At 67.2% G+C, this 56,181-nt stretch carries 50 protein-coding genes; 25 read left to right on the top strand and 25 right to left on the bottom strand.

Annotated features, from left to right (window positions below; genetic code table 11):
* Window positions 1–397: 397 nt before the first annotated feature.
* The 4 genes from A9976_RS30450 to A9976_RS30465 all read right to left on the bottom strand — a co-directional run bounded on the left by A9976_RS30450 (window position 398) and on the right by A9976_RS30465 (window position 3,766).
* On the bottom strand, window positions 398–1,102 hold the full coding sequence (locus A9976_RS30450; protein WP_183022069.1) for an SDR family oxidoreductase: 705 nt from the start codon (window positions 1,100–1,102) through the stop codon (window positions 398–400).
* Window positions 1,103–1,132: 30 nt separating this feature from the next.
* Entirely contained in the window at window positions 1,133–2,134 is a 1,002-nt protein-coding gene (locus A9976_RS30455; RefSeq protein ID WP_183022070.1) for an NADP-dependent oxidoreductase, read from the bottom strand.
* Window positions 2,135–2,207: 73 nt separating this feature from the next.
* Window positions 2,208–2,813 carry a TetR/AcrR family transcriptional regulator gene (locus A9976_RS30460; RefSeq protein WP_183022071.1) on the bottom strand — a complete coding sequence of 202 codons (606 nt, stop codon included), beginning with the start codon at window positions 2,811–2,813 and terminating at the stop codon, window positions 2,208–2,210.
* Between the two features lie 59 nt (window positions 2,814–2,872).
* Window positions 2,873–3,766, bottom strand: a complete 894-nt coding sequence (locus A9976_RS30465) for a LysR substrate-binding domain-containing protein (protein WP_183022072.1) — start codon at window positions 3,764–3,766, stop codon at window positions 2,873–2,875.
* Between the two features lie 123 nt (window positions 3,767–3,889).
* Between A9976_RS30465 and A9976_RS30470 the strand changes: the two genes are divergently transcribed.
* The 7 genes from A9976_RS30470 (at window position 3,890) to A9976_RS30500 (ending at window position 10,717) form a co-directional block, all read left to right on the top strand.
* Window positions 3,890–4,204, top strand: coding sequence for a YciI family protein (locus tag A9976_RS30470; RefSeq protein WP_183022073.1), 315 nt, complete (start codon window positions 3,890–3,892; stop codon window positions 4,202–4,204).
* A gap of 272 nt (window positions 4,205–4,476) precedes the next feature.
* Entirely contained in the window at window positions 4,477–5,784 is a 1,308-nt protein-coding gene (locus tag A9976_RS30475; RefSeq protein ID WP_183022074.1) for a flavin-dependent oxidoreductase, read from the top strand.
* A 142-nt stretch (window positions 5,785–5,926) separates the two neighbouring features.
* Window positions 5,927–6,829, top strand: coding sequence for a glutamate ABC transporter substrate-binding protein (locus A9976_RS30480; RefSeq protein ID WP_183022075.1), 903 nt, complete (start codon window positions 5,927–5,929; stop codon window positions 6,827–6,829).
* A 3-nt stretch (window positions 6,830–6,832) separates the two neighbouring features.
* Window positions 6,833–7,495, top strand: coding sequence for an amino acid ABC transporter permease (locus A9976_RS30485; protein WP_183022076.1), 663 nt, complete (start codon window positions 6,833–6,835; stop codon window positions 7,493–7,495).
* A complete protein-coding gene (locus A9976_RS30490) occupies window positions 7,492–8,292 on the top strand; it encodes an amino acid ABC transporter permease (protein WP_183022077.1) in 801 nt (266 codons plus the stop codon). The genes A9976_RS30485 and A9976_RS30490 overlap by 4 nt, the downstream gene beginning before the upstream one ends.
* Window positions 8,293–8,538: 246 nt before the next feature.
* A complete protein-coding gene (locus A9976_RS30495) occupies window positions 8,539–9,222 on the top strand; it encodes an energy-coupling factor ABC transporter permease (RefSeq protein ID WP_183022078.1) in 684 nt (227 codons plus the stop codon).
* Between the two features lie 331 nt (window positions 9,223–9,553).
* The gene (locus A9976_RS30500) at window positions 9,554–10,717 is read left to right on the top strand and encodes a GGDEF domain-containing protein (protein WP_183022079.1); all 1,164 of its coding nucleotides are present in this window, start codon (window positions 9,554–9,556) and stop codon (window positions 10,715–10,717) included.
* 89 nt (window positions 10,718–10,806) lie between these two features.
* Here the strand turns inward: A9976_RS30500 and A9976_RS30505 are convergent, their stop codons facing one another.
* On the bottom strand, window positions 10,807–11,901 hold the full coding sequence (locus A9976_RS30505; RefSeq protein WP_183022080.1) for a glycosyltransferase family 9 protein: 1,095 nt from the start codon (window positions 11,899–11,901) through the stop codon (window positions 10,807–10,809).
* A 219-nt stretch (window positions 11,902–12,120) separates the two neighbouring features.
* Between A9976_RS30505 and A9976_RS30510 the strand changes: the two genes are divergently transcribed.
* From A9976_RS30510 to A9976_RS30525, 4 genes are all read left to right on the top strand, one after another.
* The gene (locus A9976_RS30510) at window positions 12,121–14,214 is read left to right on the top strand and encodes a metallophosphoesterase (protein WP_259649370.1); all 2,094 of its coding nucleotides are present in this window, start codon (window positions 12,121–12,123) and stop codon (window positions 14,212–14,214) included.
* A 269-nt stretch (window positions 14,215–14,483) separates the two neighbouring features.
* The gene (locus A9976_RS30515) at window positions 14,484–18,458 is read left to right on the top strand and encodes an Ig-like domain repeat protein (protein ID WP_183022082.1); all 3,975 of its coding nucleotides are present in this window, start codon (window positions 14,484–14,486) and stop codon (window positions 18,456–18,458) included.
* A 238-nt stretch (window positions 18,459–18,696) separates the two neighbouring features.
* Window positions 18,697–19,104 carry a PRC-barrel domain-containing protein gene (locus A9976_RS30520; RefSeq protein ID WP_183022083.1) on the top strand — a complete coding sequence of 136 codons (408 nt, stop codon included), beginning with the start codon at window positions 18,697–18,699 and terminating at the stop codon, window positions 19,102–19,104.
* A 150-nt stretch (window positions 19,105–19,254) separates the two neighbouring features.
* Window positions 19,255–19,629, top strand: coding sequence for a cytochrome c (locus tag A9976_RS30525; RefSeq protein ID WP_034395772.1), 375 nt, complete (start codon window positions 19,255–19,257; stop codon window positions 19,627–19,629).
* A 2-nt stretch (window positions 19,630–19,631) separates the two neighbouring features.
* Here the strand turns inward: A9976_RS30525 and A9976_RS30530 are convergent, their stop codons facing one another.
* The gene (locus A9976_RS30530) at window positions 19,632–20,567 is read right to left on the bottom strand and encodes a LysR family transcriptional regulator (RefSeq protein ID WP_183022084.1); all 936 of its coding nucleotides are present in this window, start codon (window positions 20,565–20,567) and stop codon (window positions 19,632–19,634) included.
* Window positions 20,568–20,656: 89 nt separating this feature from the next.
* Here A9976_RS30530 and A9976_RS30535 point away from each other — a divergent pair, with 89 nt between their 5' ends.
* The gene (locus A9976_RS30535; RefSeq protein WP_183022085.1) at window positions 20,657–22,018 is read left to right on the top strand and encodes an MFS transporter; all 1,362 of its coding nucleotides are present in this window, start codon (window positions 20,657–20,659) and stop codon (window positions 22,016–22,018) included.
* Window positions 22,015–22,653 carry a LysE family translocator gene (locus A9976_RS30540; protein WP_012206205.1) on the top strand — a complete coding sequence of 213 codons (639 nt, stop codon included), beginning with the start codon at window positions 22,015–22,017 and terminating at the stop codon, window positions 22,651–22,653. Before A9976_RS30535 ends, A9976_RS30540 begins: the two co-directional genes overlap by 4 nt.
* Before the next feature lie 39 nt (window positions 22,654–22,692).
* On the opposite strand, the gene A9976_RS30545 is transcribed toward A9976_RS30540, so the two are convergent.
* From A9976_RS30545 to A9976_RS30560, 4 genes are all read right to left on the bottom strand, one after another.
* Complete coding sequence (locus A9976_RS30545; protein WP_013801863.1) at window positions 22,693–23,001, bottom strand: type II toxin-antitoxin system RelE/ParE family toxin; 309 nt, start codon at window positions 22,999–23,001, stop codon at window positions 22,693–22,695.
* Window positions 22,998–23,273 (bottom strand): type II toxin-antitoxin system ParD family antitoxin, encoded by a 276-nt coding sequence (locus A9976_RS30550; protein WP_183022086.1) that lies wholly within the window; start codon window positions 23,271–23,273, stop codon window positions 22,998–23,000. Before A9976_RS30550 ends, A9976_RS30545 begins: the two co-directional genes overlap by 4 nt.
* A 208-nt stretch (window positions 23,274–23,481) precedes the next feature.
* A complete protein-coding gene (locus A9976_RS30555; RefSeq protein ID WP_043821188.1) occupies window positions 23,482–23,787 on the bottom strand; it encodes an antibiotic biosynthesis monooxygenase in 306 nt (101 codons plus the stop codon).
* Between the two features lie 164 nt (window positions 23,788–23,951).
* Window positions 23,952–24,947 carry an NAD(P)H-quinone oxidoreductase gene (locus tag A9976_RS30560; RefSeq protein ID WP_183022087.1) on the bottom strand — a complete coding sequence of 332 codons (996 nt, stop codon included), beginning with the start codon at window positions 24,945–24,947 and terminating at the stop codon, window positions 23,952–23,954.
* A gap of 141 nt (window positions 24,948–25,088) precedes the next feature.
* On the opposite strand from A9976_RS30560, the gene A9976_RS30565 reads away from it, so the two are divergent.
* The gene (locus A9976_RS30565) at window positions 25,089–25,985 is read left to right on the top strand and encodes a LysR family transcriptional regulator (RefSeq protein ID WP_034398816.1); all 897 of its coding nucleotides are present in this window, start codon (window positions 25,089–25,091) and stop codon (window positions 25,983–25,985) included.
* Here A9976_RS30565 and A9976_RS30570 read toward each other — a convergent pair.
* Genes A9976_RS30570 through A9976_RS30595 form a run of 6 tightly spaced genes read right to left on the bottom strand, consistent with a single transcriptional unit; the run spans window position 25,957 to window position 31,485 of the window.
* Window positions 25,957–27,918: a response regulator gene (locus A9976_RS30570; protein WP_183022088.1), complete on the bottom strand. Its 1,962-nt coding sequence runs from the start codon at window positions 27,916–27,918 to the stop codon at window positions 25,957–25,959. The genes A9976_RS30565 and A9976_RS30570 overlap by 29 nt on opposite strands.
* Before the next feature lie 45 nt (window positions 27,919–27,963).
* On the bottom strand, window positions 27,964–28,824 hold the full coding sequence (locus A9976_RS30575; RefSeq protein ID WP_183022089.1) for a sensor histidine kinase KdpD: 861 nt from the start codon (window positions 28,822–28,824) through the stop codon (window positions 27,964–27,966).
* Window positions 28,821–29,876, bottom strand: coding sequence for an ATP-binding protein (locus tag A9976_RS30580; RefSeq protein WP_183022090.1), 1,056 nt, complete (start codon window positions 29,874–29,876; stop codon window positions 28,821–28,823). Before A9976_RS30580 ends, A9976_RS30575 begins: the two co-directional genes overlap by 4 nt.
* Window positions 29,867–30,271: an anti-sigma regulatory factor gene (locus A9976_RS30585; RefSeq protein ID WP_197955953.1), complete on the bottom strand. Its 405-nt coding sequence runs from the start codon at window positions 30,269–30,271 to the stop codon at window positions 29,867–29,869. The genes A9976_RS30580 and A9976_RS30585 overlap by 10 nt, the downstream gene beginning before the upstream one ends.
* Window positions 30,261–30,635, bottom strand: coding sequence for an STAS domain-containing protein (locus A9976_RS30590; RefSeq protein ID WP_012206213.1), 375 nt, complete (start codon window positions 30,633–30,635; stop codon window positions 30,261–30,263). Before A9976_RS30590 ends, A9976_RS30585 begins: the two co-directional genes overlap by 11 nt.
* A 7-nt stretch (window positions 30,636–30,642) precedes the next feature.
* Window positions 30,643–31,485, bottom strand: a complete 843-nt coding sequence (locus A9976_RS30595) for an STAS domain-containing protein (protein WP_183022091.1) — start codon at window positions 31,483–31,485, stop codon at window positions 30,643–30,645.
* A gap of 454 nt (window positions 31,486–31,939) precedes the next feature.
* Here A9976_RS30595 and A9976_RS30600 point away from each other — a divergent pair, with 454 nt between their 5' ends.
* Window positions 31,940–32,641: a pentapeptide repeat-containing protein gene (locus A9976_RS30600; RefSeq protein ID WP_183022092.1), complete on the top strand. Its 702-nt coding sequence runs from the start codon at window positions 31,940–31,942 to the stop codon at window positions 32,639–32,641.
* Between the two features lie 44 nt (window positions 32,642–32,685).
* On the opposite strand, the gene A9976_RS30605 is transcribed toward A9976_RS30600, so the two are convergent.
* Complete coding sequence (locus tag A9976_RS30605; RefSeq protein ID WP_183022093.1) at window positions 32,686–32,949, bottom strand: VF530 family DNA-binding protein; 264 nt, start codon at window positions 32,947–32,949, stop codon at window positions 32,686–32,688.
* A 206-nt stretch (window positions 32,950–33,155) separates the two neighbouring features.
* Here A9976_RS30605 and A9976_RS30610 point away from each other — a divergent pair, with 206 nt between their 5' ends.
* From A9976_RS30610 to A9976_RS30635, 6 genes are all read left to right on the top strand, one after another.
* Entirely contained in the window at window positions 33,156–34,712 is a 1,557-nt protein-coding gene (locus A9976_RS30610; protein WP_183022094.1) for a methyl-accepting chemotaxis protein, read from the top strand.
* 24 nt (window positions 34,713–34,736) lie between these two features.
* Complete coding sequence (locus tag A9976_RS30615; RefSeq protein WP_183022095.1) at window positions 34,737–35,042, top strand: NIPSNAP family protein; 306 nt, start codon at window positions 34,737–34,739, stop codon at window positions 35,040–35,042.
* A gap of 178 nt (window positions 35,043–35,220) precedes the next feature.
* A complete protein-coding gene (locus A9976_RS30620) occupies window positions 35,221–36,213 on the top strand; it encodes an ABC transporter substrate-binding protein (RefSeq protein WP_183022096.1) in 993 nt (330 codons plus the stop codon).
* Between the two features lie 19 nt (window positions 36,214–36,232).
* Window positions 36,233–37,096 (top strand): ABC transporter permease, encoded by an 864-nt coding sequence (locus tag A9976_RS30625; RefSeq protein WP_013801848.1) that lies wholly within the window; start codon window positions 36,233–36,235, stop codon window positions 37,094–37,096.
* Window positions 37,093–37,818: an ABC transporter ATP-binding protein gene (locus A9976_RS30630; protein WP_183022097.1), complete on the top strand. Its 726-nt coding sequence runs from the start codon at window positions 37,093–37,095 to the stop codon at window positions 37,816–37,818. The genes A9976_RS30625 and A9976_RS30630 overlap by 4 nt, the downstream gene beginning before the upstream one ends.
* Before the next feature lie 47 nt (window positions 37,819–37,865).
* On the top strand, window positions 37,866–39,233 hold the full coding sequence (locus A9976_RS30635) for an LLM class flavin-dependent oxidoreductase (protein ID WP_183022098.1): 1,368 nt from the start codon (window positions 37,866–37,868) through the stop codon (window positions 39,231–39,233).
* 31 nt (window positions 39,234–39,264) lie between these two features.
* On the opposite strand, the gene A9976_RS30640 is transcribed toward A9976_RS30635, so the two are convergent.
* Window positions 39,265–40,158, bottom strand: a complete 894-nt coding sequence (locus A9976_RS30640; protein WP_183022099.1) for an amino acid ABC transporter substrate-binding protein — start codon at window positions 40,156–40,158, stop codon at window positions 39,265–39,267.
* A gap of 182 nt (window positions 40,159–40,340) precedes the next feature.
* On the opposite strand from A9976_RS30640, the gene corA reads away from it, so the two are divergent.
* A complete protein-coding gene (gene corA / locus A9976_RS30645; RefSeq protein ID WP_012206223.1) occupies window positions 40,341–41,315 on the top strand; it encodes a magnesium/cobalt transporter CorA in 975 nt (324 codons plus the stop codon).
* 114 nt (window positions 41,316–41,429) lie between these two features.
* Window positions 41,430–42,350, top strand: coding sequence for a polyphosphate kinase 2 (gene ppk2, locus A9976_RS30650; RefSeq protein WP_183022100.1), 921 nt, complete (start codon window positions 41,430–41,432; stop codon window positions 42,348–42,350).
* A gap of 60 nt (window positions 42,351–42,410) precedes the next feature.
* On the opposite strand, the gene A9976_RS30655 is transcribed toward ppk2, so the two are convergent.
* Both A9976_RS30655 and A9976_RS30660 read right to left on the bottom strand, forming a co-directional pair.
* The gene (locus A9976_RS30655) at window positions 42,411–48,497 is read right to left on the bottom strand and encodes a DUF4011 domain-containing protein (protein WP_183022101.1); all 6,087 of its coding nucleotides are present in this window, start codon (window positions 48,495–48,497) and stop codon (window positions 42,411–42,413) included.
* 197 nt (window positions 48,498–48,694) lie between these two features.
* The gene (locus A9976_RS30660) at window positions 48,695–48,970 is read right to left on the bottom strand and encodes a metal/formaldehyde-sensitive transcriptional repressor (protein WP_172642953.1); all 276 of its coding nucleotides are present in this window, start codon (window positions 48,968–48,970) and stop codon (window positions 48,695–48,697) included.
* A gap of 45 nt (window positions 48,971–49,015) precedes the next feature.
* Between A9976_RS30660 and dmeF the strand changes: the two genes are divergently transcribed.
* Entirely contained in the window at window positions 49,016–50,062 is a 1,047-nt protein-coding gene (dmeF, locus tag A9976_RS30665) for a CDF family Co(II)/Ni(II) efflux transporter DmeF (RefSeq protein ID WP_183022102.1), read from the top strand.
* 2 nt (window positions 50,063–50,064) lie between these two features.
* Here the strand turns inward: dmeF and A9976_RS30670 are convergent, their stop codons facing one another.
* Together A9976_RS30670 and A9976_RS30675 are read right to left on the bottom strand one after the other, a co-directional pair.
* Window positions 50,065–51,735 carry an ABC transporter substrate-binding protein gene (locus A9976_RS30670; RefSeq protein ID WP_183022103.1) on the bottom strand — a complete coding sequence of 557 codons (1,671 nt, stop codon included), beginning with the start codon at window positions 51,733–51,735 and terminating at the stop codon, window positions 50,065–50,067.
* 115 nt (window positions 51,736–51,850) lie between these two features.
* Entirely contained in the window at window positions 51,851–53,329 is a 1,479-nt protein-coding gene (locus A9976_RS30675) for a M17 family metallopeptidase (protein ID WP_183022104.1), read from the bottom strand.
* A 213-nt stretch (window positions 53,330–53,542) separates the two neighbouring features.
* Here A9976_RS30675 and A9976_RS30680 point away from each other — a divergent pair, with 213 nt between their 5' ends.
* A complete protein-coding gene (locus A9976_RS30680; protein WP_183022105.1) occupies window positions 53,543–53,881 on the top strand; it encodes a DUF6616 family protein in 339 nt (112 codons plus the stop codon).
* 84 nt (window positions 53,882–53,965) lie between these two features.
* On the opposite strand, the gene A9976_RS30685 is transcribed toward A9976_RS30680, so the two are convergent.
* From A9976_RS30685 to aroQ, 3 genes are all read right to left on the bottom strand, one after another.
* The gene (locus A9976_RS30685; protein WP_259649371.1) at window positions 53,966–54,169 is read right to left on the bottom strand and encodes a tripartite tricarboxylate transporter substrate-binding protein; all 204 of its coding nucleotides are present in this window, start codon (window positions 54,167–54,169) and stop codon (window positions 53,966–53,968) included.
* A 33-nt stretch (window positions 54,170–54,202) separates the two neighbouring features.
* Window positions 54,203–55,456, bottom strand: a complete 1,254-nt coding sequence (locus tag A9976_RS30690) for an MFS transporter (protein WP_183022106.1) — start codon at window positions 55,454–55,456, stop codon at window positions 54,203–54,205.
* Window positions 55,457–55,530: 74 nt separating this feature from the next.
* Window positions 55,531–55,968, bottom strand: coding sequence for a type II 3-dehydroquinate dehydratase (aroQ, locus tag A9976_RS30695; protein WP_183022107.1), 438 nt, complete (start codon window positions 55,966–55,968; stop codon window positions 55,531–55,533).
* Window positions 55,969–56,181: the final 213 nt, after the last annotated feature.

Genomic DNA, 56,181 nt, shown 5'->3' on the forward strand with positions numbered 1-56,181 from the left:
CCAGCCCCCTGTTCCGGGGCCGGTGCTTCAAAACACCTTCACCACACAGCGGCTGAGCCTTCCCCAAAGAAGGTCTCGTCAGGCTGGACGCCCGGCAAGTGGGGCCCCGTCCGCTCGCCCCTACGGGTTACGGGCGGGATGGGCGGTTCAAATCTCGTACAGGAGGGCGGCGCCATGAACGCCGTTTCTCTTGCTCTTGCCCGCGCGCCTCATCGGACTACGCCATGGCATCCATCACCAGCCCCGAGCCCCCCCCGAGTGCTCGATGGACAGGGCGCCCGCCAGCACCGCAGGCATGTGATATTTCAACAAGCATGGAAATATAGGCCGGACCGGCGCTGACCGATCATGCCGGCCCATGCGTATGGGCCCCCATGGCTGACCGCCGTACCCGGTCTCAGGCACCCTGCGGCAGATAGCTTGGCCGGGCCGCCGTCATGCCGCGCTTGACCTGCTGGGTGAGCTCGTCGGCCAGCACTTCATCGAGCCCGGCCTCCAGTCCGTCCAGCGCGCGCCTGACGATGTCCTCGGGGCTGGACTTCGGCGCGTCAAGCCCGCGCGTGAGGTCCGTATCGACATAGGCCATGTGCAGGCCCAGCACCTGCGTCTTCTGGCCCGCAAGCTCGTTGCGCAGGGCATTGGTGAGCGACCAGGCGGCCGACTTGCTGGCCGAGTAGGCAGCCAGCTCGCCGCCGTTCACCCAGGAGGCCACCGACAGCACATTGAGCAAGGCCCCGCCGCCGTTGGCCTTGAGGACCGGCGCGAAGGCCTGGCTCATGCGCAGCACGGCGAAGAAATTGGTCTCGAAGATGCGCCTGGCGACCTCTTCGCTGTCGGGCGACAGAAAGCCGCCGGGCTGGGCGATGCCGGCGTTGTTGATCACCAGCGTGACGTCCGACGCCTGCGCCGCAGCGGCGGCCACGTCCTGCGGGCGGTTCACGTCCAGCTGCAGGGCATGCACGCCAGGCTGGGTGACCGTGGCGGGGTCGCGCGCGCCGGCGTAGACCTTGCGGGCGCCACGGACCAGCAGCTCGCGTGCGAAGGCCAGGCCGATGCCACGATTGGCACCGGTGACGAGAACAACAGCGTTTTCAATTTTCATGGATCGCTCCAGGGGTGGGGAAAAACAGATTCAACGGATCTTGATGACGACCTTGCCCTTGGCATGGCCGGCTTCGGCATGGGCAAGGGCCTCGTTGGTGGACTCGAATGCGAAGACCTTGTCGACGACCGGGCGGATGGCGCCCGCTTCGATGAGGCGGGTGATCTCGCGCAGCTGGCCGCCGTCGGCCCGCATGAAGAGGAAGGAGTAGTCAATGCCACGGCCTCGCGCCCGGCGCCTGATGCCGGAGCTGAGCAGCCGCATCACCAGCCGCACGAATGCGGGCGCCGCGATGTTTCTGCCAAACGCTGGATCGGGTGGGCCGGAGATGGAGACCAGCTTCGCGCCGCCCTTGAGCACGCGCAGGGATTTGCCAAGCGTCTTGCCGTCCTGGCTGTTGAGCACCACGTCGTAGTCGTGCAGGACGTCCTCGAAGTCCTGCGTGCGGTAGTCGATGACGACATCCGCGCCCAGGCTCCTGACCAGCTCGAAGTTGGCCGCGCTCGTCGTGGTGGCCACAGTGGCGCCCAGGTGCCTGGCCAACTGGATGGCGAACGTGCCCACGCCGCCGGAGCCGGCCTGGATGAAGACCCTTTGCCCCTTCGTCAGCTTCGCTGTCTCCACCAGTGCCTGCCAGGCCGTCAGGCCCACCAGGGGAATGGAGGCCGCCTCTTCCATCGTGAGCCCCTCCGGTTTTGGCGCCAGCGACGACTCCCTGACCGGCACGAACTCCGCGAACGTACCGATCCGGAAATCATCCGTGCGTGCATAGACCTCGTCGCCGGGCTTGAACTGCCGCACGCGCGGGCCGACCTTGACCACCACGCCGGCCACGTCGTGGCCCAGGATCAGGGGCAGGCGATAGGGCAGGATGAGCTTGAATTGCCCGTCCCTGATCTTGGAGTCCAGCTGGTTCACGCCTGCGGCATGGGCCCGGACCAGGACTTCGTCGTCACGCAGCTGCGGCTCGGGCACCTCTGCCAGCTGCAAGGCGCGGCTCGCTCCATGGCTTTCCAGAATGAATGCCTTCATGGTCTTCCTTTATATGATGATCATCATATGTAACGGCGAAAAAAATCCAGGCATATGCACAGGGCATGCGCCATCAATGGCTGGCCGGCGCCAGGTGCTTGAGTGCTGCCTCGCGCAGGCTGTCGGACAGGCCAGGGTCGTCCACCGCCCGTGCCAGCAGCAGGCTGCCGACCATGGTGGACAAGGTGACGAGCGCGCGCTCATGGGCGCCGGGCTGTCCCCAGTCCGGCGATTGGCGGGCGATGAGATCGACCATTTCCTTGATGTGGCCCGTGGCCACGCGGCGCACCTCCGGCGCCTGGCGCGAGGTCTCGGAACCCAGGGCCGCCAGGGGGCAGCCCACCTCGGCGCGCTGGACATGTTCCTTGGAAAGATAGGCGGCCAGCATGGCCTGCAGCGCCATGCCGGGCGGCGCCTTGGCCACCACGTCGGCGACGGCGGCACAGGACTCGGCGCAGGCCTTGCCCGCGGCTTCGGCCAGCATGGCATCGCGCGAGGCGAAATGGGCGTAGAAGGCGCCATGCGTCAAGCCCGCCTCCTTCATGATGTCCGCCACGCCGGTGCCGCCATAGCCGCTGCGGCGGATGGCCCGGGCCGCCACGGAGACGATGCGCTCGTGCGTGGCCTCTTTGGCCGAAGCCCGGGCGCTGGAATTTGTGATTCGCATGTTGCTCATCATACATTTTTCATCCGCGATGCGCACAACGCCCGATGGACTCCGGCAACACCACCCGGTTTTCAGACTGCGGCGAGCGTGCAGACGGCCTCGCGAAACGCCGTCACGATAGGCCGGGCATCATTGCTGCGCCAGACCAGATAGATCTTCACCCGCAGCCTCAGCCATTTCAGATCTCTGAAGACGACGCCCTCCGGTGCCTTGGTCTTGAGGGCGGATTGCACCAGCGTGACGCCAAGCCCCGAGCTCACGAGGTAGAGCGACGCCAGCGGATCCGTCGTCTCGTAGACGATATCCGGCGTAAACCCCGCCTCCTGGCACGCCGCCAGCAGGGCTGAACGGATCGTGTCCACCGGCTGGCGGGTCACGGCGATCCATGTCTGGCCATCCAGCTGCGCCGGCTGAAGGGTTCTTGAGCCGCACAGAGGATGCCCTTTCGGGATCGCCAGGGCCACAGCCTCGTCCAGCACCAGGGCACTGCTCAGGCCGGACTCGCGCTCGGGCATGCGGTAGGCCAGGCCGACATCCAGCATGTGCCGTTGAAGGTAGTCGAACTGCGTGGCACTGCCCAGGCCTTGCAGGGACAGCGTCACCAAGGGGCTGCCGGCCCTGAAGGCGCGCACGCTGGGACTGACGATGTTTGCGTACATCGCCCCCTCCACATAGCCTATGGCCAGCCGCCCGGCATTGCCGGCGCCCAGACGCCGCGCGAAGGTTTCGACTCGATTCGCGTTGGCCATCAGCGTGCGGGCCTCGCCGAGCAAATCCCGCCCTTCCTGAGTCAGCCGGATGCGCTGCCTGCTTCGCTCGAACAGCAGCACGCCGAGCTGATCCTCCAAAAGCCTGATCTGCCGGCTCAGCGGAGATTGGGAGATGTGCAGTTGTTCGGCAGCGCGTCCGACATTTTCCGCTTCGGCGACTGCGATGAAGTACCGCAGTTGGCGCAAATCAAGCATGGTTGAGTCCTTTGAGGACTCAACTTTCCCATATTTTGTCTTGGACTCCCGGCAGGCGTTGGGCGATCCTGAGGTCCCGCGAAGCAGTTGCCGCTTCCCTTGCAACCTCATCGAAGTCCTTTCATGCTCTACATCGTTTCCGTGAAATATGTCCGCCCTCTGGAAGAAGTCCAAGCACATCTGGAGGCCCACAAGCAATGGCTCGCCCGGCACGCTGCCGCGGGCCGCATCCTGGTGGCAGGCCCATTCGAAGACAAGTCTGGCGGACTGGCGCTGGCGTCATGCAGCAGCCGCGCCGAGCTCGACGCCATGATTGCGGAAGACTCTTTCGTGCTGCACCAGCTTGTCCTGGTCTCGGTGCAGGGTTTCGAGCCAGCCATCCGCGCCGAGGCCTTCGCGCCGCAGTGCGCTGGCAACGCAGCCGTGGTGAGGGCTTGAAGCGCCAGAGAAACCATTGGGTGTCTCACACATCGCCACAGTCATTGCCACGGCGCTGGCCGTGGCTCTCACCGCCTTGCCCGCATCGGGCCGTGCAGGTCCTCCTGCGGGACCCACCCTGCTGGTGGGGCATTCCTGGGCAGGCCCTGTCATCGCGTGAGCCTCGGCATCCGTACAGTTTCCGCGGAACGTCTCGTCCGCATGTGAGCAGGCCGTTCCCATGCGCCGCGGCCGTGACATTTGCCGGCCGCCAATGCATGGACAATCTCGCCATGTCTGCTGCATCCCCCACGAATTCCCCGCGCCCCGTGCTGATTGCCGGCGGCGGCATCGGTGGCATGGCCACTGCCCTCACGCTGCACCAGATCGGCGTGCCCTGCATGGTGTTCGAGTCGGTGGCGCAGCTGCAGCCGCTGGGCGTGGGCATCAACCTGCAGCCGAACGCGGTGCGGGAGCTGCATGACCTGGGTTTCGGCAACGATGTGCTGGACACCATCGGCCTGCAGGCGCGCGAATGGGCGCTGGTGGGCCGCAACGGCAACGAGGTGTATGCCGAGCCGCGCGGGCTGCAGGCCGGCTACCGCTGGCCGCAGTACGCGGTGCACCGCGGGCAGTTGCAGATGATGCTGTTCAACGCCGTGCGGGAGCGCCTGGGCGAGGGCGCGGTGCAACTGGGCCGGCGCGTGGTGGGCTACCGGCAGGACGCCGAGGGCGTGACCGCGCTCATCGACACCCGCGATGGCGAGCGCCTGGAGGTGCAGGGCTCGCTGCTGGTGGCGGCCGATGGCCTGCACTCGGCCGTGCGTGCGCAGATGCACCCCGCGCAGCCGCCCATCCAGTGGGGCGGCGCCATCATGTGGCGCGGCACTACGCCGGGCGTGCCGGTGCGCACCGGCGCATCCTTCGTGGGCGTGGGCTCGCTGCGCCATCGCGTGGTGCTGTACCCCATCACGCCGCCGGACCCGGCAACGGGCCTGGCCACCATCAACTGGATCGCCGAGATCACGGTGGACAACGACGGCGGCTGGCAGCAAGGCGACTGGAACCGGCGCGTGGCGCTGGAGGAATTCATCCACCACTTCGACGGCTGGGACTACGGCTGGCTGGACGTGCCGGCCATGCTGCGCGGCGCCACGGACGTCTTCGAGTACCCCATGATCGACCGCGACCCCGTGCCCACCTGGGTGGACGGCCGCGTGGCCTTGCTGGGCGATGCGGCGCATGTGATGTACCCGGTGGGCTCCAACGGCGCCAGCCAGGCCATCGTGGATGCGCGCGTGCTGGGCGCGCAGCTGCTGGAGCACGGCGTGGGTCCGCAGGCGCTGCGCGCCTATGACGACAGGCTGTGCAAGGACATCTCGGCCCTGGTGCTGCGCAACCGCGGTGCCGGCCCCTTCGGCCTGCTGGGGCTGGTGGACGAGCGCTGCGGCGGCGTCTTCGACCATATCGACAAGGTGCTGCCGCGCGAGGAGCGCGAGGGCTTCATGGCCCGGTACAAGGCCGCTGCCGGCTATGCGATCGAGACGCTCAATGCCGCAGCCCCCACCATCGCGCCCGGTCGGCGCATGGCCAGCACGTGACCGGCGCATGACCGGCGCGTGACCGGCGCGTGACCGGGGACTGAGCCTTTGTGCGGCAGCAAGGGCCGCGAGTCGCCATAATCGGCCCTTGCCCCTGGCAGCCATCCCCAGATTTACATCACAGACCAAGCAGGAAGACCACATGCCCATCAAATCCATTCTGAAATCCACCGTGGTGACGCTGGCGATCGTGGGCAGTGGATCGCTTTTTGCGCAGGGCGCGCCCCTGAACACAGCGGCGTTCGACGCCCTGGTGGCGCAAGGGCCCGTCGCCGACGCCGCGACCATCGCATCGAGCACCTGGGCCAGCAAGATCAGGCAGACCGGCACGCTGCGCCTGGGCAGCACCCAGACCTCGAATCTGTTCTCCCTGCTCAACGAGAAGGACGGCAAGATCCGCGGCTTCGACGCAGGCCTGGCCCAGCTGCTCACGCGCTACATCCTGGGCGATGCCTCCAAGTACCAGTTCGCACAGGTGACCTCGTCCACGCGCGAGCAGGTGCTCATCAACAACCAGGCGGACATGGTGATCGCCACCTACTCCATCACCCCCGCACGCGCCGAGAAGATCTCGTTTGCCGGCCCCTACTACACCTCGCAGGCCGGGGTGCTGGTCAAGGCAAGCAACAAGACCGTGCAGTCGTACAGCGATCTGGCAGGCAAGAAGGTGGCCACGCAGGCCGGCTCCACGGGCCCCGCCATCCTGGCGCAGCACGCGCCCAAGGCCGCCGTGCAGGAGTTCCAGACCCACCAGGAAGCGCTGGACTCCCTGCGCCAGGGCCGCGTGGATGCCTACGTGACCGACTACACGCTGCTGCTCAACACCCTGAGCCTGGGCACTGGCGACGCACGGCTGGCAGGCGCGCCCTTTGGCGCCCAGGACTCCTACGGCATCGGCCTGCCCAAGGGCTCGGACGGCGTGGCCTTCATCAACGCCTTCCTGAAGAAAATCGAAGCCGATGGCACCTGGGCCAAGTTGTGGACCATCTCCATCGGACAGCGCACCGGCAGCACGGCCGTTCCCACGCCGCCCGCCCTGCCCTGAACGATGGGTGACATCTCCCGGCTCCTCGCCGACCACGGGCCTGCCTTCTGGCAGGCCCTCTTGCTGACCTGGAAGCTCACTGCCTTCTCGTTCCTGCCCGGCTTCCTGCTGGGCGTGGTCGTCACGGTGCTCAGGCTTCTTCCGCTGCCGCCGCTGCGCTTCGTGCTGACCGCCTACGTCGAGATCTTCCGCAACATTCCCAGCGTGGCGCTGCTGATCTTCATCGTGTTCGCGCTGCCCGATCTCAATGTCGTGATCGACTATGAGCCCAGCGTGATCCTGGCCCTGACCCTGGTCTGCTCCGCGTTCACGGCGGACTATCTGCGCGCGGGCATCAACACCATTGCCGGCAGCCAGATCGAGGCCGCGCTCAGCCTGGGCATGCGGCCCATGCAGATCATCTCGGCCGTGGTGCTGCCGCAGGCGCTGCGCTCGGTGGTGCAGCCGATGACGTCGCTGCTCATTGCGCTGATGCTGTCCACCTCGCTGGCGTCCCAGGTGCCGCTGGCGGGCCGGGAGCTCACGGCGCTGGTGTCCAAGATCGCCAACGACTCCGCCGCCGGCATGGCCGCGTTCGCGGTGGCCGCCGCCCTGTACGTGGCCAGCGGATTGCTCATTGCCTGGGTGGGCGCCATCCTGGAAAAGAAGCTGCGGATACTGCGATGAGCCGTTCTCTGGAAGACATTCTGTTTGGCGCGCCCAGCCCGCAGGCCAGGAAGATCACGCAGGTGGTCAGCCTGATCGCCGCGGCCGGGCTGATTGCGCTGGCTGCGGGCGTCGTGTGGCGTTTTCATTCCGCAGGCCAGCTCGAGGCCCGGTTCTGGGAGTTCTTCGCCTGGCCCACCACCTGGGCCTTTCTGGCCAGGGGCCTGCTGGGCACGCTGGCATCCTCGGCCATGGCCGCCGCCATTGCGCTGAGCCTTGGGCTGGTGCTGCTGGCGGGGCGCCTGGCGCGGCCACGCATCGTGCGCTGGCCCAGCATCGCCGTCATCGAATTCCTGCGCGGCACGCCCACGCTGCTGCTCATCTACGTGTGCTTTCTGGTGCTTCCCGCAGCCGGCATCAAGCTCGGCACGTACTGGATGCTGACCCTGCCCATAGGCCTGAGCACCGCCGCCGTGGTGGCCGAGGTCTACCGCGCAGGCGTGCTGGCCGTCCCTCGCGGCCAGACCGATGCCGCGCGAAGCCTGGGGCTGACCGAGGTCCAGGTCTTCCGGCTCGTCGTCTTCCCGCAGGCCCTGCGCTACATCGTCCCGGCCCTGGTCGCGCAACTGGTCATCGTGGTCAAGGACACCACCTTCGGCTACATCGTCACCTACGGCGAACTCATGCAGAACGCCAAGGTGCTCATCGCCAACTACCACGCGCTGGTGCCCGTGTATCTGGTGGTGGCGGTGCTGTACTGCCTTGTGAACTACGCGATATCGAGGGCGAGCAGGCGGTTGAATCGGCCGGTGCATTGAGGTGGGTGGCGCCGGTCAGCGGAAGGTGGCCCGGTGATTCGGGAAGGGGACTCCGGTGGCAGCCAGCAGACCGGGTTGCGCCTGTCTCGATGGGCGGCGAAGTCCGCTTGACCAGTATCGAAAATCCGCCCCTGTGGCTGCGCGGTATGGCGCAGCACACCGTCCCCGGCTATGCTCGGTGCCTTTGCCGTTGTGCAGTCGGTGCCCGCCGGCTTTCCAACGGACCTTGCCTGCTCAGGACCTCCCATGCACATCGAACCCGGCGTCGTCAGCCCCGAGAAAATCGCCCTCAGTTACGTCACTGCCGCAGCGGCCTTCGGCCTGACCGCCGCCCTGGCACGGCAAAGCCTGCGCGACAACGGCGGCGCGCTCGCGCTGCTGGTGCGCAGTGTGATCACCACCGCGCTGGTGTTCAGCTTCTTCGAGGTGTTCCCGCATGAGCCGGTCGGCGTATCCGAGGTCCATCTGATTCTGGGATCGACCTTGCTGCTGATGTTCGGCGCGGGTGCGGCGGCCATCGGCCTGGCGTGCGGCCTGCTGGTCCAGGGCCTGTTCTTTGCGCCCTTCGACCTGCCGCAGTACGGCATGAACGTCACCACCTTGCTGGTGCCGCTGTATGCGGTGAGCCAGCTGGCGCGCCGGCTGATTCCGGCCGGCACGGCCTATGTGGACATCGGCTACCGGCAGGCCCTGGCCCTGTCCACCACCTACCAGGGCGGCATCGTGCTGTGGGTCGCCTTCTGGGCCATCTACGGCCATGGCGCCAGCCTGGCCACCATGACCGAGGTCGCAAGCTTTGGTGCCGCCTACATGTGCGTGGTGCTGGTGGAGCCCCTGGTGGACCTGGCCGTGCTGTGGCTGGCCAAACGTCTGGCCGCCTTCACACAAGGGCCGCTTTTCAATACCCGCCTGCACGCAGCAGCCACCTGACAGCCGGCTCCCCGGTCACCGTGCCCCACGGTGCTCCGATCTGGCTGGCTGTTCAAGCTGGCTGTTCAAGACTCCAGCCGCATCCGCGCTGACCAGCGCCAAGGCGGTCGTGTCACGGAAATCAGGCCATGGGCTCCCTTTCAAGGGCAGCCCGATCCGTGACTTGCACCCAACGGACTGCCGCGCAGCAAGCGCCTGAAGGCCCGCATCCTGCGACAATTCGGCCGGGCGCTCCGCTCCATTTCAATGCGGCGGCCCCGACCTCCGCCGCATTGCTCCTTGCCTGGCAGCTATTGCACGGAGCCTGCCTGCGCCGATACCTTCATCGTCCATGGTTCTCGATCCCTTCACCCTGCTCGTTCTCACCACGGCCATGGCCGCCGCCTCGGCGCTGTATCTGGCTGCGGAATGGAGCAACGTGCGCGAACGCTCACTGCTGCTTTGGAGCGGGGGGTTCGCCATCATCGCCGTGGGCTGTGTGCTGGCCCTGCTGCGCTCCAGCGGCCATGTGCTGTTCGGCATCTGGTTTCCCAACGGCTTGCTGATATCCGCGCATTGGCTGTTCCTGGCCGGCGTTGCCGCGTTCACGCACGCCCGGCTGCCGCGCGCGTGGTGGCTGGTGGCCATCGTCTGGCTGGCAATGCTGTTCCTGCCCGGCGGGCCGTGGTGGTCCAGGGCAATGCTGGGCATCCAGTCGCTGCTGATCGCCGTCATCAGCCTGCGCGCCGGCCTGCTGCTGCGTCCGCAGGGCGGCACGCTGGGCGTGGGCGCGGCGCAACTGCGCTTCGTTCTGCTGGCCCACGGCCTGTTCTATCTCGCCAAGGCCGCCTCGGCCGTGGCGCTGGACACCTTCATCAACCTGGCCAATTTCCACGGCACGGTGATCCTGGTGTCGCTGGTGGAAGGCGTGATGGCGATCATGCTGCTCGCCATGTCCATGACCGGCACGGAGCGCCATCGCCGCGAGGAACGCATCGCGCAGATCGCCGCCCGCGACCCGCTCACTGCACTGGACAACCGCCGCGCGCTCTATCTGCGCGCACCCCAGCTGCTGGAGCAGGCCTCGCCGGCCAACCCCTGCGCCCTGCTGCTGATCGATATCGACCACTTCAAGCAGGTCAACGACCTGCACGGCCACGATGCCGGCGACCGCCTGCTGCTGACCCTGAGCGACCTCATACGCAGCGCGCTGCCGCGCGGCGCACTGGCCGCACGGCTGGGCGGGGACGAGTTCGTGATCGTGCTGCGCAGCGTCGACCACGCGGCAGCGCAGGCGCTGGGCCAGGACTTGCGCGAGGCCTTCGCGCAGCAGGCGCGCACCATGTTCGAGACGCCGGAACCGGTGTCGCTGAGCATCGGTGCCACCCTGTTCGACCAACCGGGGGTGGAGCTGTCCCACTGGCTCAAGCAGGCCGACGAAGCCCTCTACACCTCCAAGCGCAAGGGACGGGACCGGATGGAACTGGTCCCGCTTGCGCCCGGGCGGCCGCACTGACGGCGCCGAGGGTGCCCTGGCCCTGGGCGGGCACCTCGCCTGCAGCTTGCTGCCCACCTTGACCGGTTACCGGCCGGGCCCGGCATGCCTCACGCCAGCTCTTCATCCGCCAGCGCCAGCGCTGCTTGCGCCAGCAGTTCGGCGGCATGCGCATCGTTGCCGGGGGTGAAGACCCGGTGGCGCTGCGGGTCCAGCGGCGGACCCCGGTCCACTTCGCCGGCTTGCGAGGCGACCACGCTGCGCGTGCCCAGGGCAGCAGCCATCATGGAGACGGTGGTGTTGTTGCACACGGCCACGCTGGCCGATGCCAGCGCCGCGCCCAGCATCCAGATGTCGGTGCGGCCGCTCAGGTCCAGCGCGGGGTGGCGCATTTGCGCGGCCACCGATGCCACCAGGGCGCGCTCGTCCTCGCTGCCGGTGAGCACCACTTCCAGCCCCGCCTGCGCCAGCCGGTCGGCCACGGCCGCGAAGCCGCTGGCGGACCAACGGCGCACAGCCAGCCGCGCCCCCGGGTGGACGATGGCGTAGCGGCGGCTTGCGGGCAGCAGCGGGCGGACGCGGGCACGGTCATCGGCATTCAGCGGCAGGTCCAGCTTGAGACCGCGGCGCGGCAGGCCCATGTAGTCGGTCAGGGCCAGCAGGCCCAGCACTTCGCTGCCCTGCCCGGGCCAGGGCACAAAGCGCAGGGAATCCGCCTCGGGCACCCAGTCATCGGGGTCCGCAAAGCCCGCGTTGCGGCGCGCGCCAAAGTTGGCGACCAGGGCATTGGTATTGCGGCCCGAGTCGTGCAATTGCACCACCAGGTCAAAGCGGCGCGAACGCATGCGGCGCTGGAAGAAGCTGTATTCATCGGCCTTGGCCGAGGGCACGCCGGGCAGATCGGGCCAGCCGGGAAACAGCTCGAAGTCATCTACCGAAGACAGCCTTTGCGCCAGGCCTTCGGCCTCGGGCAACCCGATCAGGGTGATGCGTGCCTTGGGCCAGGCCGCAGCCAATGCACGCAGAACGGGCGTGGCGCACAGCAGATCCCCAAAGCGGCGCGCGCGGAACACGCCGATTCTGCGCAGCTGCGGCAAGACGGCCGACGTGCGGTGGCCCGTGTATTTGCCGGGCCTGAATTTGCCGCGCCCGAGGGCCGGGGTTGAATCGGTCAGCCTCAGCAAGGGGTGATTCATGGAATTCATGGGCACTCTCCGCCTATGGTTGCAGGCCATGGATACGTAGCAATCGGCGTGCCTGCTGCGTGCCTGCTGCGTGCCTGCCCCTGCAAAAGTCGGACGCCGTCTACCACGCCAGGCCGGGTTGCCCTGTCACGCCCATGAAACATGGTCTGCAGACAATGCCGGACTTTGTCAAACAGAGCGCCCCGCGCAACACGAAGAATGCAAGTCTGGAAATTGGGAATGGTGGCCGGTGCCGCAGCGCTGGCCCTGGCGGGTTGTGGTGGCAGCGATGGCGATAGGGCAGATGGGGGAACGAACAGCCAGGCCGTGGCCTTCATGGCCGATGTGCACTTCCAGGACGTGTACGGCGACCTCAAGAACAGCGGCTTCAAGGGCGTTCCCACGGCCAATGGCATGTTCGCCACCATCCGCACCATGTATGCGCAGCTGACTTCCACGCGGCTGTTCAACGAGAACTACTTCGCCTTCCGCGCCGCGCTGGACGATTCGCTGGCCAAGGGCGTGAAGCTGGTGGCCTTTCCCGGCGACTTCTCCGACGACGGCCAGCCGCTGAACGTGAACGGCTTTCGCGCCGTGCTGGCCGAGTACGAGAAAAAGGGCATGCGCTTTTTCATCGCGCCCGGCAACCATGACCCTGTCGCCCCCTACGACGATGACGAAAAAGGCAAGGACGACTTCATGGCCGCCAACGGCAGCACGGTCAAGGTCTACGCCAAGAACTACCAGGGCTGCCTGAACGCCGAAGCCAACGTGGTCTGTACCGACCAGTTGATGGAGCAAGGCTATGCCTCGCTGCTGCGCGACCTGGCCCCCTACGGCCTGATGCCCAATGAAAAGGACGTGTACTGGGAGACCCCCTACAGCACCTACGCGCAGGACAAGTACAGCCATGCCGAGGCCACCAGACAGGCCCGGCTGGGCCAGCGCAGCTACGAGATCTGCAAGGAAGGCGAAGGCGGCAAGTTCAAGCAGGCCGGCTACACCAATTGCACCAGCATTGCCGATGTGAGCTACCTGGTCGAGCCCGTCAAGGGCCTGTGGCTGCTGTCGGTGGACGCCAACGTCTTCGTGCCGGACAAGCTGGACCCCGCCAAGCCCAACTCGCCCAAGGGCTTCACCGGCGCCGGCAATGCAGGCTGGAACAAGATGACCACGCACAAGAAGAGCGTGATGGCGTGGATCGAATCGGTGAGCGCGCGCGCCAAGGCCCAGGGCAAGCAGCTGGTGGCCTTCTCGCACTACCCGACCATGGACTTCTACGCCAACCAGACCGATGCCATCAAGGCCGCCTTCAAGCCCGGCGCCTTCCAGACGGCGCGCGTGCCCGAGCAGGCCACGGCCGAGGCGGTGGCCGCCACGGGCCTGCCGCTGCACATCGGCGGCCACATGCACTTCAACGGCACCAACGACTACCTGAGCAAGAGCGGCAAGTACCTGGTGAACGTGCAGTCGCCGTCGCTGGCCGTCTATGGCGCGGCCTACAAGATCGTGCGCTTCGACACGCCGCGCAAGGTGGACGTGCAGACCGTGGCGCTGAACAATGTTCCGCGCTTCAACGAGCTCTTTCCGCTGTACGAGATGGAATGGAAGTACGTGGAAGGCAGCAGCAAGCCCGAGGACGCCAAGCGCCGCTGGGACAAGGCCATTCTGTCCAGCACCAGCTATGGCGACTTCACCAGCCGCTACTTCGGCGAGCTGTCGCGCCTGCGCTTCCTGGACGAGTACTGGGCCTGCGACATGAAGGACCTGGTCAGCCAGCTCAACCTGCAGCAGATGCTGACCATGGCCCAGCTGGACACCAAGGTCACCTACGCCCAGCTCGCCGGCCTGGCCGCGCAAGGCGTTGCCGTGCCGTTCAAGCCCAGCGCCGGCTGCCTGCAAGGTGGCCCCGTGGCCGGCAATGCCGCGCAGTGGGCTGCCGACTGGGCCGTGGCCGAGAACGCCGCCCGCGCCAAGGCCCAGGCCGCGGGCGTGGACTTCAGCGCGCTGGCCAATGTGTCGGCCTATACCTTCTACGGCGACTTCCACCGCACCGTCTACGCGGGCGCCCTGTCGCTGAACGACATGGGCAAGCAGCGCGTGCAGCAGTACCGCCTGCTGATGAGCGCCTTCCCTGCCCTGACCTCGGCGCCCCAGAAGACGGGCGACAAGCTGGCCGACAGCACGCCCGTGGGCCAGCCCTTCCAGTACAGCTTCAAGCAGGTGTTCTCCATCCTCAAGGGCCTGGGCTCGGGCAAGCCCAGCGACCATTTCTCGGTCGACTTCGACACCAGGACGCTGCGCGCCGAAGGCAGTGACAGCCTGAAATTCTGACGAAAGCACTCCCGGCTTTGCTCAGCCCCGCACGGCCTTGGTGCCTGCGGGGCTGTTTCTTTGGGCAGGCGAGAAAGGGACAGAGAGCAAAAGGAGACGCTTGTAGCCCGAAAGGGGGACAGACAGGCCGGCACAAACGCCCTAGATTGAGGCCGCCCCCAAACCTTCCCTGACCGCCGCCAGAGAACGCTCCCATGCACTGCGGATTCCACTTCAAGGCCCTGCCTGTCAGAGTCCTCTTGCCAGGAACCAGGGCATGGACACTGGCCTTGTGGTCCGGGCTTGCGTTGTGCGCCGTCCTGCTGGCGGGATGCACCGGGCCCACCTACAGCAGCCCCTCCTGGATCGAGGCGCCGCTGGTGGCAGACGGCGAACTGGGCGCCACGGGCAGCTATGCGGCCTGGAACCCCACGCTGGCCGTCAACGCCAGCAGCAGCGCCTGGCTCAAGTTCAGCCTGGACAGCCTGCCTTCGGGCGATATCGACGCGGTGTCATGGGACAGCGATACCCACAGCAGTGCGAACCGGCAGCCCTATGCACTCACGCCAGCCAAGGTGCTGAGCGCCCGGCTGGTGGTTCTGGTCCAAAGCGTTGGCCGCACGGGCCACCTGCGCCTGGCCATGGCCGACGAGGCCGCCGGGCAGGACTGCTACGTGCTGGAATCGGAGCGGCCCGATTGCAGCGCGCTGACGGCAGGCTCCACGCAGGCGCGGGATGCCGACGATCCTGCGGCCACGCCTGCGGTCACCCATGCGGGCTACTACTCCTTCGATGTCACCGGCTTCGTGAAGCAACGGGTAGGCCAGGGCCGCCACCTGTCCCTGGTGCTGCGCCCCGAGGCAGGCGCCAATGCCGCGGATGTCGCCATAGGCGCCAAGGAGCAGACCACCTACGTCAAGCTGTTCAGCGACCAGGATCCGATCCCCACCTCGCTGGCGCCCGAGGCCAAGCTGTTCATCACCCTGTCCGATGCCTTCGGCACCACCTCGACGACCGACATCTATTCGCAGGCGCCCAATGTGCGCAATTTCCGCTATTCGGCCAGCGATCCTGCGGTGGCGGACACGGATTTCGTGAAAGATCCCGAACTGCTGCTGCAAGCCCCCCCATACACCGGCGCGGGCGACGCCGCCTATGCGTATTTCCTGAGTCCCGTCACGCCCTTGCAGTCCCTCAAGCGCGCACAGGCGCGCTCGGCCTTTCCCGATGGCCTGGGCATGCGCCAGAGCCTGGTGCTGCGCACCCGCGCGCCCGCGCCGCCGTCCAGCCAGGCCCAGCCTCTCAAGTGGTTCACCTCCCCCTTCGGCCAGGCGCGCACGGGATCCCAGTGGAGTCCCCCGGACCCCGCCGCCCAGCCCCAGGGCAGGACAGCCCTGGTCGCCGGCCAGGACCACCAGGTGGCGCTGCTGGACAGCGGCCCCATCGCCGTGCGGGCGATTGCCGATGCCTACAACGCCTCGGACGATGTGGGGCCGCTGTACGCCATCGCCGCCACCAGCGACACGGCCACACCGGTCAAGATGCAGGCCTGGGGCGCGGGCCAGCCCCGCTACATCACGGCGGTGACACCGCGGCCCGATCCGCAGGCCCCCACCTTCATCGACCCCGATGACCGCACCTTCCAGCGCACCTGGTGCTTCAGCGCGCAGCAGAACATCACCTGCAGCCGCGGGGTGGAGTCTCATTCCGTCCGGGCGCGCATAGGCCAATCCTTCCCCAGCATCGGGCTGTCGCCCATCCTGGGCTACGGCACCCTCGCTTCACCCACCGGATCCATCCAATGGACGGGCCTGCTGCAGTCGGACATCTACCGCTCGACGCCGGCCTCGGGCCCCAGCGCCACGCTTTCCACGCCCTATATGTTCCGTTTCATGTACGGACGCTGGCCCGTGGCCGGCTACTGGCTGGACCTGGGGCGTGCGAACCGCGAAGTGGGGACCTACGACGGCTTCATCAGCCTGCCGGGCCACAACAACCGCTTCGTGGTCCACTACGAGAACCTGCCCTTGCCGGTGCCCCTGCTCACCGGCCCCGCCCAGCTGACACTGGACTGGCCCGGCAGCGCGGCCGTCACAACCCCGCTCACGGGCCCCTTTGCCTATGTGCTGGCGGTGGACGACTCCGTGGCCCAGCTGGACGACGGCACCCTCTACTGGAATTTCTCCAGCAGCAACCCCGACGACACCGTGCCCGCGCCCCGGCTCAAGCAGGGCACGGGCAGCCAGGCCGTGAGCTTCGGCCTGCGCGACCCGGGCCTGCGCACCCTCACCGTGACCAGCAATGGCGACGACCAGGCCCGGCACAGCATGGACGTGATGGTCCAGGCCGACACGCTGACCGCCCTCGCGGCCGAGAGCAGCCTGACCGTCCATGGCCAGCCCATGGTGGTCACAGCCACCGTGCAAGGACCTCTTGCGCGCCTGACGGGTGCAGTGGCCGTGTTCCGTGAAGGCGTGCAGCAAGGCGCGGCGGTGAACCTGGATGCGAACAACCAGGCCCGCCTCTCCCTGGACCTGCCCGTGGGAGCGCATTCGCTGGTGGCCCGCTACACGGGCGGCGCGGCGGCGGGCCTGCTGCCTTCGGAATCGGCCGTGTTCAGGGTGCGCGTGGACCGCGCGAGCAGCCGCACGGCGCTGACGGTAGCTTCCTCCATCGCAGCGGACACACCGGTGACGGCCAGCGTGCGCGTGACGGCCGAGCCGCCCGGAGCGCTCATCCCCACGGGCAACGTCACCATCTCGGCCGGGGCAAGCCAATGCACGGCGGTGCTGGTCCAGGGTGCAGCCAGCTGTGTGCTCGGACCGTTCTCGTCGGCGGGCCATCTGAACCTCCGTGCCAGCTACCCGGGCGATGCGGGCTTTGAGGCCAGCGAGGCCAGCCAGGCGGTGGATGTCGGAAAAGCCGCCTCACGGACCGTGCTCACCCTGCCCGGCTCGCTCACCGTGGGGAACAGCGCCGAGGTCAGCGCCGAGGTCAGTGCCTCGGTCAGCGCTGCCGCCAGCAACGCGCAGGCGCCGGGCGGCACCGTCACCATTTCAGGCGCGCAAGCCAGCTGCACGGCCACGCTGGCCAACGGCCTGGCGCGCTGCGAACTCACGCCTGGTGCCGCCGGCCCGGCCCAGGTCTTCACGGCCAGCTATGCGGGCGATGCCCAGTTCGCGGCCAGCAGCGGCACGCGCGAGGGCGATGTCCAGGGCCTTGCCAGCGTGCTCGGCATCAGCTCCACGCCCAACCCGTCGCGCAGGGACGAGGACATCGTGTTCAGCATCCAGGTCACGGGCGCCCCTGGCGCTGCGGCGCAGCACAACGCTGTCCAGGCCCAAGCGCAGGCCCTGCCCACAGGCACGGTCACGCTGGCGGAGAACGGGCGCCTCCTGGGCTCGATCGCCCTGGATGCAAATGCCCGCGCCCGGCTGCGCGTGGCCTTGTCCGCGCTGGGGGCGCACACCATCACGGTCGACTACAGTGGCGACGCGCGCAACGCGCCAGCCAGCATCCAATGGGTGCAAACGGTTGCCGAGGCGGCGGCCATTCCTGCCTCCACCCCGGGGCTGCTGGCCTTGGGCAGCTTGCTGCTGGCCTTGGCGGCTGGTCCGGCGCTGCGCCGCATGCGACCGGTGAAACGGGCGAGGCAGTCCCCAGGCCCCCGCATGCCCTGCCCGCCAGAGCTTGTTGGGGCTTGTGGGGGCTTGTGGGGGCTTGTGGACCTTGGGCCCTGCAGCCGCCCAGGCCCGTGGCGTCGAGCAGTATGGTTACATATGCAACAACGGGTTGCGCACCTACGTGATCACCTTCGCGCAACGCATACCATCGCCGCCCTACAACTCAGAAAGGGGGAGGATATGCGAGAAAATTCTCTCGAATGTTTCCTTTATCACAGCCAGTTGGCCCCAGGGGCTGACACCACATGCATCGCGGGGATCATCAAGGCCGCACGCACCTTCAACTGGTCGGCCGGGATCACGGGCATGCTGGTTTTCGACGGTGAACGCTTCTTCCAGTATGTCGAAGGCCCGCCAGAGCAACTGGCCCTGCTGGTGGAGTCCATCTCGCGCGATGAACGTCACATCAACTTCACGCCCCTGTTTCCGCAGGCACGCCTTGATCAAAGGCGTTTTGCCAAGTGGTCCATGGCCTATGTGATTGTTGAAGACACGGAGCCGCTGGGCACCATCTCCGAACTCAAAGGCCCCGGCGCGCTGGACAAGCTGCAGGAGCTCTTACCGCTTCTGGACGCTCAGTAATGCCTTTGGCACCAAACACCTGCGCGCCGGGATATTGAAGATAGACCGGCCCATGGTCTGCGGCATCGATACCAATGACCGGGCACTGCCCGTATTGAAATCCATCATGACGCTTGTAGGCAAGCTCCTCGCCGCGCCGCTCGATTGGCTGACAGGCCTTTGCTTGCTTTTCCGATCTCCATGCGCTTGCGCAGCGCTCCTAATGAGGGCTTCAAATTTTGTTTTCCAGGAGTTCTCTATGACAGGTCACAAGACGCTGAAGATGGGTTTGATCGCTGCCGCACTGATCGCAGGTGCAGCCTCCACCAGCTGGGCCCAGCCCGTGGCGGGCACCACCACGCTGGGCGTGGCGGCCACTGAAGTCCAGGCCGTGGCCACAGGCTGGAGCCTGAAGAAGTCCGTGCTGGGCAAGAGCGTCTACAACGAGGAAGGCAAGGCCGTGGGCAAGATCGACGATGTGATCGTCGCACCCGACAAGGCCGTGTCGTACGCCATCATCGGCGCGGGCGGCTTCCTGGGCCTGGGCAAGCATGACGTGGCCATTCCCGTGAACCAGTTCCGCGTGGAAAACAACAAGATCACCCTGCCCGGCGCCACCAAGGACGCGCTGAAGGCGCTGCCCAAGTTCGAATACGCGAAGAAGTAAGCCAGGCGCGCCCTCTCGCCTCATTCACAAGCCCTGCACTGCAGGGCTTTTTCGTTGGCGCGTGGCTGGCAGCCAGGCAAGCGTCCAGCGTGGTCCTGGAAGGCAATATGATCGCGGCGGATCAGATTCATACAAAAAATCCACGAGCAAATGAAAATACTCTTCGCCGCGTCATTGGGAATATCGTTGGTCATTCAGGCATCGCCCTCATTTGCGGACAACAGCAATGGCAAGCAGCTCTATTCATCGAGATGCGCCATGTGCCACGGGGCAGACGCCAGGGGCACGGGCCCGCTGGCCAACAAGAGCAACCCTCCCACGCCCGACCTGACGACCGCCGCCTTCAGAAAAAGGCTGCATGATTATCCGGGCGTGATTGTCTCGTCCGTCATTCTTCGCCCGAATGGAGATTTGATTCCCCGCACCTTGCGGGAAAACGGCGTAAAAGTACCGCCCCATGCCTGGACGGTGAAGGATTTTCGTGACCTGAATGAGTATTTCAGCGGCCTGATCACGAAGAAATAAATTCAAATTGCGATTTCCTGCCTGCGCACATGCTCGCGCACGGCATCGACCAGGATGCGCGCAAGGCGGTCCACGGGCTCCGGGGCATCCAGCGCGGCGCGGCCCAGGATCAGGTCCATGGACGGCAGGGCCGGCAGGCCAAGGGCCTGTGCATCCAGCGGCCTGACGTGGGCGGGCAGGCCGAACGGCGTGCGCACGGACAGGCCCAGGCCGGCCGCCGTGGCGGCCCAGACGGCGGTCAGGCTGGCGCTGTTAAAGGCGTGGCGCCAGGCCAGGCCCTTTTTGTCCAGGGCGGCCGTCACGATGTCCCGCAGGGGGCAAGGCGCCTCAAGCATGGCCAGGGGCAGCGCCTCATCGCCCTGCACCCCGCCGTTGAGGCCGCGCGCCCAGCCGGCCTCGGCCGCATCCAGCGATGCCGGGCCAATCCACTGAAGCGGCAGCCGCATGATGTGCTCGCCATGCACGCAGGCATGGTTCATGCCCACATCCCAGAGCAGCGCCAGGTCGAACTGGCCCAGGGCCATGCGTTCGCGCAGTTCATCGCTGCGGGCCACGCTGGCCTCGATGCGCACGTGCGGGTGGGTACGTGCGAACTGCCCCAGCACATGGGGCAGCACGCTTTCGCCCAAGTCTTCCTGCAGGCCCAGGCGCACCAGGCCGCGCAGCTCGCTGCCGCGCACGGCCGCCACGGCGCGGTCGTTGAGCTCCAGCAGGCGCAGCGCGTAGCCGCGCAAGGTTTCCCCCGCCTCCGTCAGCACCAGCCCCCGGCCGGACTTGCGCAGCAAGGGCGTGCCGCACTGGGACTCCAGCTTTTTGAGCTGGGCACTGACGGCCGATGTGGAGCGGCCCAGCCGGTCCGCCGCCCGGGCAAAGCTGCCCAGTTCGACGCCGGTACAAAAGGTGCGCAGCACATCCAGGTCATAGAGAACGCGTGTCATTGCCAAGCCCCAATCGTGCTGAAAAAATGGATTGTAGATGCGAAATTATGTGATTTTCAGGATGGTTGAGGCCCAACATACTGCCGCCCATGACCTCCTCTTCTCCTGCACCCAGCGCCGATCCAGGCCCCCTGCCCTTGCCCTCCCCGCCCAGCCACCGTTGGAAGGTGCTGGCGGCAGGCGTCATCGCCAATGCCGCGTTTTCCGTGGCTTTCAGCGGGATTCCCATGACGGCCATCCTCATGCGTTCGGGCTACCAGCTGGACACCCGGACGCTGGGCCTGGCGCTGGGGCTGATGGGCCTGGGCATTGCGCTCAGTGAATTGCCCTGGGGATTGCTGACGGACCGCTGGGGTGACCGGCCGGTGCTGCTGCTCGGCCTGTGCGGCACGGCCGTGGCCCTGGTGGCCATGGCGCTATGGGCTTCGCCATCGCCGGCCCATGTCCCGCCGTTTGGCTTGCTGGCTGGCGGCCTGGTGCTGGTGGGGCTGCTGGGCGGCAGCGTGAACGGTGCCAGCGGCCGGGCAGTCATGGGCTGGTTTGCCGAAGGCGAGCGCGGCCTGGCCATGAGCATCCGCCAGACCGCCGTGCCGCTGGGTGGCGCCATCGGCGCGCCCTTGCTGACCAGCCTGGCCACGCATGCAGGCTTTGCCGCCGTCTATGGCGTGCTGGCTGCGCTGTGCCTTGGGGCTGCCGCATTCGCCGCGCTGTGGATTCAGGAGCCGCCGCAGTCACCGCTTCGAAGCAAGGCCGCCGCGCCGGACCGCGCCGCAACCACCACGCCCGGCCCATTGCGCGATCTGCAGGCCTGGCGCATGGCCGCCGGCATCGGCATCCTGTGCGCCCCGCAGTTCGCCGTGCTGTCCTTCGGTACGGTATTCCTGCATGACTATGCCCAGTTGGGGCTGGGCGCGGCGGCGGCCCTCATGTCGGTCGTGCAACTGGTTTCCATGGCCTTGCGGATCTGGAGCGGCCGCTGGACCGACAGGCACCGGAACAGGCCTGCCTTTCTGCGCGCCTGCTGCCAGCTCACCCTGGTGCTGTTCGCAGGCCTTGCGGTCCTGAGCTGGTCCGGCCACCCGGCCGGTTCTGCTGCGATGGGTGTGGCTCTCATGGTGATGCTGGGCATCTGCGGCATCTGCGTGTCCGCCTGGCATGGCGTGGCCTACACGCAGCTGGCCGGGCTGGCCGGTGCAGCCCGCGCAGGCACGGCGCTGGGCATGGCCAATACCTCCGTGTTCGCGGTCTGCTTTCTGGTGCCCCTGGCCATACCGCATCTGCTGTCGGCCCAGGGCTGGGGGCTGGTCTGGGCCTGTGCGGCGGCCTGCGCGGGCTGGGCCATGCAGCTGTTTGCACGGACCGGTGCCATTGGCAATGCCAAGGCCGCGAAGACCCCCCAATTGCCCGAGAATGTCGGCTGTCTTCCCCCACCGACCTCCCCCCGATCATGACCATCGCCCACTGGCTTGTTTTCTGCGGCGTCTCGCTGTTGATGTGCTTCACCCCCGGCCCCGCCGTGTTGCTGGCCATCTCCAACTCGGTGGACGTGGGTGCAAGGCGAACGGCACTGAGTTCGCTGGGCAGCTCGGTCGGCATCTTTGTGGTGTCCGGGCTGGCGATGATCGGCATGGGGACCATCCTCGCCATGTCGGCCCATGCATTTCTGGCCATGAAGGTGGCGGGCGCCATGTACCTGATCTGGCTGGGCGTCAAGCGCTGGCGCAGCAAGGACGGCTTGCTGGGCAGCGATGCGGGCCTGGCCCCCACCCAGCGGCGCGAGCGCAGGAACTGGCAACTGGTGGCACAGGGCATGGGCGTGTCGCTGACCAATCCCAAGGCCATCCTGTTCTTCTCGGCGCTGTTTCCCCAGTTTGTCGTCCCGGGCGAGCCGCTGCTCACGCAGTACCTGGTGCTGACCACCACCTTCGCGGTCTGCGCCCTGATCTCGCACGCCTGCTACGTGCTGCTCATCTCCCTGATCAAGGGCCACCTGGTGGCGCACGCCAAGCTGTTCAACCGCATCGTGGGCGGCACCTTCATCGCGCTGGGTGTGGGACTGCTCAGGACACGGCACAAGCTGGGCTGAGTGCGTGCGCAGCCCTTGCTCGCACGGGCCGGCCCGCTGCTACTCACCCTCTTCGAACAAAACAGCGGCGTAGTCCATTGCGCCGTGCAGGATGTGAAGAATGATGGTCCGCTCTTCTTGCTCGGCCACGCGGTAGAAGATCAGATAGTTGCCATGCACGCGCCGACGAATGCCGTGGCCTTCATACCGGGGTACCAGCGGAAAAGCGAATGGCCTGCGTGCCAGGGCTTCGCACTTGTCACGCAACTCCTGCACGAATGACAGTGCGCGGCGCGGATTGTCCTGAGCTATGTAGTCAGCGATGTGCTCCAGGTCGCATTCCGCATTGCCCGTGAATTCAACAATCATGCGGACTGGTTGTTCTTTTCGGCCCGTTCGGTCATTGCGCGGTATTTGGCTTCCAGTCTGTCGAACACAGCGCCAGCTGGCTTTGTGCGCCCCGCGTCCGCATCAGCCAATCCGCGCCTGATGGACGCGTCGAGCGCAGTCAGCTTGGTTTCCCTGTCCTGCACCAGCCGAACCCCCTCACGCAATACTTCGCTCTTGGATCCGTACCGCCCGGTGTCGACAAGCTGCTGGACATAGCCTTCGAGTTGCTTGCCCAAATCTGCAGAAATCATGCTGCGCCCTCCTCGTGGGGTTGGAAACTGCAACAAAGCCTAGCGCATTTATCAACAGTTATCAAATCAATACATTGCTGCCGATGTGCCATACCAGCCCTGAAACGCTGCGTATGCAAGAGGATGAGGCGAATGCAAGCCCGTCCCCAGCGCCGGCCACGCCCGCCACGCCCACGAAGGGCGGGCGGCGCGGCCGCAGATGCCAGGCTCAGTTCGCCCGCGCATCCCTCACCACGAAATGCTCCACATGCGGTGCCTGCGCGAAGTACGGGCCGATGATGGCGCGCCACTGCGCGAAGGCGGGTGACTCGCGAAAGCCCACGGTGTGGTCTTCCAGGGTCTCCCAGTTCACCTGCAGCACGTAGCGGCCGGGCGTTTCCATGCAGGCAAGAATGCTGTGCCCACGGTATCCACCGGCCTTGGACAGCACGTCGGCCACGGCCTGGGTCAGGGCCTGACCGAATTCCTCGTGCCTGGCGGGATCGACCCTCAGTTCGGCAATTTCAACAATCATGGATATCTCCTGGAGAGGCGGCTCGATGTCGGCGCGCGAGGCAGCCGGGGTCATCGCTCCTGGTTGAGAGACTGGATGCGCGCAGGGCTGCGCGCATCCGGAGACTTGGAATATTGCAGAACTTGAGGATTCCTGCCCGGGGGATGCGCGCCCTGGCAGGCGCCTTACTGCCCGGGCTGCCCAGGGATCAGCAGCAGCTTGCCCACGCTCTGGCCCGATTCCATGCGCCGGTGTGCCTGCGCGGCCTCGGCCAGCGGGTAGGTGCTGTCGATCACCGGACGGATGGTGCCGGCCGCCAGCGCGGGCAGCCAGCGCTGGGCGAAGCGCTGGACCATGGCCTGCTTGACTTCGGGCGGGCGCGACTTCATCACCGTCCCGAAGATCCGCAGGTGCTTGTACAGCAGCACATCCATGGGCACGGCCGCCGCCAGCGCGCCGCCCAGCAGGCCCACGCAGACCATGCGCCCGCCCATGCCCAGCGAGCGCATATTGCGCTCCAGGTAGGGGGCGCCAATGAAATCGACCACCACGTCCACGCCCTTGCCGCCCGTCCTGTCGGCCACCACGGCCTGGAAGTCTTCGCTGCGGTAGTCGATGAACACGTCGGCGCCAAGGCCCGTGACGGCGTCCCGCTTGTCGCCGCTGGCCGTGGCAAACACGCGCGCGCCGGCCGCATGCGCCAGTTGCACGGCTGCCGAGCCCACGCCGCTGCCCGCCGCGTGGATCAGCACCGATTCGCCGGGCTGCAGGCTGGCCAGGTGGAACAGCGCCTCATGCGCGGTGACGAAGACTTCGGCCACCGCGCCGGCGTCGGTCAGCGACAGGCCCTCGGGCACATGCATGGCCATGCGGTGGTCGATGCGCGACAGCTCGGCATAGGCGCCGCCGCCCACGATGCCCATGACGCGGTCGCCCACGGCAAAGCCCTGCACCTGCGCGCCCACCTCCACCACGGTGCCGGCGATCTCCAGGCCCATGAGGTCGGATTCGCCAAAGTGGGCGCGGCCATAGGCGCCCTTGCGGTGGGATACATCGGCACGGTTCACGCCAATCGCGGCGTTGCGCACCAGAAGGTCATGGGGCCGGACTTGGGGCCGGGCCACGTCGCGGGCCACGAGCACTTCGGGGCCGCCGAAGTCGTCGAAAACAATGGCTTGCATGCTTGTGCTGTCTTTCATTGCGCAATGGGTGTTCAAAAAAAGGGTTGAAGGTCCGATACCCAAAGCTTACGACTGCTCCAAGCCGCTCAAACGCAGCGATTTCGCTCTACAGTGCTGCAAATCTGCATCACCAAAACCGCCATGAACTGGGATGACACCCGCATCTTCCTCGCGCTGACGCGCACGCCCTCCCTGCGCGCCGCCGCGCGCAGCCTGGGCGTGGACCAGGCCACCGTGGGCCGGCGCCTGAACGCGCTGGAGGCCGAGCTGGGCAGCAAGCTGTTTTTGCGCGCCAGGGATGGCTACCTGCTCACCGCCGCCGGCGAGGCGGCGCTGGGCGCCGCGCGGCGCATGGAAGGCGCGGCGCTGGACCTGCGCACGCGCATCGAGGGGTTGGACGACAGCCCGGCCGGCCTGGTGCGCGTGACCAGCACCGATTCGATCGCCACCGAATTCCTGCTGCCCGCCATCGAGCGCCTGCAGCAGCGCTGGCCCGGCATCCGCGTGGATCTGGAGGTATCCACGCACATGCTGAACCTGGGCCGCCGCCAGGCCGATATCGCGTTTCGCAACGTTCGCCCCGAGGCACCCGAGCTGGTGGTGCGCCGCGTGGTCGCCTGGCCCGTGGGACTGTTTGCGAGCGCAGCCTATGTGGCGCGCTTTGGCCAGCCGTCGGCAGAGGACGAGTTGCGCGGCCACCACCTCGTGGTCTATGGCCCCTTCCTGGAACAGCGGCCCGTTCCCACCATGGTCGATGTGCCCGCGCGCCAGGCCCGGATCGCCATGGCCGCCAACTCCAGCCTGCTGGTGCGCAAGGCCGTGGCGGCCGGCATCGGCCTGGGCGAAATGCCCGTGAGCATGGGCGAGCGCGAAGGCCTGCTGCGCATCTGGCCCCAGCGCCAGCGCTCGGACGACTACGAGGTCTGGCAGGTCATGCACCCCGATCTGCAGCGCACGGCCCGGGTGCGCGTCACGGCCGAGTTCCTGGCCCAGGCGCTGGGCCAGACCATCAGCCCTGCTCCAGCAGCACCCGGATGAGGAGGTGCGGCTGCAGCGGCTTTTCCAGATAGTGGTCAAAGCCTGCCTGCAGCGCCTGGGCGCGGTCCTGCTCCCGGGCAAAGGCGCTGAGCGCGACGATCTTCACCTGTCGGGAGCCGCCAAAGTGCGCGGCCTCCGCTTCGCGCAGGGCCTTGACCAGCTGGAAGCCGTCCTTGCCCGGCAGCCCTATGTCGCTGACGATGAGGCTGGGCCACTGCGCATGCACCAGGGCCATGGCCTCGTCAAAGTTCTCGGCACTCCTGACGATGGCGCCCTGGTCGGTCAGGACCACCCTCAGCATTTCGCTGGTGTCCGCATTGTCTTCAACGATGACGATGTCCCTGCCCTTCAGGGTCTCGCCATTTTCAAGATGAGCGCTCAGGGGGTCGGCCTGCAAAGAGCTGCCGTCATGCAACGGAATCTCCACCAGCATGGTGACTCCGCGACCCACGCCTTCGCTGTGGGCTCGCACGGTGCCCCCATGCAGCTCCACCAGGTGCTTGACGATGGACAGCCCCAATCCCAGGCCGGAATGCCCACGGGTGGCGGGGGCGGAGGCCTGCGAGAAGCGCTCGAAGACATGGGGAAGAAACTCAGGCGCGATGCCCACGCCCTCGTCCGCCACGCTCATCACCAGGCTTTCGTCACTGATTTCAAGGCCCACCTTCACCACGCTGCGCGCATTGGAGAACTTGATGGCGTTGGAGACCAGGTTCCACAGGATTTGCTGGAATCGCGTGACATCGATCCACGCCATGATTTCATCGGACGGCGCCTCGAACTGCAGGGTGATGTTCTTGTCTGCTGCGCTGTCGCGCAAGGGCTCCAGGCTTTGCACGGCCAATGAGCAGACATTGACCTCCTCGCGGTGCAGATTGAGTTTTCCCGTCGTCAGGCGCGAGATATCCAGAATGTCCGCAATGATGCGGCTTTGTGCCTTCACGCCTTTCTCGATGGCATCTATGCCCTTCTTGAGCATGGCCTCGCTGAGGTTGGCGCGCTTGAGCAAATGCGTGCCCCCGTTGAGCAGGGACAGCGGCGTGCGCAGCTCATGCGAGAGCACGGCGACAAAATCATCCTTGGTGCGGCTGATGCGCTCTGCGGCCACGCGCGCCGCCTGCTCCTGCTCCAGCATCTGCTGGCGCTGCCTCTCGAACTCCAGGGACTCCGTCAGGTCCTGGGCCACGGCCAGGCGGATGCCGGGCTCGATGGGATCGGAGAACTTCCAGGAGATCAGGCGCTCCTGCCCGTCTGCCGGGAGGATGGGGAACTCGCCGCGCCAGGACTTTTCGGGGTCTTCGGCCAATTGCTGCGCAGCTTTTTCCCGAACGGCCTGCGGAACAAAGCCGGCCAGCGGCTTGCCCGCCAGGTCGTCAATGCCGCGCTGCAGCAGTGCCTGCGCCTGGGAGTTGGCATCGCTGATCAGGCCGCCGGCGCTGACCAGCATCATGGCCGCCGGCGCCTGGTCATAGATGGCGCGAAAGCGTGACTCGCTGCGGCGCAGCCCGTCTTCGGCCAGGCGTGCGCGGATCAGGGCATGCAGCGTGGCAATCAGCAGCTGCGGCTCCACGGGGTGCACCATGTAGGCGTCGGCCCCGGCGTTGAGGCCCGCCACCTGGTGGTTGCTTTTCACATACTCGGCCGACAGGTGCACCACGGGAATCAGGCTGGTATGCCGCGCACCGCGGATGGTGCGGCATACGTCAAAGCCCGAGATATCGGGCAAGTGCACATCCAGCACCACGGCTGCCACGCCGGTCTCCGACAGGGCAATCGCCTTTTCCCCGGTTTCCGCCTCGACCGTCTGGAATCCTGCCGCCCTGATGACCCGTGCCGTGGAATAGCGCGTGGCAGGATTGTCGTCAACGACAAGAATCGTGTGCAGGCTTCGGTCGAATGAGGGAAGAATCATTCCAGTCGTGTTCTTGGGCATGATGTTCCTGTTGTTTTTGATGGCATGAAGACCGGCTTGCCCGTATCAGGCCTTGAGATCCTTGGTATCGACCGGAAGATGCGCGGGAACGATCACGGAAAAAGTGGACCCTTCGCCCAGGGCGCTTTGCACTTCCACCCAGCCTCCCAGAAGCTGTGCCAGCTGCTTGGACAGGGCCAGGCCCAGGCCCGTGCCCCGCAGGCGCTTCTGGATGGGTGAATCGACCTGGGTGAAGTCATTGAAAATCGCGTCGTGGAATTCCGAGGCGATTCCTATGCCGGTATCCGCCACCGAGAATTTCACCAGCATGTCTCCCACCAGTTCTGCCGATACCTTGATCTCACCCTGCGGGGTGAATTTCAGCGCGTTGGAGATGAAGTTTCTGAGGATCTGCGAGAGCTTGCGGTTGTCGGTGTAGAAGCGCGGCAGATCGCCGGGCTCTTCGAACACCAGGCTCAACTCCACGTTGTCCGCCATGGCCTTGAACATGCCGCGCAAGGCGGCAAACAAATCCATCATCTCGAACCAGCCCGGCGAGATTTCCAGGCGGCCCGCCTCGATCTTGGCCAGGTCGAGCAGGTCGTTGACCATCTCGGAAAACTCGGCGGCGGTTTCCTGGATGAAGCCGACCTGCCGGGTCTGCTCGGTGGTGAGCGGTCCATCCACATGGTCCAGCAGCAGGCGCGCGTTGCTGCGGATGGCGCCTATGGGCGTGCGGAACTCATGGCTCATGTAGGAAAGGAAATGGCTCTTGAGCTCGGTGGCCTTGCGCAGCTTCTCGGCCTGCGCATCCAGCTCGCCGTAGAGCGCGACCACGCCGCGATTGGTCTCGTCCAGCTCCTCGCGCAAGGACCTGACCTCGGCGCGGCACAGTTCCAGTTCAGCTTTGAGATCGTCTTCGTTCATTGCTCTTCCTCGGCCTTGAGGACGACCACGGTGGCGTCATCCCTGCTGCGGGTGTTGTGCCAGAGAAGGCAGGCGGCCAGCAGGCCGGCGTCCCTGCCCAGCAGGCCCGCATAGTCCTCATGCTTCCAGCGGGCAGACACGCCGTCGGAGTGCAGCACCAGAACGCCATGGTCAAGGCTGGAGCAGTCGGCCACCCTGGGCCGCGAGATCTGTACACCTGCCGTGCCGTGCTGGCTGCTCAGGGAAAGGCTGGCCACGCCATTGAAAAGCCTGCCACTGATGTTTCCCGCACCGCAGCTGTGCACGGCCTGTGCACCGAAGCGCACCGCCAACAGGGCCGCCCCGCGCGTGCCGCGCAGCGCTGCATGGGCCTGGGCCACGAACTCCCCCAGCGGCATGGCGGCATCGGCAGCGCCGCTCTCGTTCCCGCTCCCGCTCCCGTTCGCGTTCTGCGACGCGAAGACATCGACCGCCGCCCGGGCCGCCTCGCCCGCCAGCGGTCCATGGCCCAGGCCATCGACCACCAGCACCTCGGCCAGTCCCGCGCCCGACCTGAGCGCCCAGGCGTCGCCGCTGATGGTCTCGGGCGCAACGGCCAGGCAAACGGCGCCCATGCGCAGCGACAGCGCCGACGGCGCCCTGCGGCCTTGGCGCAGCCGCGCCAGGCTCACCGTGCCGGTGGCTGCGGAGACGACAAAGAAATCGTCGGCCAGCCTGGAGATGGCACCCAGGCCCGTGCCCGGCGAGCCCGAGCCGGTGCTCACCCCGTCCTGCATGGCAGTGGCGATGTCCTCGATGCCCGGGCCGCGATCGACGCAGATGATCTCAATGTCATGCAGGGGCGGCCGCGCGGCTATCCAGATCTCAGCGTCCCGGGCATGCCGCACCAGGTTGGTGGCCAACTCGGTCGCCACCAGCCCCGAGCGGCCCATGTCCTCCTCACCCCAACCCATGTCTGAGGCCAGTGCAACCACATGGCGCCTGACCTCACCCACACGGCTCGCATCGCCTATTGGAAATGAACGATGGGTCCAGCCCCGGATTACTTCCACTTGGTGATACTCACTCGTGTGCCCTGGCCCAGCTCGGTTTCTATCTTGAAATCATTCACCAGCCGCTTGCTTCCCGGCAGGCCCAGGCCCATTCCCATGCCGGTGGTGAAACCATCGGTCATGGCCATTTTCAGATCCTTGATTCCGGGCCCGGTGTCTTCAAAGACCAATTGCAAGGCCTGTTTGCCGTTGACTTCGATGATGGCCCAGTTCATGTGGCCACCTTTTCCATGAATCAGCGTATTGCGGGACAGCTCGCTTGCAGCGGTAATCATCTTTGTCTGATCGACCAGCGAGAACTTCAGCATCTGGCAAAGCGAGCGCACCGTTTGGCGCGTGGCAACAATCTGCTGCTCGTTGTGTAACGGCATTTGGCCACTGCGATCATGTTCCAAGGGTGGCTCCCGACTGCTGGGCCCGCAAAAGGGCCATTCCCCTCTCGACGGTCATCGCGGTCCTGACCCCGCCAAGGGACAGGCCCAACTCCACCAGGGTGATTGCAACGGCAGGCTGCATGCCCACCACGACGGTGGCGGCAGACAGGATGCGGGCAATGCCCGAGATGGTCACCAGCATGCGCCCGACGAAGGAGTCCACCACCTCCAGCGCCGAGATATCGATCATGACGCCGCTGGCGCCCGTGCTGGCGATGCGCTCGGCCAGGTCGTCCTGGAGCGCCAGCGCCGTCTGGTCCTGCATGTCGATCTGGATGGAAACCAGCAGCACATCGCCCATGCGCAGGATTGGAATGCGGTCCATGGATGGCTCACTCCTGTGCCTGGCGGGTGATGCGCCAGCCGGTCTTGCCCATGGCCAGCTTGAGCGCCTCGGCCAGCGTGGCCTTGGTGGTGATGTCGCGCATGTCGATGCCCAGGTGCACGATGGTCTGGGCAATCTGGGGCCGGATGCCGCTGATGATGCAGTCCGCGCCCATCAGGCGAATGGCCGTCACGGTGCGCAGCAGGTGCTGGGCCACCAGCGTGTCCACCGTGGGCACGCCGGTGATGTCGATGATGGCCAGCTCCGACTCGGTCGACACCAGGCTTTGCAGCAGGGACTCCATCACCACCTGGGTGCGGTTGCTGTCCAGCGTGCCGATCAGCGGAATGGCCAGCACCCCCTCCCACAGCTTGACGACGGGGGTGGACAGCTCCAGCAATTCTTCCTGCTGGCGGATGATGATCTCCTCGCGTGCCTGCTGGAAGCTGCTGACCGTGTGCTGGGCCATGTTGTCCACCAGCAAGGTGGCCCGCCAGATTTCCTGGATGGCTGCGGCAGGATCGCCCGACAGCCCGCGCTGGATGTGCGCGAACAGCGGCTTTTTCAGCGACAGGATGAACTGGCTGGTCTCACCGGCACGCTGGCCCTGGGCGGCGCGGGTGCGGGACAGCTCGGCCAGCAGGCGCCGCGCGGGATTCCAGCCTTCGTCCGAAAACCTTTGCGGATCGGCGCCGGAAGCGAAGCCGCCCACAATGGCGTTGATAATCCCGCGCGCTTCTTTTTCAGCATTCTTCCCAAGCGTGGAGTCTCCCACGCTGGCTTGGGCCATCCAATCCTGGACCAAGCCATCAATATCATTTTGGAGTGTTTGCTGGATAATTCCGGTCATAGATATTTGCTGGATTTCAAACAAATTATTCGTCGAGGCTGCCAGAGAAATGCATTCGTGAAAATACAGCTGGCGTGCCAACCATGTTTTTTTGCAGATTATTCACTGATGCCCTCGCCACGAGAGACACATTTTGTAATATCAAATGGCATCTTCCTGTAAGGGTTTTTCGACAGATGCATGTCCGCCAAGCCGCCACCTGGTCAGCAAGCCCCCCCGGTCAGCAAGCTCCCGGTACGCAGCCATGGGGAACGTGGGCACGCCGGTTCCGCCCCTTCCTGGAGGGCGGGACCGGCGCCGGAAGCAGCCTGCAACCCGTGTGCTCACAGGTTTTTTCATCCGTCAAACTGCGCAATACATGCCCTTGGAAAATCCCAAGGGCATTTCACACCTGGGCGCGGCAAGACCATACACTGCCCAGCCTTTCTGAAATACGCCATGCCTGATCTTGACCATGCAAACAACGCCTTCCACAAAAACCATCGTCAATCAGATTTTTGATCAGGACAGTCTATCGGAGCTATTGAAACAAGAAGCCTCTCATGGCCTGTTTTTCGAGCAATGCGAATTCGATGGATTGAATCTCTATCAACTCGATTTGCAGGGCGCGCAATTTGTGGAGTGCAGTTTTGCCGACACCTGCTTTGAAAGCTGCCAACTGGCCGGCACCCGCTGGCTGCATTGCAAGGCGGGCCGCGCCGATTTTCGGCTGGCAAACCTGACGGACGCCCTGTTTTGCCAGAGCGACCTGAACAACACCAACTGGGAATTGGCCAAGCTGGCCTCAGCGCGCTTTCTTGAAGTCAAGCTGACCGGCGCCAGGTTTGGCGGTGCGCAAACCCTGGGCATTGATTTTCATGAGTCCCTGCTGATTGGTGCCGATCTGCGCGGCATGTCCTTCCGCAAGAAAACGCTGGAGGGCCTGAACTTCAGCGATGCCGATCTGGCCGGCTGCGACTTCCGCGATGCCGTTTTCCACAAGGCAAGCCTGCGCGATGCCCATCTCAAGAATGCCCGGTTCGATGGCGCGGACCTGCGCTCGGCGGACTTGCGCGGCTTGACGATTGCCTCGCTCAGCCAGCATTTCAAGGGCAGCCTGATCTCGCATGAGCAGGCTGCCGAGCTGGTGGGCGGGCTGGGCGTGCGCGTGATGTGAGCCGGTTGCGGGCCGGTTGTCGGCCAGGTGTCGGCCGGCGAAGCTCAGTCCGCTGGCCCGGGCCTGCGCCTGTCCTTGCGCAGCATGTCCAGATAGAGCGCTTCCACCTTCTCGCGCGCCCAGGGCGTCTTGCGCAGGAATTTGAGGCTGGAGCTGACGCTGGGGTCCAGCGTGAAGCAGCGCACCGGGACCTGCCGTGCCAGGGCGGGCCAGCCATAGCGGGCCTCCAGGGCACGGACGATGGCTTCGAGCGTGACGCCGTGCAGCGGATTGCGGGGCTGGGCGGCGGGGGGCGGAGTTTCTTGCATGGGGTGATTCTCCCTTGTGATGGACCGCAAGCCTGGCAGTGCGGTGCACGCGCTGGTGCCGTGGTTGGCAGCGGCAGGACAGGTTCCGCAGAAACGGGGCCGCGCCGGCACTGTGCGAGCGCGGAAAAATTTGTACACACATGAAACCAAAGAAGAAGTTTCTGTAGCATTCACGGCGTCCCTGCCTCTTCTTCGAACCCGCTTCCATGCCTGCCCTGTCCCTTCGCCAGAAACTGCTGGCTCCGCTGGTTTTCTGCCTGCTGGCGCTGCTTGCGCTGACCCTGTTCAACGCCTACCAGGCACGCAGCAAGGCCTATGAGGCCCGGCAGCAGGCGCTGCGGGACTTTGTCGATTCGGCAGACAGCCTGATTGCCGCCATTGCGGCAGAGGCCAAGGCCGGCAAGCTGCCTGAAGAAGACGCCAAGGCCACGGCCATTGCCCGCGTGGGCCAGCTGCGCTATGCCGGTGGTGCGGGCTACATCACCAGCATCACGACGGATTCCGTGGTGCTGAACAACCCGGCCAGCCCGGGCATCAACGGCAAGAACATGGCCGGCTTCCAGGATGCCAAGGGCAGCTACCTCTACCGCAGCATTGCCGCGGTGGGCGCTTCGGCCCAGGGCAACGGCTACCTCACCTACTGGTGGCCCCGTCCCGGCGCGAAGGAGCCCAGCGAGAAGCTGGCCTATGCCAAGCGATCCACCTCCTGGAACTGGGACCTGATCGCGGGCGACTATGTGGACGACATCCAGCAGGCCTTCATCGCCACCATCATCAAGTCGGTGGCGGCGCTGGCGGTGCTGGGCGCACTGCTGTCGTTGATTGCCTGGATGGCCACGCGCAGCGTGCTCCATGCCATCGGCGGAGAGCCGGCCGTGGCGGCGGAGATCGCCAACCGCATCGCCGCCGGGGATCTGTCGCAAACCGGGCTGGAGGGGGCATCGCACGCACCGGAAGGCAGCGTGATCGCGGCGGTGCAGCGCATGAGCGAGCAGCTGCGCCAACTGGTGACGCGCATCCATGACACGGCGGGCATCATCCACCGCTCGGCCGGAGAGATCGCCACGGGCAGCCTGGACCTGTCGCAGCGCACGGAGCAGCAGGCCAGTTCGCTGGAGGAAACGGCGGCGTCCATGGAGCAGTTGACCGCCACCGTGCACCAGAACGCGGAAAACGCGCAGCAGGCAAGCCAGATCGCCTCGGGCGCCTGCTCGGTGGCCGAGCGCGGCGGCGCCGTGGTGGACCAGGTGGTGAGCACGATGGGCGAGATCAATACCTCGTCGCGCCGCGTGGTGGACATCATCGGCGTGATCGACGGCATCGCCTTCCAGACCAACATCCTCGCGCTCAACGCGGCCGTGGAGGCTGCGCGCGCTGGCGACCAGGGGCGCGGCTTCGCGGTCGTGGCGGGCGAGGTGCGCACCCTGGCGCAGCGCAGCGCCTCGGCCGCGCGCGAGATCAAGACGCTGATCCAGGCCTCGGTGGAGCGTGTGGATGCCGGCGCCACCCTGGTGGACCAGGCCGGGCAGACCATGCGCGAAGTGGTCACCACGGTGCGCAACATCACAGGCATCGTGACCGAGATCGCCTCGGCCAGCCGCGAGCAAAGCAGCGGCATCGAGCAGGTGGGCCATGCCGTGACCGACATGGACCGCGTGACCCAGCAGAACGCCGCGCTGGTGGAGCAGTCCTCGGCCGCGACACAAGTGCTGCAGGCCGAGTCCGAGAAGCTCTCGCGCCTGACGGCATCGTTCAAACTCTAGGCTTCGCTTCCCTTCTTTTCAGACATGATCACCTGCTACCTGCGCTACATCATCGACCCGTTCAAGGCCAAGGAATTCGAGCACTACGGCAAGACCTGGATTCCGCTGGTCGAGAGATTCGGCGGCAAGCACCACGGCTACTTCCTGCCGTCCGAAGGTGCCAACAATGTGGCGCTGGCCATGTTCAGCTTCCCCAGCATGGCGCTGTACGAGGAGTACCGCATCAAGTCCATGCAGGACCCCGAATGCCAGGCCGCCTTCCGCTACGCGGAGGACACGCGCTGCATCCTCAGCTACGAGCGCAGCTTCATGCGCCCGGTCTTCGGCTGAGCCTCTTGCATGCCGCGCCCATGTGTGCGGCATGTACGCGGAATTTGCGCGGCATGTGCGCGGCATGTGCGCGGCATGTGCGCGGCATGTGCGCATGCATGCGTTTGCAAATACGGAATCGGTATTTTCACAACTGAAGCACGCTAACTAGCATCCATCCCATTGCAATCTTTTGAGGATGGAGCGCGTGAACAAGCGTCGTTTCCTGCTGGCCGGCCCTTCTGTGCTGGCCGCTGCCGCCCTGGCTTCCACCCACGCCGCGCGGGCTGCGGCGGATCCCCGGACCCGATTGGTCGTCGCCGACCAGAGCGAGCTGCTGCGCCACCTGCTGGATGCCAGCGGTGAGCGCAAGCGCCTGGGCTTCCAGCTGGAGCTGCCCAACTTCGCGGGCGGCCCGGCCATCTTCGAGGCCATGCGCGCAGGCGCGCTGGACATTGCCTATGTGGGCGACACGCCGCCCATCCAGGCGCGCGCCGCCGGTGTGCAGCTGCCCATCATCGCCACCTTCACGCGCGAGCGCGCCCAGTACCGCCTGGTGCAGCGTGCCGATGCAGGCATAGAGCGCCTGGCCGACCTGCGCGGCAAGCGCCTGAGCTATGTGGAAGGTTCGGGCCGCCAGGTCTTCCTGATCGAGGCATTGACACGCGCGGGCCTGACGCTGGCCGACGTGAAGCTGGTCAACCTGCGCGTGGCCGAACTCAACGACGCGCTGCGCGCCAAGGCCGTGGACGTGGCCGTGCTCATGGAGCCCCATGTCACGCGCCTGGGCAAGCAGATCGGCGCGCGGCCCGTGCCCGATCCGCAGGAGCGCGCGCTGCTGCCCGCCACCTCGTACCTCTATGCCCGGCCCGATGTGCTGGCCGATCCGGCCAAGTCCCAGGCCATCGTCGATTTCCTGGGCGCCTTCGTGCGCGCGGGCAAGTGGAGCAATGGCCACGAGCAGGAATGGGGCCGCCACTACTACACGCAGTTCCAGCGCATCGATGCGGAGAGCACAGCGGCCATCCTGGCATCGCAGTCCGACCTGCTGTTCCAGACGGCCGCCGAGGCGCAGCCCCACCACCAGAAGCTGATCGACATCCTGCACGCCGCGGGCAGCCTGCCGCAGCGGCTGGATGCGGCCGGCTCCTTCGTGTCCACCTACGACCGCGTGATCGTGGCCAACCGATGAACCGGCCAGAAGACACACGATGACGCAAGCGCAACTGGACATCAACGCGGCCGGTCTGGCACCGGCCACCGCAGCCACTGCTCAATCCGCGCCCGCCACCCGGGCCGCCGTGCAACTGGTGCCCGCGCGCCTGTCGCAGGGCGCGCTGCTGGTGGGCCCCGGCCTGCTGCTGGTGCTGTGGGAGGCGGCCTCGCGCCTGGGCTGGCTCTCACCCGAGACGCTGACCGCGCCCTCGCAAGCCCTGGTCGCCGGCTACGGCATGGTGGCCGACGGCAGCCTGCTGCCCCACCTGCTGGCATCGGCAGGCCGTGCCTACAGCGGGTTGCTGCTGGGCGTAGTGGCCGGCGTGCTGCTGGCCCTGGCCTCGGGCCTGACGCGCACGGGCGAGGCCCTGCTCGACGGCCTGGTGCAGATCAAGCGCGCCGTGCCCACGCTGGCGCTGATTCCCCTGGCCATCATCTGGCTGGGCATTGGCGAGTCCATGAAGATCTTCCTGATCTTCACGGCCGTGCTGGTGCCCGTCTACATCAACACCCACGCGGCCCTGCGCGGCATCGATATCGGCCATGTGGAGCTGGCCCAGACCCTGGGCCTGTCGCGCGCCGAATTCATCCGCAAGGTGGCGCTGCCGGGCGCGCTGCCGGGCTTCTTCGTGGGCCTGCGCATTGCCGTGTCGCTGTGCTGGACGGCGCTGGTGGTGCTGGAGCTGATCAACACCCAGACCGGCATCGGCTACCTCATGAACCGCGCCCGCGACTGGGGGCAGACCGATGTGATCGTGGTAGGCATCCTCATCTACGCCCTGCTGGGCCTGCTGTCCGACGCCGTGGTGCGCCGCATCGAGGCGCATGTGCTGTCCTACCGGAGGTCGCTGGGATCATGAACCATCACCCCACCCCGGGCGCCGTGCGGCTGCAGCGCTTCACGCGCAGCTTTGGCGGCAAGAACGTGCTGGACGCCATCGACCTGGACATTGCCCCGGGCCAGTTCGTGGCCCTGCTGGGCGAGTCCGGCTCGGGCAAGACCACCTTGCTGCGCGCGCTCGCCGGGCTGGACGGCCATGCGCAGTCCAGCGGCGCGGCCAGTGCGCTGGGCAATGTGTCCGTGCTGTTCCAGGACGCGCGCCTGCTGCCCTGGCTGTCGGTGCTGGACAACCTCACGCTGGGGCTGGACGCCCGCGCCGTGCGGCCTGCAGCCGAACAGATCCTGGCCGACGTGGGCCTGCAGGACAAGGCTGGCGCCTGGCCCGCCACGCTGTCGGGCGGCCAGAAGCAGCGTGCATCGCTGGCCCGCAGCCTGCTGCGCGACCCGCACGTGCTGCTGGCCGACGAGCCCTTCGGCGCGCTGGACGCGCTCACGCGCATGCGCATGCACGGCCTGCTGCTGCGCCTGGTCGAGCGCATACGGCCCACGGTCATCCTCGTCACGCACGACGTGGACGAATCCCTGCTGCTGGCCGACCGCATCCTGGTGCTCAGGGACGGCCGCATCGCCGAGGACCACGCCGTGGACCTGCCCCATCCCCGCCGCCCCGACCATCCTGCCTTCATGCAGCTGCGCGCCACCTTGCTGCGCAGCCTGGGCGTCGAGACAGAGATCGCCTGACGCCGGCCCCGCCCGCGAAACAACCCACACAACAAAGGACTGCTCCCATGCCTCGGCAACTGCACCTGAACCTGTTCCTCATGACGCGCGGCCACCATGAAGGCGCCTGGCGCCATCCCGGCGCCAACCGCAAGGCGCTCACCGACCTGGAGCTGTACGTCGATGCCGCACGCATCGCCGAGGCCGCCAAATTCGACGCCGTCTTCCTGGCCGACAGCCTGGTCGGGCCCGAGAACGGCCAGCAGATCACCTCGGGCCTGCTGGACCCGCTGGTGCTGCTGACGGCGCTGGCGCTGCGCACCGAGCGCATCGGCCTGATCGGCACCGCCTCCACCACCTACAGCCATGCCTATACGCTGGCGCGCCAGTTCGCCTCCCTGGACCATCTGTCCAAGGGACGGGCGGGCTGGAACATCGTCACTTCCTGGGCGCCCAACGCGGGCCTGAACTTCGGCCTGACCGACAACGTGGACCACGGCGACCGCTACCGCATCGCCGAGGAATTCGTGTCCGCCGTCGATGCGCTGTGGCGCAGCTTTCCGGCCAGCGCCCTGCTGGACGACACGACGGCGGGCCAGTTCCTCGACGCATCGCAGATCCAGCCCGTCCACTTCGAGGGCAAATACATCCGCACGCGCGGCCCGCTCAACGTGCCCGGCAGCCCGCAGGGCCGGCCCGTCTTCGTGCAGGCCGGCCAGTCCGAGTCCGGCCGCGCCTTTGCCGCGCAATGGGCCGAGGCCATCTTCACGGCCCACGGCTCGCGGGAATCGGCCCAGGCCTTCTATGCCGACATCAAGGGACAGGCGCAGCAGCTTGGCCGCCGCCCGCAGGACATCGTGATCCTGCCCGGCATCAGCGCCGCCATCGGCTCTACCGAATACGAGGCGCGCCAGGTCTGGGAAGAGCTCGACAGCCTGACCAGCAGCGAGGTCGGCCTGGCCCGCCTGTCCGCACGCTTTGGCGGCCACGACTTCTCGGCCGTGCCGCTGGACCGCCGGCTCACGCGCGACGACTTCCCCGATCCCGACAAGGTCGAAGCCTCGCGCAGCCGCGCCGTGGGCTACGTGGAAACCAGCCTGCGCGACGGCCTCACCCTGCGCGGCCTGCTCAAGCGCCTGGCCGGCGCCCGCGGCCACCTGGCCGTGGCCGGCACGCCCGAACAGGTGGCCGACATCATCGAAGACTGGTTCAGGCACGGCGCAGCCGACGGCTTCAACGTCATGCCGCCCATACTCAACCAGCAGCTCGAGCTGTTCACCAGCGAAGTCGTGCCGCTGCTGCGCAAGCGCGGCCTGTTCCGCGAGGAATACGAAAGCCGCACGCTGCGCGGGCATTTCGGGCTGGGGGAGCTGGCGGGGACGGGAGCGGTTGGTGCCCCAGCCGCCCGCCCAAGGGAGCAAGCGCTGGCGGCTTGACCGATGCGACGCTGCGGCTGCACAGACAGGTCTACAGCAGAATGTCCGCCGTGGGGTACTTCCAGAAGTCGCGCAACAGGTAGCTGATCGGCAGGTTCAGATTCGTGGAGCTGGGTGGAATCGGCTGCAGGAACCACTTCTCGTAGATGGGATGGATTTCGCGGCTGATGATGAGCCGCTTCATCTCTTCATCGACCAGTTTCTTGAACGCGGCATCGGCCTTCGGCAGCATGATGGCCAGGGGTTCGGTGGTCAGGAACTTGCCCACCACCTTCAGGGCGCGTGGATCGGGCCGTGCAGCGGCCAGCCCGTTGAGAAGCACGTCATCCATCACGAACGCGTCGGCTTCGCCCTTCTCCACCATCTCCAGCGCCTTCGCGTGATCTGGCGCCTCCAGGATGGTGATGCCCAGGAGGCGCTGCCTGTTGGCCTGCGTGGCCACGGCCATCGGGCTGGTGCCCTTGGTGGAAACCAGCTTTTTCCCCTTGAGATCTTCCATCGCGTTGACGGTGCTTTCGGCCTTCACGAGCATCCGGGCGCCGGTGATGAAATGGGGAACCGTGAACGCCACGGTCTGGCGCCGCTGCGCGTTGTTCGTGGTCGAGCCGCACTCCATGTCGGCCTTGCCCTGCTCGATCACGCCCATGCGATTGGCGGGCGTGACCATCAGGAACTCCACCTTCATGTCCTTCCTGCCTGTCTGCTTGCGCACCGCCTCGGCCAGGCGAAGGCACAGATCCAGCGCGTAGCCGACGGGCTTGCCGCTGCGCGTGTCGATGTAGGAGAAGGGAACCGACGATTCCCGGTGCGCAATCACCAGCGCGCCACCGGCCTGGATCTTGTCCAGCACACCGGCTGCAGATACACCGCTCAAGGCCGACAGGCCCAACGCACCCAACGCAATTCCCCACTGGCGAAAGATCATCGGAGTCCTTGGCTCGCAAGCGCCGGGCGGCGCCCAGCAGTGTCGTGACAGGTTATACACGTATTGTTACCAGATGTGCAAACCGGGGCTGCCGCCGGTTTTGATGCCTCCTTGGCCACCGGCTTTTCCCCCTCCCCCGTTATGGCAGGATCACCAGCACCAGAATTACCGAGGGAACTCCCATGCTGATCAACTGCGTCGCCTACGAAAACGGGGCCAAGCTGGCGGACATACCCGTCGCCGACATCAGCAACTACATAGAGCGACCCGGCTGCTTCGTCTGGGTGGCGCTGGCGGACGCCACGCCGGCCGAGCTGGAGGAGATGCGCCAGGAGTTCGGCCTGCACGCCCTGGCCGTGGAGGATGCGCTGCACGGCCACCAGCGGCCCAAGCTGGAGGAGTACGGCAGCTCGCTGTTTGCCGTGATGCACCTGCTCGAGCCCGAGCCCGAGCGGCCCGGCCACTTCAACCATGGCGAGGTCGATGTCTTCGTGGGCTCCAACTACGTGCTGTCGGTGCGCAACCGCAGCAAGCGCGGTTTCCTGGGCGTGCGCGAGCGCTGCGAGAGCGAGCCCGAGCTGCTGCGCCACGGCTCGGGCTTTGTGCTGTATGCGCTGATGGATGCGGTGGTGGACCGCTACTTTCCCATCATCGACGCGCTGGAGGTGGAGCTGGAGCAGATCGAGCAGCAGATCTTCACCAAGGGCGCGGCGCGCGACAACATCAAGCAGCTGTATGAACTCAAGGGCCGCGCCATGGACCTCAAGCACGCCGTGGCCCCCCTGCTGGAAGCCGTGGGCAAGCTCAACGGCGGGCGCGTCCCCCAGATCTGCGTGGGCTCCAGGGACTACTTCCGCGATGTGATGGATCACCTGGGCCGCATCAACGCCCAGATCGACACCATGCGCGACACCGTGGGCACGGCCATCCAGGTGAACCTGTCCATGGTGTCCATCGAGGAAAACGAAGTCACCAAGCGGCTGGCGGCCTGGGCCAGTATCTTCGCCATCTGCACGGCCTTCTTCGGCGTCTGGGGAATGAACTTCGAGAACATGCCCGAACTGAAGTGGCAATACGGCTATCCGGCCGCACTGCTGTTCGTGCTGGGCGTTTGCGGCCTGCTCTACTACAAGTTCCGCAAGGCGGGGTGGCTGTAGGCGGCGGGAAGGCGAGCGGTGCCAGGGTATTCACCCAGCCGCACCGTCACAGCCGCGTCACACATCCACGCCACCATCCCAGGCGCCAACTCCTGCACGCCCGGATTCCCCACCATGTACGACGAACTTCTGCCCGACCACCATGATTCGCTGATGCAGCGCATCGAACGCGACCTGCTCGACAGCTACGACGAAGAACTGGAGATGGAGATAGACGACGCCCGCCTGGGCAGCGGTGGCGACGATCTGGACGGTGCCGACTCCGTGAGCCGCCAGACCTACTTTCGCGAACTGCTGCGCCTGCAGGGCGAGCTGGTCAAGCTGCAGGACTGGGTGCAGCACCACAGGAAAAAGGTGGTCATCCTCTTCGAGGGCCGCGATGCGGCCGGCAAGGGCGGCGTGATCAAGCGCATCACCCAGCGCCTGAACCCGCGCGTGTGCCGCGTGGCCGCCCTGCCCGCTCCCAATGACCGCGAGCGCACGCAGTGGTACTTCCAGCGCTATGTCTCCCACCTGCCTGCGGGTGGCGAGATCGTTCTCTTCGACCGCAGCTGGTACAACCGCGCGGGCGTGGAGCGCGTGATGGGCTTTTGCTCCGACGAGGAGTACGAGGAGTTCTTCCGCTCCGTGCCCGAGTTCGAGAAGATGCTGGTGCGCTCGGGCATCACGCTGGTGAAGTACTGGTTCTCCATCACCGACGACGAGCAGCACCTGCGCTTTCTGGGCCGCGTGCACGACCCGCTCAAGCAGTGGAAGCTCAGCCCCATGGACTTCGAGAGCCGCCGCCGCTGGGAGGACTACACCAAGGCCAAGGAAGCCATGCTGGAACGCACCCACATCGCCGAGGCGCCCTGGTGGCTGGTGCAGGCCGTGGACAAGAAGAAGGCCCGGCTCAACTGCATCTCCCACCTGCTGACGCAGCTGCCCTATGAAGAGATAGAGCACCCGGCCATCGTGCTGCCAGAGCGCACGCGCAATCCCGAATACACACGCAACCCCGTTCCCCAGCACATGTACGTTCCGGATCTGTACTGAGCGGCGGCCGGCAGCGGGCTGCCGGCGTTCTCACGCCCCGTCTTCTCAAGACCCGTTTCCTCAAGCCTTCTGCGCCTCGCCATCCTCCACGGATGCCTCGGGCCACTCAGAGGACACGGAGGACGCGGAGGCCTCGGAGGACTCGGACGCCTCAGGCATCTCTGGCGCTGGCCCTGCCCCGGCGACTGCAGCCGCCTGCGGCACCTCGGCAACCTCTACAACCTCGGCCGCACGCTTGCGCCGGTCCTGCTCCAGCAGCGCGGTCAGCGCCGCGTGGATGCGCTCCAGCGTGCCGCCCGGGTTGACCCACCAGTCCGTGGACCAGATGCGCAGAATCTGCCAGCCCAGGCCGCGCAGCACCTGCTCGCGCAGCTTGTCGCGGTCGCGTGCCGTGGCCGAGCGGTGGTAGGTGGCGCCGTCGCACTCCACGCCCGCCAGGTAGCTGCCCGCATGGTCCGGGTGCACCACGCCCAGGTCCACGCGGAACGAGGATGCGCCGATCTGCGTGTGCACGCGCCAGCCCTTGCGCTCCAGCGCCTGGGCCACGCTGGCCTCGAAGGGGCTGTCGAAATCGCCCTGGCTGCCATGGTGCGACTCGGCCAGCGCGCGCGGGCCGCGCTCGGCAAATTCCAGGAAGTGCTTGAGGTCGCGCACGCCCGCCGCCTGGGTGCGCGACAGGTCCATCTGCTCGCCGCGCAGGCTGGAGAAGATGCGCAGCTCCTGCCGCGCGCGCGTCACCGCCACGTTCAGCCGCCGCTCTCCACCATCGCGGTTGAGCGGGCCGAAGTTCATGGACACGGCGCCCGAGATATCAGGCCCGTAGGTGATGGAAAAATACATGATGTCCCGCTCGTCGCCCTGCACGCTCTCCAGGTTCTTGACGAAGACGGGCTCCAGCAGCGCATCGGAGAAAAACGGCTCCAGCCCCGGGTCCTTGCGGCGCTCCTCGTCCAGCAGGTCCTCGATCAGGCTTTGCTGCTCGGAGTTGAAGGTGACCACGCCGATGGTGGCGCCCGACTGCGCAAACCCCGGCGACTGCAGCCGCGCCACCAGGTCGGCCACCAGGGCCCTGGCCTCGGGCTGGTTGATGCGGGCGCCACCTTTTTCATAGCGGCCCTGCACGGCGTGGAAGCTGACGGCGCGGTCATCGGTGACGGGCGAGGGGAAGGTCACCAGCCCGCCGCCGTAGTAGCGGTGGTTGCTGAAGGCGATCAGGCTTTCATGGCGCGAGCGGTAGTGCCAGGACAGGTTGCGCGTGGGCAGGCTGGCGCCCAGGCATTCGTCCAGGATGCTTTCCATGTCGCCTTCCACGCCCTGCGTGTCGTCGTCGAAGGTGTCGGAGGTGTCGGCGCGGCCGAAGAAGCTGGTGGGCGGCAGCTGCTTGGGGTCGCCCACCATGATCACCTGCCTGGCACGCGCCATGGCGCCGATGGCGTCCCAGACGGGGATCTGCGAGGCCTCGTCGAAGATGACGATGTCGAAGTTGCTGGTCTCGGCGCTCAGGTACTGGGCAATGGACAGCGGGCTCATCAGCAGGCAGGGCGTCAGGCGCAGCACGGCCGACGGGATCTGCTCCAGCAGCTGGCGCAGCGGCAGGTGCTGGCGCTTCTTGGTGATCTCGCGCCGCAGGATGCCCCACTCGCTGTTGCGCTGGATGCTGTCGGCCGACGGCAGGCCCGCGCACAGCCGCGCACGTATCCACTGGCGCGTGACCGAGGTGAATTCATCGTCCAGCGCGCGGAAGTCGGCAATGCGCCGCTCATGCTCGGCAGAGACAAAGCGCTTGAGCACCTCGTCCTCGTCCACGGCCAGCGCCAGCCACCAGCGCGCGTAGTTGACCTCGAAGGCCTGGGGTGCCTGGGCCGGCTCCAGGCTGCCGGACTCGATGGCGTCGGCCAGCGCACCCAGCCCGCCCGCGCGGGCCGCGGCCTGGGCATTGCGCCAGGCGCACCAGGCATGCAGGCCGCCCTGCCCGGCCAGCACGCCGCCCGCCGTGGCCGCCAGCCGCTCGGCCGTGCGCTGGGCCAGGGCACGCTGCTGCGGCTCGCCATGGGCTGCCGCCGCGCCGAAGGGGTCTATGGCCGCGTGCAGGCCGGCCAGGCTGTCCAGCAACTGCTGGCAGGCCATGCCGACCGCGGCACCCTCGCCCAGCTCGGCGCTGCGCAAGGCCAGCACCTGGTGCAGGGCCTGGCGTGCCTGGGCCAGCTCGGCCTCCTGCCAGCCCAGCCCGGTCAGCCCTGCCTGCAGCGATCCCTGCAGGCGCAGCGCATGCTCCACGGCTTGCGGGCGCGTGTCCAGGCCGTCCCAGACGCCGGGGCAGCGCAAGCGCAGATCGTCCAGCGCCAGCAGCTGTTCCTCGATGGCGCTGCGGGCCGCCAGCTGCGCATGGGCCTGCTGCAGCGCCGCGCCACAGCGGCCCTGGGCCACGGCGGCGTGCGATGCCATCAGGCCGCCGCGCCGCGTCAGTTGCAGGCGCTCGCGCTCGAAGGCCAGCGCGTCCTGCAAGGCCTGGGCATCGGTTTCCAGGCCGCGCCACAGGCCGTGGCTGGCATCGGCCAGCGGCAGGTAGCCATCGAGCTGGCGGTCGATCTGGTACAGGGCCTGCAGGCGCTGCACTTCGGCCGCCCAGCGCTCGCCGCCATGGCCTTCGGCCACGGCCTCCAGGCCGTCGAGCGAGAAGGATTTCTGCGCACGCGCGGCCAGCAGGGCCGCATTGGCCTTCAGGGCGCTGCGCGCATGGTCGGTGCGCGTGCGGTGTCCGGCCCACAGGCCGTCGGCTGCGGCGCCGGGCTGGATCTGGTCCAGTTCCTCGCGCAGGCCCCGGATGCGCACCAGGGCGGCCAGGTCATCGGCCACGCGCGGCTCGCCCGCGCCTTCGATGGTGGCCTCCAGCGCCGCGCGCACCTTGCGCCGGCCCAGCCAGGACAGCGGCCACAAGGACTTGCCGGCCCTGGCCCATTCGCGCTGCAGCTGCGAGACATTGAGCTGGCCCACGCCCGCGCCGTACTTGACGGACAGGCCCTGGCGCAGCGCCGCGATCTCGTCGATGCACTGCAGGCCGCGCTCCAGCTCGTCGCCCAGTGCCACGGGCCAGGGCGTGCCCAGCCCGGCCTGCAGGCGCCGGCGCTGCGCCAGCAGGTCCAGCGCCTGGGCCAGGCGCGCCTGCAGCTCGGCCGGCCAGGGCGCCGGCATCTGAGAAGACAGCTCGCCGTGCCGGGCCAGCAGTTGCAGGCCGGATTGCAGGGATTCGCAAATGCGCGCGCTGTCGGGCAGTACGCAAAAAGCCAGGTTGCGGCCTGCGGCCGCAGGCAACGCCCGCGCGATCACGCCCAGCGCCGAGCGCGCCTGGCGCCCCAGCGCAGGCCACTCGATGCGCAGCAGCCGGCCCAGCTGCTGCGCCGCCTCGGCAAAGCCCCGGCCTGCCTGGTCCAGCGCCTGGGCGGCGTCCACCATCTGCTGCTGCCAGCGCACGGACCAGTCGCTGGCCTGCACCGTGGCCAGCGGCCCGTCTTTCAGATGCTGCGCGCCCACGGCCTGGGCATTGGCCTGCAGGCGGCCCGCAGTCTCGCGCAAAAGGGCCAGGCCCGCTTCGTCATGGGCCTGGGGCGTGGGCCAGTGAAATCCCAGGCGCGGCAGCGCCTCGCCACCGGCCACGGCGCCAATGGCGCGGTAGATGGTCCAGCCGTTGGCGTGGCGCCGGTGCAGGCGCTCCACATAGGCCGACAACTGCTCGCGCAGGCGGCCGAGCTGGCTGGCCTTGGCGGCCCAGGCCTCGGCATCCACCTCCCCGTGCGAGTCCCAGGATTTCTGCAGCTGGCCCAGCACATCGAGCTTGCGGCTCTTGTTGGAGTGCAGCTCCAGGCAGAACTCGCCCAGGCCCACTTCGCGCAGGCGGCGGTAGACCACGTCCAGCGCGGCGATTTTCTCGGCCACGAAGAGCACGCGCTTGTCCTCGGCCAGGCACTGCGCGATCAGGTTGGCAATGGTCTGGCTCTTGCCCGTGCCCGGCGGGCCGATGAGCACGAAGTCCTTGCCGCGCGCAGCGGCCATCACGGCCGACAGCTGCGATGAATCGGCCGGCAGCGGGCTGAAGACCTGCTGCGGCGCGAACTCCTGGTCCAGCCGCCGCGTGTCGGGAAAGGCGATCTCCGAGCGATAGGGCTCGCGCGGCGTGTCGATCAGGTGGGCGACCACGGGCGAGCTGCGCAGCTGGTCGGCGCGCTCGGCCAGGTCCTTCCACATCAGGTACTTGGCGAAGGAGAACATGGACAGCACCACGTCCTCGCTGACCTCCCAGCCGCGCACGTCCTTGATCGCCTCGCGCACGCGGGCCCAGATGCCGGTGATGTCCAGCCCGGCCTCGTCGCGCGGCAGGTCGCCTGCGGGCACGCCCAGCTCCAGCTGGAAGTCCTGGCGCAGCATCTCGACCAGCGTGGGATTGAAGCGCGGCTCGTCCTCATGCGCCTGCAGCGTGAAGCCCGAGCGCGCGCTCTTGCGCTCCAGCGTGACGGGCAGCAGGATCAGCGGCGCGCGCACGCGCACATCGGGCTTGTCGGGCCGGCTCCAGACCAGAAAGCCCAGGGCAACGAACAAGGTGTTGGCGCCGCCTTCCTGCAGCGCGTTGCGTGCGCCGCGAAACAGCTCCACAAAGCGGCTGTCCAGCTCCAGCGGCTCCAGGTCGATGAAGACCTCGCGCCGCTGCAGCGCCTCTTCGGCGTGCGCGCCGCGCAGGTCTTCCAGGCTGCGCGCCTCGTGCAATGGCTGGCTGCGCGGGTCCTTGCCCTGCATGAGCTCGGGGCTGGGCAGCAGCTTGAGCACCTGGCCCTGGGCCAGCGTGTCCTCCAGCGCGGGCGCGGCCACCTGCAGCAGCAGCGATTTCTTGCCGGGCTTGAAGTTGAGCAGTGCATTGCGCAGCGACAGGTCCAGCAGCCGGCGCTGCCAGCGCGCCAGCCTGTCCTTGGGATCGAGCTGGGAGGTGGGCACTTCGCGTGTCTGCGCCTGCGCCAGGAGCTCGGGCGGCGGCTCCACGGTGAGCCGTGGCTCGGCCTGGCCTTCGCCGGCCTCGGGCGCGGCGTCCTGGGGCTGGGCCAGCGCCAGCGGGCGGATGCGCTGCATGCGCGCGCGCCGCACGTCCACCAGCAGCTCGAACTGGTCCTCATGCTCTTCGGCGAGCTGGCGCGCGCCCTGGGCAATGGCCTGGCTGAAGGCCACGGCCTGGCCTTGCGCGGCCAGCGTGGTCTCGAAGAGCACCAGCTCCTGCAGCTTGAGCCGCTTGCGCACGGCCGTGATGTCATCGACCACGGCGGTCGAGAATTCCTGCCTGCCCAGCCACAGGCCCACGAAGGCATGGCCGCGCGTGAAGACCAGCAGCGGGTTCAGGTGCGCCTGCTCCAGGCAGGAGGCGAACAGCAGCGTCAGGTCCAGGCAGGTGGCCAGGCCCGCATCCAGTACCTGGGACGCGCCGCGTATCTTCTGGCCCGCATGCTCGAAGCTGGCCGGCGGCAGCGCGTAGTTGAGCTTCTTCTGGAGCACGGAAGTCCAGATGGCCGAGGCCAGTTCCCAGGCCCGCTGCGGCCCCTGTTCATAGCCGTTGATGGCGCCGGACTTGCCCGCCGCCTCCAGCGCCTGCGCAGCGCCCTTGAGGATGCGGTCCACGGCCGGGTCGTTGGGTTGCACGAAGGCCGCCACCATCTCGGGCAAATGCCCCAGGCCGCCCCACTGGTTGCGTGCCAGCAGTTCCAGCGGGTGTTCGTGCCGGGCCAGCACCGTCTCTGCCGGCTGGCCGCTGCGCAGCTCCAGCCGCAGCACGGCGGGCTCGGCCTCGGTCAGGCGCGAGAGCAAGGCGCCGTCCAGCGCCACATCCAGGTCGGTCAGCGCATAGGTGCTGTGCGCGGCCACCGACTCCAGGCGCCAGGTGCGCGGCTTGATGAAGGCAGGCTCCGAGGCCAGGTGCAGGCTCAGCGCCTGCAGCGGCAGCTCGCCCTCGTTGACGATGGCCAGCTCCAGCAGCGCGGGCACGGCGTTCTGGAAGTCGGCGAGATTGAGCTTGGCGACGGTGCCGATGCGCAGCTGCGTGGCCGTCTGCGGCGCCTGGGCGGCGGAGGCTGCGGCATCTGCGGGGGAATCTCGGCGGGGGTCTTCTGTCATGCGCGGTAGTCCTTGGCTGGCCAGCAGGCGGCGGGAACTGTCGAAATCCCGTCATATTCCTGGCCTGACGATTGTCCGCTGCGAATGGGCCGCCGTGTCCGAGATGGGCGGTTTTCAGGGGTCACTGTTTGCAAAAAATGAGAGCAGGAAACCGCGCCGAGAGCGCCAATCCGCAGGGCCGGCAATCACTTCATCAATCACTTCATGTACGAGCGCATCACCGACAGCACCAGGTCCACGTCGTCATCACGGGCCTGGCCGCCGGCCGTGCCATCGACCAGATGGGTGCGCACATGGCCTTCGAGCACCTCGAAGATCATGCCGTTGACGGCGCCGCGCACGGCCGCCAGTTGCTGGAGGATGGCCGCGCAGTCGTGCTCGGCCTCGAGCGCGCGCTCCAGCGCCTGCGCCTGGCCCTGGATACGGCGGATGCGCGTGAGCAAGCGCTTCTTGTTCTGAATCGTATGTGCCATGAGGGCCATTCTAGGCGCCTGAATATACTGGGGTACAGTATCTTCATGAGCAGCATTCCTTCCCTCTCTACCGCTCGCGGCGCCAGCCCCAGGCAGCATTCACACCGTTTCGACGAAGGCAACCCGCTGGGCGAGCGTCGTGCCATGCTGGCTGCGGGGCTGACGGCGGCCATGATGGTCGGGGAGATCGCAGGCGGGTACGGATTCAACTCCATGGCGCTGCTGGCCGATGGCTGGCACATGGGATCGCACGCGCTGGCGCTGGGGCTCTCAGCTGGCGCCTATGCGGCCGCGCGCAGATTGGCGGGAGATACGCGCTTTGCCTTCGGCACCTGGAAGATCGAGGTGCTGGCCGGCTACACCAGCGCCATCTTGCTGCTGCTGGTGGCGGGCGGCATGGCCTGGCAGTCGGTGCAGCGCCTGTTCTCGCCCTCGCCCATCCACTACCAGCAGGCCCTGGGCGTGGCCGCGCTGGGCCTGCTGGTCAACCTGGCCTGCGCCTGGCTGCTGAAGGGCGGGCACGGGCATCACCATGGTCACGGTCACGGTCACGACCACGGCCATCACCACGGGCACGGGCACGGCAGGCATGCGCACGGCGGCCACGCGGGCGACCGCCATCACGGCGACCACGGCGACCATGGCGACCACGGCGATCTCAACCTGCGCTCGGCCTACCTGCATGTGCTGGCCGATGCCGCCACCTCGGTGATGGCCATCGCCGCCCTGTTCGGCGGCATGGCCTGGGGCCTGGGATGGCTGGACCCGGCCATGGGCCTGGCCGGCGCCGTGCTGGTGGCGGCATGGGCCCTGGGCCTGCTGCGCGACAGCAGCCGCGTGCTGCTGGACGCCGAGATGCACGCCCCCGTGGTCCGCGAGGTGCGTGAGGCCATCGCCCAGGCGCCGTTTGCCGCGCAGATCTCCGACCTGCATGTCTGGCGCGTGGGCAAGGCGCGCTACGCCTGCATCGTGGCGCTGGACGCGCCCGCAGGCGTGGACCCCGATGCCGTGCGCCAGTTGCTGGGCGTGCACGAGGAACTGGTCCACGTCACGGTGGAGGTCAACCGGCCGCAGCCGGCTGCGACACACTGAGCCTATTGCGCGCCGACCACCGCAGCCTGGCGCGCACCGGGCTGCTTGAACAGCTTGAAGTACGGCGTGTTCGAAGGATTCACCGGGATGTCGAACTTGCGCACCATGGCATAGGTCTGGATCTGGTCGTGCAGCGGCAGGTAGATCAGCTCTTTTTGCACCGTGCTCCAGATGGAGTGGATGGTGGCGTCGCGCTTGCGCGCATCGCCCTCGGAGGCCAGGGAGACGATCTTGCTGTCCAGCTCGGCATTGCTGTAGCGCGTGGCATTGGTGTTGCCCCGGCCGTTCTTGCCGCGCGTGTGCACCAGGTAGTCGAAGACATAGGCCGAGTCATAGGTGGGCACGCCCCAGCCGTAGAGGTAGAAATCCGTTTCCTGGTTGTTGATGGCCGCCGTCTGGATGGCCAGCGGCCGGGACGACACGGCGGTCTTCACGCCGATGCGGCCCAGAAAGCCGGCGATGGCCTGGCAGATGGCCTCGTCGTTCAGATAACGGTCGTTCGTGCAATGCAGGGTGATGCCGAAGCCGTTGGGGTAGCCGGCCTCGGCCAGCAGTTTCCTGGCCTGGGCCAAGTCGGCCTTGCCCACGGCGCCAAAGGATTTCTCGTAGCCATGCACAAAGGGCGGCGCAATGATGTTGGTGGGCACGGACAGGCCGCGCATCACGGCGCGCTGTATGGCCTGGCGGTCTATGGCCAGCTGGAAGGCCTGGCGCACGCGCAGGTCGGCCAGCGGGTTCTTGTCCTTCACATCGGAATGCGACAGCGGGGCGGCGCCCACGTTCAGGCCCAGGAAGATGGTGCGGTTCTCGGCGGCCTGGTTGATGCGAAAGCGCGGGTCGGCGCTCAGGCGCGCGATGTCCTGGATGGGCAGGTCCTGCACGAAGTCCACCTCGCCCGACAGCAGCGCCGCCACGCGCGTGGCCTGGGACTTGATGGGCAGGTAGACCAGCTCGTCGATCTCCAGCGGGAACAGGCCCTTGCCCCAGTAGCCGGGGAACTGCCGCAGCACGGTGCGCGTGTCCTGCTCGCGCGAGGCGATGACATAGGGCCCCGTGCCGTTGGCGTTGCGCGTGGCGTAGTTCTCTTCCTTGGCCAGCGCGTTCTGCGGCTGCTCGGCACCATGGGCCTTGGCCCAGGCGGCGCTCAGGATCTGGATGTTGATGAGGCTGGCCGGCAGCAGCGGGTTGGGCCCGTTGGTCCTGATGTGCACGGTGAAGGCATCGACCTTGGTCACGTCGGTGATCGAGGTCAGCAGCGAGCGCATGTCCGAGGTGGCCGAGCGCGCGCGGCGCAGCGAGAACAGCACGTCGTCGGCCGTGAACAGGCTGCCGTCATGGAACTTCACGCCCTTGCGCAGCTTGAACTCCCAGACCGAGGGGTCGGCAGTCAGCGCCCAGGACGTGGCCAGGGTGGGCAGCAGCTTGCCATCGGCCGTGCGGATGATCAGCGGCTCGTAGATCTGGTGCAGCAGGTTGTGGTTGGGGCCGTTGTTCAGCGCGTGCGGGTCCAGCGTGGATGCGTCGGTGGAGCGTGCCCAGCGCAGGGTTTCGGCCTGGGCGGGCGGTGCGCACAGCAGGGCTGCGGCCAGGGCGGGAAGCAGTGCGGAAGTTCGCAGGGTGCGCAAGTGGGTGCGCAGCAGGGAAAGGCGAGGCAGGAAGCGTCTTTGGGTCATGAAGTGTCCTGGCAGCCGGAACAAGATCGCAGGAAGGCGGCGGCGGGTGCCGCGCCGGCTGCACCAGACGGCCGATTGTGTGGAGCCACCGGCCCGCCGCAAAGCCCGATTGCGCCTATGCAAATGCGCTGCGCGCAGATGCAAAGCGCTGCGACAGCAGGGCGTACAGCGCGCGCAGGCCCTGGGCCTCTCCGCCCCTGGGCCGGCCGGGGCGCTCCTCAAGATTCCAGGCGAACAGGTCCAGGTGCAGCCAGGGCAGCTCGGGCGGCACAAAGCTCTCCAGGAACAGCGCAGCCGTGATGGCACCGCCCTGCGGTGTGCTGGCGGCGTTGAGCAGGTCGGCCTGGTCGGAGCGGAGCATGCGGCGGTACGGCGCCCACAGGGGCAGGCGCCACAGCGGGTCGGCCTGCGCGCGGCCCTGGGCCAGCAGCGCATCGGCCCAGCCGTCATGGTTGCTGAACAGCGCGGGCAGGTCCGGCCCCAGCGCCGTGCGCGCAGCGCCCGTGAGCGTGGCCAGGTCGATCAGCAGCGCGGGCGGCGTGGGCGCGCTGCGAATGGCGTGGTGCAGCGCATCGGCCAGCAGGAGCCGGCCCTCGGCATCGGTGTTCTCGATCTCCACGCGCAGGCCGTCACCGGCCTCGATGATGTCGCCGGGCCGCAGCGCACCGGCACCCACGGCGTTCTCCACCGCAGGCACCAGCAGCTTCAGGTGGATGGGCAGGCCCGCCTGCATCAGCAGATCGGCCAGGGCCAGGGCGTGTGCGGCGCCGCCCATGTCCTTCTTCATCCAGCGCATGCCTGCGGCGGGCTTGAGGTCCAGCCCGCCGGAGTCAAAGCACACGCCCTTGCCGATGAGCACCACATGGGGCAGCGCGGCATCGCCCCAGGTCAGCTCGGCCACGCGCGGCGCCTGGGCCGCCTGGGACGCCGCCCGACCCACGGCGTGCACCAGGGCAAAGCCTGCGGCGGGCAGCTCGTCGCCCACCCATTGCCGGTAGCGCGCGCCATGGCGCGCGGCCAGGTCGGCCACGGCCTGGGCCAGCTGTTCGGGACCCAGCTGGTTGGCAGGCAGGTTGACCAGCCGCCGCACCTCGCCAATGGCGGCGGCCATTGGCGCGACGGCTGCCTGCTCATCAGGGCTTGCCACCAGCTGAGCGAGTGATGAAGCGGTTGCCGCATCCGACTGCCGCGCCTGGCGGGTCGATGGCAACGCGCCCAGTGCCCAGCCCAGCAGCAGATGCGGCCTCTGAGCCTCATCCGCATCGGCGAGCGTGTAGGTGCCTGCCGGCAGCGCAGCCGGCAGGCCGGCCAGCTGCCACAGCGGCTGGTCCGGGTCCACGCCGACCAGCACGCCAGCGAGGGCAGTGCACTCGCCCTGGCCTTCGCCCTGCATGCCGGGCAACAGCAGGATGCGGCCCGGCTGCGCATCGAAGCCTGCGGCGCGCGCCCATCGGGCCTGGGCCGGGGGCAGTTGCTCCAGCAAGGCCGCCAGCGTAGCCGGCGTGGCGCGGTGCAAGGCCGTGGCGGGTTGGGATGAAATGGCAAAGGCGCCGGGGCGGGAATCGGAATGGACAGTTGTGACGGAGCTGGACATGGCGTGGTCAAAGCGCGCCAGCCTAAAGGCCAGCCCGCCTATCGCAAACAAGCCTGCCGCATATGGATATGCGCAAACCCCTGATGGAAGGCAGCGCCAGAGCAAAGCCATCGACGGCACAGGCTGCGTGCCATGGCACCAACATATAATTAGCTGCCATACAATATGCCAGCATCAAAACTGGCGCACAGCGTCTCAACCCCAGGAAACACCATGTCTCACTATCTGGTCGAGCTCTATTCCCCCAACCCCGCCTGGCTGGCCCTGCCCGCCGCGCAGCGCCAGCAGTTTCTGGACGCGGTTGCCAGCGCCATGGGCGGCCTGGCTGCCATGGGCGTGCAGGTGCTGGCCCTGGCCGAGACCGATGCCACCCTGGACCGGGCCAGCCCCCACCGCTTCCTGGGCATCTGGCGCTTTCCCGATACCGCCGCGCGCGATGCCCTGCTGGCGGGCATCAAGGCCAGCGGCTGGTACGGCTACTTCGACCATGTGAACGCGGCCAGCGGCACGGGCGGCCTGGAAAGCCATCTGAAGGCGCTGGCCGAGGCCTGAGGCGCACGTCGGGTGCGTTCACCACCTTGTTGATGGCTTCGTTGAGCTGCTTGACGATGGCGTCGGAGGTGCCGGCCGGGGCCATCACGCCCCACACGCTGGCCAGCTCCACGCCCTTGATGCCGATTCGGTGCAGGTCGGCACGTCGGGCAGCAGCTTGGAGCGGCTCGCGGTGGTCACGCCGATGGCGCGGACCTTGCCCGACTGGATATGCGACAGCAGCGTGGGGACGGAGCCCATGTACATGTCGATGCGCCCGGCATGTCCCACCACCGGTTCATGAAGCATCGGGGGGAACACCGCACGGATGCGTGAACAGTGTCATGACCGGGGCTGAACCCTTTGCGCTGACCGCAGCCGGTACAGCCGCGGCAGCCAGGCAAAGGCGATAAGGACCAGCACAACGCCCGCCAGCGCCATGGGCAGCACCATCGGCCAGGCACCGTGGCGCATCGTCGGATCGACAAATTGCGCCGCCAGCTGGCCGGCGCAGAAGGCCACGCACATGATCGCGAAGCCCGAACACGACACGGCCCGCCCGGCCAGCTGCGGCGGCAGGCCACCCACCGCGCCCGCCTGGCCGCAAGGCTGGTGCAGGCCATGGCCCAGTGCATACACCGCGTGCCCCAGCAGCAGTGGAAAGGGCGAGGCCGGCGCCAGCACGCAGCCGGCGATCTGGATGCACGGCCCCAGCAGACTGAGCGAAGCGCCCAGCTGCACCGTGCGCACCGGCCCGTGGCGCGACAGCAGGCGCCGGCACCATGTGATGCCCAGGATGTAGACCAGCGAGCCGCCCGCTGGAATCCAGCCGTAGAGCACGGGCGACAGGCCGAACAGGTCGACGTACACCATCGGCGACAGCAGCAAAAAGCAGAAGATGCCGCCGTAGGTGGCTGCGGCCAGCGCCGTCCAGGCGCAAAAGCCGGGGTCGGCGATCACCTGGCGCACACCGCCAGCGGATACGGATACGGGTACGGATGCGATGACCGGGGCAGACTCCGCCGGCGCTTGCCGCGTCTCGCTGAAAGTGCGCCAGCACAGTGCCAGCAAAGCCAGCGAGTAGACGCCCATCGCCACCAGCACCCAGCGCCAGCCGGTGGCCTGGACTCCCCATGCACCGGCAATCGGCGCCACCAGGGCCACCAGCCCCAGGCCTGTGAGGCCGCGGGCCATGATGCGCGGCCCTTCATGGGCCGGATACAGGTCGCGCACCGCAGCCCGTGCGCACACCAGGATGGCCGCCATGGCCGCGCCCTGCACGGCGCGCCAGGCCACCAGTGCGTCCGCGCTGCCCGCCAGCGCACAGCCGGCCGCCGCTGCCGTGTAGCAGGCCAAACCCGTCAGCAGAACAGGCCGGCGCCCGAAGCGGTCGGCCAGCGGCCCGCACACCAGTTGGGCGACACCGAAGGCCAGCATGAACACGGTCAGGCTGCTGCTGGCCGAGCCCAGGTCGCGCGCGATCTCGGGCAACGCCGGCAGATAGCCATCGGTGGCGACCGGCTGCGCGGCCAGCAGCAGCGGCAGCAGCAGGAGGAAGGAAACGGAGCGGCGCGGGCCGGGATCGGCGAAGTTCATCTCAATGAAGCCTGGTCACGGCATGCAGCGCGTCGAGCGAGGGAGTTCAAAGGCAGATGCATGGCCGGTTGCGCCTATGCGATGGAGGACAGCACAGCCCGCAGGCCCAGCAGATAGCTGTCCGCGCCGAAACCGCAGATCTGGCCCCGGGCGATGTCGGCAAACACCGAGTGGTGGCGGAAGGGCTCGCGCGCATGGATGTTGCTCATGTGGATCTCCACCACGGGCACGGTGAGCATGGCCAGCGCGTCGCGGATGCCGTAGCTGTAGTGCGTCCAGGCGCCGGCGTTGATGAGCACGCCATCGACGCCGTCCCTGAAGCCCTGGTGTATGCGCTCGCACATGGCGCCTTCGCAATTGGTCTGGAAGCTGTCCACCTCGCAGCCCAGCTGGCTGCCCAGGCTGCGCAGCGAGGCGTCGATCTCGGCCAGCGTGACCGTGCCGTACTGCGCCGGATCGCGCTGGCCGAACATGTTGTGGTTGATGCCGTGCAGCATCAGGATCTTTTTCATGGTGGCTCCGTGGCTCGATGTCTTGGATGGAGGATGGCGTGCCGGTGGCGTCCGGGTCAGGCCGTGGTGTCGATGGCGGCGCCCATGCGGGCAGCCTGCGCAATGGCCTCGGTGATCTGCAGGTTGCGCAGGCCGTAGCGCACGCTGAGCAGCGGCTGGGCCAGGCCACGCGCCACCTGCGCCACCTGCGCTATTGGGCCATGGCGAGCCCCT

The organism is Delftia sp. UME58 (assembly GCF_014170385.1).
Lineage (GTDB): Bacteria > Pseudomonadota > Gammaproteobacteria > Burkholderiales > Burkholderiaceae_C > Comamonas > Comamonas acidovorans.

What these genes read in the sequence shown, in the direction of transcription:
- A9976_RS30600 (WP_183022092.1), top strand. Translation starts at nt 31,940, where the DNA reads ATGCAAACAACGCCTTCCACAAAAACCATCGTCAATCAGATTTTTGAT.
- A9976_RS30675 (WP_183022104.1), bottom strand. Translation starts at nt 53,329, where the DNA reads ATGTCCAGCTCCGTCACAACTGTCCATTCCGATTCCCGCCCCGGCGCC.
- A9976_RS30455 (WP_183022070.1), bottom strand. Translation starts at nt 2,134, where the DNA reads ATGAAGGCATTCATTCTGGAAAGCCATGGAGCGAGCCGCGCCTTGCAG.
- A9976_RS30660 (WP_172642953.1), bottom strand. Translation starts at nt 48,970, where the DNA reads ATGGCACATACGATTCAGAACAAGAAGCGCTTGCTCACGCGCATCCGC.
- A9976_RS30475 (WP_183022074.1), top strand. Translation starts at nt 4,477, where the DNA reads ATGTCTGCTGCATCCCCCACGAATTCCCCGCGCCCCGTGCTGATTGCC.
- ppk2 (WP_183022100.1), top strand. Translation starts at nt 41,430, where the DNA reads ATGTACGACGAACTTCTGCCCGACCACCATGATTCGCTGATGCAGCGC.
- A9976_RS30655 (WP_183022101.1), bottom strand. Translation starts at nt 48,497, where the DNA reads ATGACAGAAGACCCCCGCCGAGATTCCCCCGCAGATGCCGCAGCCTCC.
- A9976_RS30550 (WP_183022086.1), bottom strand. Translation starts at nt 23,273, where the DNA reads ATGATTTCTGCAGATTTGGGCAAGCAACTCGAAGGCTATGTCCAGCAG.
- A9976_RS30505 (WP_183022080.1), bottom strand. Translation starts at nt 11,901, where the DNA reads ATGAATTCCATGAATCACCCCTTGCTGAGGCTGACCGATTCAACCCCG.
- corA (WP_012206223.1), top strand. Translation starts at nt 40,341, where the DNA reads ATGCTGATCAACTGCGTCGCCTACGAAAACGGGGCCAAGCTGGCGGAC.
- A9976_RS30540 (WP_012206205.1), top strand. Translation starts at nt 22,015, where the DNA reads ATGACCATCGCCCACTGGCTTGTTTTCTGCGGCGTCTCGCTGTTGATG.
- A9976_RS30620 (WP_183022096.1), top strand. Translation starts at nt 35,221, where the DNA reads ATGGAGCGCGTGAACAAGCGTCGTTTCCTGCTGGCCGGCCCTTCTGTG.
- A9976_RS30500 (WP_183022079.1), top strand. Translation starts at nt 9,554, where the DNA reads ATGGTTCTCGATCCCTTCACCCTGCTCGTTCTCACCACGGCCATGGCC.
- A9976_RS30490 (WP_183022077.1), top strand. Translation starts at nt 7,492, where the DNA reads ATGAGCCGTTCTCTGGAAGACATTCTGTTTGGCGCGCCCAGCCCGCAG.
- A9976_RS30470 (WP_183022073.1), top strand. Translation starts at nt 3,890, where the DNA reads ATGCTCTACATCGTTTCCGTGAAATATGTCCGCCCTCTGGAAGAAGTC.
- A9976_RS30690 (WP_183022106.1), bottom strand. Translation starts at nt 55,456, where the DNA reads ATGAACTTCGCCGATCCCGGCCCGCGCCGCTCCGTTTCCTTCCTCCTG.
- A9976_RS30670 (WP_183022103.1), bottom strand. Translation starts at nt 51,735, where the DNA reads ATGACCCAAAGACGCTTCCTGCCTCGCCTTTCCCTGCTGCGCACCCAC.
- A9976_RS30680 (WP_183022105.1), top strand. Translation starts at nt 53,543, where the DNA reads ATGTCTCACTATCTGGTCGAGCTCTATTCCCCCAACCCCGCCTGGCTG.
- A9976_RS30605 (WP_183022093.1), bottom strand. Translation starts at nt 32,949, where the DNA reads ATGCAAGAAACTCCGCCCCCCGCCGCCCAGCCCCGCAATCCGCTGCAC.
- A9976_RS30575 (WP_183022089.1), bottom strand. Translation starts at nt 28,824, where the DNA reads ATGAACGAAGACGATCTCAAAGCTGAACTGGAACTGTGCCGCGCCGAG.
- A9976_RS30635 (WP_183022098.1), top strand. Translation starts at nt 37,866, where the DNA reads ATGCCTCGGCAACTGCACCTGAACCTGTTCCTCATGACGCGCGGCCAC.
- A9976_RS30565 (WP_034398816.1), top strand. Translation starts at nt 25,089, where the DNA reads ATGAACTGGGATGACACCCGCATCTTCCTCGCGCTGACGCGCACGCCC.
- A9976_RS30595 (WP_183022091.1), bottom strand. Translation starts at nt 31,485, where the DNA reads ATGACCGGAATTATCCAGCAAACACTCCAAAATGATATTGATGGCTTG.
- A9976_RS30485 (WP_183022076.1), top strand. Translation starts at nt 6,833, where the DNA reads ATGGGTGACATCTCCCGGCTCCTCGCCGACCACGGGCCTGCCTTCTGG.
- A9976_RS30570 (WP_183022088.1), bottom strand. Translation starts at nt 27,918, where the DNA reads ATGCCCAAGAACACGACTGGAATGATTCTTCCCTCATTCGACCGAAGC.
- A9976_RS30545 (WP_013801863.1), bottom strand. Translation starts at nt 23,001, where the DNA reads ATGATTGTTGAATTCACGGGCAATGCGGAATGCGACCTGGAGCACATC.
- A9976_RS30560 (WP_183022087.1), bottom strand. Translation starts at nt 24,947, where the DNA reads ATGCAAGCCATTGTTTTCGACGACTTCGGCGGCCCCGAAGTGCTCGTG.
- A9976_RS30555 (WP_043821188.1), bottom strand. Translation starts at nt 23,787, where the DNA reads ATGATTGTTGAAATTGCCGAACTGAGGGTCGATCCCGCCAGGCACGAG.
- A9976_RS30510 (WP_259649370.1), top strand. Translation starts at nt 12,121, where the DNA reads ATGGTGGCCGGTGCCGCAGCGCTGGCCCTGGCGGGTTGTGGTGGCAGC.
- A9976_RS30460 (WP_183022071.1), bottom strand. Translation starts at nt 2,813, where the DNA reads ATGATGAGCAACATGCGAATCACAAATTCCAGCGCCCGGGCTTCGGCC.
- A9976_RS30610 (WP_183022094.1), top strand. Translation starts at nt 33,156, where the DNA reads ATGCCTGCCCTGTCCCTTCGCCAGAAACTGCTGGCTCCGCTGGTTTTC.
- aroQ (WP_183022107.1), bottom strand. Translation starts at nt 55,968, where the DNA reads ATGAAAAAGATCCTGATGCTGCACGGCATCAACCACAACATGTTCGGC.
- A9976_RS30495 (WP_183022078.1), top strand. Translation starts at nt 8,539, where the DNA reads ATGCACATCGAACCCGGCGTCGTCAGCCCCGAGAAAATCGCCCTCAGT.
- A9976_RS30535 (WP_183022085.1), top strand. Translation starts at nt 20,657, where the DNA reads ATGACCTCCTCTTCTCCTGCACCCAGCGCCGATCCAGGCCCCCTGCCC.
- A9976_RS30480 (WP_183022075.1), top strand. Translation starts at nt 5,927, where the DNA reads ATGCCCATCAAATCCATTCTGAAATCCACCGTGGTGACGCTGGCGATC.
- A9976_RS30525 (WP_034395772.1), top strand. Translation starts at nt 19,255, where the DNA reads ATGAAAATACTCTTCGCCGCGTCATTGGGAATATCGTTGGTCATTCAG.
- A9976_RS30640 (WP_183022099.1), bottom strand. Translation starts at nt 40,158, where the DNA reads ATGATCTTTCGCCAGTGGGGAATTGCGTTGGGTGCGTTGGGCCTGTCG.
- A9976_RS30520 (WP_183022083.1), top strand. Translation starts at nt 18,697, where the DNA reads ATGACAGGTCACAAGACGCTGAAGATGGGTTTGATCGCTGCCGCACTG.
- A9976_RS30530 (WP_183022084.1), bottom strand. Translation starts at nt 20,567, where the DNA reads ATGACACGCGTTCTCTATGACCTGGATGTGCTGCGCACCTTTTGTACC.
- A9976_RS30590 (WP_012206213.1), bottom strand. Translation starts at nt 30,635, where the DNA reads ATGGACCGCATTCCAATCCTGCGCATGGGCGATGTGCTGCTGGTTTCC.
- A9976_RS30465 (WP_183022072.1), bottom strand. Translation starts at nt 3,766, where the DNA reads ATGCTTGATTTGCGCCAACTGCGGTACTTCATCGCAGTCGCCGAAGCG.
- A9976_RS30685 (WP_259649371.1), bottom strand. Translation starts at nt 54,169, where the DNA reads ATGCTTCATGAACCGGTGGTGGGACATGCCGGGCGCATCGACATGTAC.
- A9976_RS30450 (WP_183022069.1), bottom strand. Translation starts at nt 1,102, where the DNA reads ATGAAAATTGAAAACGCTGTTGTTCTCGTCACCGGTGCCAATCGTGGC.
- A9976_RS30625 (WP_013801848.1), top strand. Translation starts at nt 36,233, where the DNA reads ATGACGCAAGCGCAACTGGACATCAACGCGGCCGGTCTGGCACCGGCC.
- dmeF (WP_183022102.1), top strand. Translation starts at nt 49,016, where the DNA reads ATGAGCAGCATTCCTTCCCTCTCTACCGCTCGCGGCGCCAGCCCCAGG.
- A9976_RS30630 (WP_183022097.1), top strand. Translation starts at nt 37,093, where the DNA reads ATGAACCATCACCCCACCCCGGGCGCCGTGCGGCTGCAGCGCTTCACG.
- A9976_RS30615 (WP_183022095.1), top strand. Translation starts at nt 34,737, where the DNA reads ATGATCACCTGCTACCTGCGCTACATCATCGACCCGTTCAAGGCCAAG.